Source organism: Pseudomonas sp. 86_A (genome assembly GCF_017491705.1).
Classification (GTDB): Bacteria; Pseudomonadota; Gammaproteobacteria; order Pseudomonadales; family Pseudomonadaceae; genus Aquipseudomonas; species Aquipseudomonas koreensis.
Window position 1 is genome coordinate 57672 of sequence record NZ_JAFGYS010000020.1, and the last position, 47840, is coordinate 105511.

Annotated in this window: 44 protein-coding genes (1 of these 44 only partly in view); 20 read left to right on the forward strand and 24 right to left on the reverse strand. The window is 61.6% G+C overall.

What is annotated here, in order from left to right:
- Both J5M57_RS25700 and J5M57_RS25705 read right to left on the reverse strand, forming a co-directional pair.
- Window positions 1-86: the beginning of a Flp family type IVb pilin gene (locus tag J5M57_RS25700; protein ID WP_207849973.1), read on the reverse strand. It extends 127 nt beyond the left edge of the window; the window shows 86 of its 213 coding nt (coding positions 1-86); the start codon lies at window positions 84-86; its stop codon lies off the left edge, out of view.
- A gap of 121 nt (window positions 87-207) precedes the next feature.
- The gene (locus J5M57_RS25705) at window positions 208-414 is read right to left on the reverse strand and encodes a Flp family type IVb pilin (RefSeq protein ID WP_207849974.1); all 207 of its coding nucleotides are present in this window, start codon (window positions 412-414) and stop codon (window positions 208-210) included.
- A 335-nt stretch (window positions 415-749) separates the two neighbouring features.
- On the opposite strand from J5M57_RS25705, the gene cpaB reads away from it, so the two are divergent.
- Genes cpaB through J5M57_RS25745 form a run of 8 tightly spaced genes read left to right on the forward strand, consistent with a single transcriptional unit; the run spans window position 750 to window position 8203 of the window.
- Window positions 750-1682 (forward strand): Flp pilus assembly protein CpaB, encoded by a 933-nt coding sequence (gene cpaB, locus J5M57_RS25710; RefSeq protein ID WP_207849975.1) that lies wholly within the window; start codon window positions 750-752, stop codon window positions 1680-1682.
- A 20-nt stretch (window positions 1683-1702) separates the two neighbouring features.
- Window positions 1703-2926 (forward strand): pilus assembly protein N-terminal domain-containing protein, encoded by a 1224-nt coding sequence (locus J5M57_RS25715; RefSeq protein WP_207849976.1) that lies wholly within the window; start codon window positions 1703-1705, stop codon window positions 2924-2926.
- Window positions 2923-4113 carry a pilus assembly protein gene (locus J5M57_RS25720; RefSeq protein ID WP_169842470.1) on the forward strand — a complete coding sequence of 397 codons (1191 nt, stop codon included), beginning with the start codon at window positions 2923-2925 and terminating at the stop codon, window positions 4111-4113. Before J5M57_RS25715 ends, J5M57_RS25720 begins: the two co-directional genes overlap by 4 nt.
- Window positions 4110-5378, forward strand: a complete 1269-nt coding sequence (locus J5M57_RS25725; protein ID WP_064585811.1) for a CpaF family protein — start codon at window positions 4110-4112, stop codon at window positions 5376-5378. Before J5M57_RS25720 ends, J5M57_RS25725 begins: the two co-directional genes overlap by 4 nt.
- A gap of 18 nt (window positions 5379-5396) precedes the next feature.
- Window positions 5397-6281, forward strand: a complete 885-nt coding sequence (locus tag J5M57_RS25730; RefSeq protein ID WP_207849977.1) for a type II secretion system F family protein — start codon at window positions 5397-5399, stop codon at window positions 6279-6281.
- 1 nt (window position 6282) lies between these two features.
- The gene (locus J5M57_RS25735; protein ID WP_064585812.1) at window positions 6283-7167 is read left to right on the forward strand and encodes a type II secretion system F family protein; all 885 of its coding nucleotides are present in this window, start codon (window positions 6283-6285) and stop codon (window positions 7165-7167) included.
- 23 nt (window positions 7168-7190) lie between these two features.
- Entirely contained in the window at window positions 7191-7913 is a 723-nt protein-coding gene (locus J5M57_RS25740; RefSeq protein ID WP_169842467.1) for a tetratricopeptide repeat protein, read from the forward strand.
- 17 nt (window positions 7914-7930) lie between these two features.
- Window positions 7931-8203 carry a DUF3613 domain-containing protein gene (locus J5M57_RS25745; RefSeq protein WP_064585814.1) on the forward strand — a complete coding sequence of 91 codons (273 nt, stop codon included), beginning with the start codon at window positions 7931-7933 and terminating at the stop codon, window positions 8201-8203.
- 66 nt (window positions 8204-8269) lie between these two features.
- On the opposite strand, the gene J5M57_RS25750 is transcribed toward J5M57_RS25745, so the two are convergent.
- The 4 genes from J5M57_RS25750 to J5M57_RS25765 form a co-directional block, all read right to left on the reverse strand.
- Window positions 8270-9940: a ShlB/FhaC/HecB family hemolysin secretion/activation protein gene (locus J5M57_RS25750; protein WP_169842465.1), complete on the reverse strand. Its 1671-nt coding sequence runs from the start codon at window positions 9938-9940 to the stop codon at window positions 8270-8272.
- A gap of 134 nt (window positions 9941-10074) precedes the next feature.
- Window positions 10075-11634 carry a collagen-like triple helix repeat-containing protein gene (locus J5M57_RS25755; RefSeq protein ID WP_207849978.1) on the reverse strand — a complete coding sequence of 520 codons (1560 nt, stop codon included), beginning with the start codon at window positions 11632-11634 and terminating at the stop codon, window positions 10075-10077.
- Window positions 11635-11937: 303 nt separating this feature from the next.
- The gene (locus tag J5M57_RS25760; RefSeq protein WP_207849979.1) at window positions 11938-12792 is read right to left on the reverse strand and encodes a MaoC/PaaZ C-terminal domain-containing protein; all 855 of its coding nucleotides are present in this window, start codon (window positions 12790-12792) and stop codon (window positions 11938-11940) included.
- Between the two features lie 2 nt (window positions 12793-12794).
- Window positions 12795-14147, reverse strand: coding sequence for a 3-oxoacyl-ACP reductase (locus J5M57_RS25765; RefSeq protein WP_207849980.1), 1353 nt, complete (start codon window positions 14145-14147; stop codon window positions 12795-12797).
- A 355-nt stretch (window positions 14148-14502) separates the two neighbouring features.
- On the opposite strand from J5M57_RS25765, the gene J5M57_RS25770 reads away from it, so the two are divergent.
- The 3 genes from J5M57_RS25770 to J5M57_RS25780 all read left to right on the forward strand — a co-directional run bounded on the left by J5M57_RS25770 (window position 14503) and on the right by J5M57_RS25780 (window position 18345).
- Window positions 14503-15780 (forward strand): acetyl-CoA C-acetyltransferase, encoded by a 1278-nt coding sequence (locus tag J5M57_RS25770; protein WP_207849981.1) that lies wholly within the window; start codon window positions 14503-14505, stop codon window positions 15778-15780.
- Between the two features lie 297 nt (window positions 15781-16077).
- On the forward strand, window positions 16078-16974 hold the full coding sequence (locus J5M57_RS25775) for a PA4780 family RIO1-like protein kinase (protein ID WP_207849982.1): 897 nt from the start codon (window positions 16078-16080) through the stop codon (window positions 16972-16974).
- 150 nt (window positions 16975-17124) lie between these two features.
- A complete protein-coding gene (locus J5M57_RS25780; protein WP_207849983.1) occupies window positions 17125-18345 on the forward strand; it encodes an MFS transporter in 1221 nt (406 codons plus the stop codon).
- On the opposite strand, the gene cueR is transcribed toward J5M57_RS25780, so the two are convergent.
- The 3 genes from cueR to J5M57_RS25795 all read right to left on the reverse strand — a co-directional run bounded on the left by cueR (window position 18299) and on the right by J5M57_RS25795 (window position 21592).
- Window positions 18299-18712, reverse strand: coding sequence for a Cu(I)-responsive transcriptional regulator (gene cueR, locus J5M57_RS25785; protein ID WP_083367107.1), 414 nt, complete (start codon window positions 18710-18712; stop codon window positions 18299-18301). The two genes, J5M57_RS25780 and cueR, sit on opposite strands and share 47 nt — an antisense overlap.
- The gene (locus J5M57_RS25790; RefSeq protein WP_207849984.1) at window positions 18709-21102 is read right to left on the reverse strand and encodes a heavy metal translocating P-type ATPase; all 2394 of its coding nucleotides are present in this window, start codon (window positions 21100-21102) and stop codon (window positions 18709-18711) included. Before J5M57_RS25790 ends, cueR begins: the two co-directional genes overlap by 4 nt.
- Window positions 21103-21208: 106 nt before the next feature.
- Window positions 21209-21592: a hypothetical protein gene (locus J5M57_RS25795; RefSeq protein WP_064585825.1), complete on the reverse strand. Its 384-nt coding sequence runs from the start codon at window positions 21590-21592 to the stop codon at window positions 21209-21211.
- Between the two features lie 146 nt (window positions 21593-21738).
- On the opposite strand from J5M57_RS25795, the gene J5M57_RS25800 reads away from it, so the two are divergent.
- Both J5M57_RS25800 and J5M57_RS25805 read left to right on the forward strand, forming a co-directional pair.
- Window positions 21739-21939 carry a cation transporter gene (locus tag J5M57_RS25800; RefSeq protein ID WP_064585826.1) on the forward strand — a complete coding sequence of 67 codons (201 nt, stop codon included), beginning with the start codon at window positions 21739-21741 and terminating at the stop codon, window positions 21937-21939.
- A 218-nt stretch (window positions 21940-22157) separates the two neighbouring features.
- Window positions 22158-23360 carry a multidrug effflux MFS transporter gene (locus J5M57_RS25805; protein WP_207849985.1) on the forward strand — a complete coding sequence of 401 codons (1203 nt, stop codon included), beginning with the start codon at window positions 22158-22160 and terminating at the stop codon, window positions 23358-23360.
- Between the two features lie 4 nt (window positions 23361-23364).
- Here the strand turns inward: J5M57_RS25805 and J5M57_RS25810 are convergent, their stop codons facing one another.
- A complete protein-coding gene (locus J5M57_RS25810) occupies window positions 23365-23538 on the reverse strand; it encodes a hypothetical protein (protein ID WP_169842458.1) in 174 nt (57 codons plus the stop codon).
- 153 nt (window positions 23539-23691) lie between these two features.
- A complete protein-coding gene (locus tag J5M57_RS25815) occupies window positions 23692-24705 on the reverse strand; it encodes a zinc-binding alcohol dehydrogenase family protein (RefSeq protein ID WP_207849986.1) in 1014 nt (337 codons plus the stop codon).
- Window positions 24706-24854: 149 nt separating this feature from the next.
- Here J5M57_RS25815 and J5M57_RS25820 point away from each other — a divergent pair, with 149 nt between their 5' ends.
- From J5M57_RS25820 to J5M57_RS25830, 3 genes are all read left to right on the forward strand, one after another.
- Window positions 24855-25784, forward strand: coding sequence for a LysR family transcriptional regulator (locus J5M57_RS25820; protein ID WP_083367103.1), 930 nt, complete (start codon window positions 24855-24857; stop codon window positions 25782-25784).
- A gap of 316 nt (window positions 25785-26100) precedes the next feature.
- Complete coding sequence (locus tag J5M57_RS25825) at window positions 26101-26832, forward strand: helix-turn-helix transcriptional regulator (protein ID WP_169842456.1); 732 nt, start codon at window positions 26101-26103, stop codon at window positions 26830-26832.
- A gap of 118 nt (window positions 26833-26950) precedes the next feature.
- Complete coding sequence (locus tag J5M57_RS25830) at window positions 26951-28333, forward strand: MFS transporter (RefSeq protein WP_207849987.1); 1383 nt, start codon at window positions 26951-26953, stop codon at window positions 28331-28333.
- Between the two features lie 118 nt (window positions 28334-28451).
- Here the strand turns inward: J5M57_RS25830 and J5M57_RS25835 are convergent, their stop codons facing one another.
- The 3 genes from J5M57_RS25835 to J5M57_RS25845 form a co-directional block, all read right to left on the reverse strand.
- Window positions 28452-29405, reverse strand: coding sequence for an adenosine deaminase (locus J5M57_RS25835; RefSeq protein ID WP_123471122.1), 954 nt, complete (start codon window positions 29403-29405; stop codon window positions 28452-28454).
- A gap of 82 nt (window positions 29406-29487) precedes the next feature.
- Complete coding sequence (locus J5M57_RS25840; RefSeq protein WP_207849988.1) at window positions 29488-30453, reverse strand: 2-oxoglutarate and iron-dependent oxygenase domain-containing protein; 966 nt, start codon at window positions 30451-30453, stop codon at window positions 29488-29490.
- 141 nt (window positions 30454-30594) lie between these two features.
- Window positions 30595-31668 (reverse strand): BMP family ABC transporter substrate-binding protein, encoded by a 1074-nt coding sequence (locus tag J5M57_RS25845; protein WP_207849989.1) that lies wholly within the window; start codon window positions 31666-31668, stop codon window positions 30595-30597.
- Between the two features lie 274 nt (window positions 31669-31942).
- Between J5M57_RS25845 and J5M57_RS25850 the strand changes: the two genes are divergently transcribed.
- Window positions 31943-33034 (forward strand): calcium:proton antiporter, encoded by a 1092-nt coding sequence (locus J5M57_RS25850; protein WP_207849990.1) that lies wholly within the window; start codon window positions 31943-31945, stop codon window positions 33032-33034.
- Window positions 33035-33154: 120 nt separating this feature from the next.
- Here J5M57_RS25850 and J5M57_RS25855 read toward each other — a convergent pair whose 3' ends face one another.
- From J5M57_RS25855 to J5M57_RS25865, 3 genes are all read right to left on the reverse strand, one after another.
- Window positions 33155-34513, reverse strand: coding sequence for an 8-oxoguanine deaminase (locus J5M57_RS25855; protein WP_064585835.1), 1359 nt, complete (start codon window positions 34511-34513; stop codon window positions 33155-33157).
- Between the two features lie 261 nt (window positions 34514-34774).
- Window positions 34775-35461 (reverse strand): SDR family oxidoreductase, encoded by a 687-nt coding sequence (locus tag J5M57_RS25860; RefSeq protein ID WP_207849991.1) that lies wholly within the window; start codon window positions 35459-35461, stop codon window positions 34775-34777.
- A gap of 25 nt (window positions 35462-35486) precedes the next feature.
- Window positions 35487-35837, reverse strand: coding sequence for a MerR family transcriptional regulator (locus J5M57_RS25865; protein WP_169842450.1), 351 nt, complete (start codon window positions 35835-35837; stop codon window positions 35487-35489).
- Between the two features lie 83 nt (window positions 35838-35920).
- On the opposite strand from J5M57_RS25865, the gene J5M57_RS25870 reads away from it, so the two are divergent.
- Window positions 35921-36352, forward strand: coding sequence for a hypothetical protein (locus J5M57_RS25870; protein ID WP_169842449.1), 432 nt, complete (start codon window positions 35921-35923; stop codon window positions 36350-36352).
- Window positions 36353-36443: 91 nt separating this feature from the next.
- Here J5M57_RS25870 and J5M57_RS25875 read toward each other — a convergent pair whose 3' ends face one another.
- The 7 genes from J5M57_RS25875 to J5M57_RS25905 form a co-directional block, all read right to left on the reverse strand.
- The gene (locus J5M57_RS25875; protein WP_064585839.1) at window positions 36444-37370 is read right to left on the reverse strand and encodes an ABC transporter permease; all 927 of its coding nucleotides are present in this window, start codon (window positions 37368-37370) and stop codon (window positions 36444-36446) included.
- Complete coding sequence (locus J5M57_RS25880; protein ID WP_207849992.1) at window positions 37370-38476, reverse strand: ABC transporter permease; 1107 nt, start codon at window positions 38474-38476, stop codon at window positions 37370-37372. The genes J5M57_RS25875 and J5M57_RS25880 overlap by 1 nt, the downstream gene beginning before the upstream one ends.
- A gap of 13 nt (window positions 38477-38489) precedes the next feature.
- Window positions 38490-40049, reverse strand: a complete 1560-nt coding sequence (locus J5M57_RS25885; RefSeq protein WP_207849993.1) for an ABC transporter ATP-binding protein — start codon at window positions 40047-40049, stop codon at window positions 38490-38492.
- Between the two features lie 604 nt (window positions 40050-40653).
- Window positions 40654-41235 carry a YigZ family protein gene (locus J5M57_RS25890; protein ID WP_207849994.1) on the reverse strand — a complete coding sequence of 194 codons (582 nt, stop codon included), beginning with the start codon at window positions 41233-41235 and terminating at the stop codon, window positions 40654-40656.
- Between the two features lie 7 nt (window positions 41236-41242).
- Complete coding sequence (locus tag J5M57_RS25895) at window positions 41243-41893, reverse strand: TetR/AcrR family transcriptional regulator (RefSeq protein ID WP_064585843.1); 651 nt, start codon at window positions 41891-41893, stop codon at window positions 41243-41245.
- A gap of 87 nt (window positions 41894-41980) precedes the next feature.
- A complete protein-coding gene (locus J5M57_RS25900) occupies window positions 41981-43369 on the reverse strand; it encodes a nucleobase:cation symporter-2 family protein (protein WP_207849995.1) in 1389 nt (462 codons plus the stop codon).
- 131 nt (window positions 43370-43500) lie between these two features.
- Window positions 43501-44421 (reverse strand): LysR family transcriptional regulator, encoded by a 921-nt coding sequence (locus tag J5M57_RS25905; RefSeq protein ID WP_064585845.1) that lies wholly within the window; start codon window positions 44419-44421, stop codon window positions 43501-43503.
- Between the two features lie 138 nt (window positions 44422-44559).
- Between J5M57_RS25905 and J5M57_RS25910 the strand changes: the two genes are divergently transcribed.
- Window positions 44560-45909, forward strand: coding sequence for an aspartate aminotransferase family protein (locus J5M57_RS25910; RefSeq protein WP_064585846.1), 1350 nt, complete (start codon window positions 44560-44562; stop codon window positions 45907-45909).
- Window positions 45910-45985: 76 nt separating this feature from the next.
- A complete protein-coding gene (locus J5M57_RS25915) occupies window positions 45986-47479 on the forward strand; it encodes a CoA-acylating methylmalonate-semialdehyde dehydrogenase (RefSeq protein WP_064585847.1) in 1494 nt (497 codons plus the stop codon).
- Window positions 47480-47840 lie beyond the last annotated feature (361 nt).

Genomic DNA, 47840 nt, shown 5'->3' on the forward strand with positions numbered 1-47840 from the left:
ACGACGATCGCGTACTCGATTGCCGAAGCGCCTTCTGTGCTCGACAGGAATGCCCGCGCACGCATCAACAGGTATTCAAGCACCATGAACGTTCTCCTTCTTGCCCGGCACATGGCCGGACGCTGGACATTCAGGGACCTCGTCAATGCCCGGGCGCACTTTCGCTCATTCGCGCTCAGGCACTGAAAGGGTAGGGAGGGCGATCGATCAAGGCGTCGGCCGGACCTGCGCTGTTCCGCCGAGACTGGTCAGGACTGAGTTGAAAATGGCCAGCACCTTGTTGCTAACGGGTGTCACGAACACCACGACGACCACGGCCACCATGGCCACTACGATTGCATACTCGATGGCCGATGCCCCCTCATCGCTTTTGAAAAACAGACGGGCTCTGGCCAGCAGATATTCAAGAATCATACGTCCACTCCTTTGCGCCTCTGGCGCCGATCCAACGCTACAGCGGCATGCTTTCACCGTGCTATCAAAGCATTGTCAACAAACCCCCGGTCAACAACTGTAAGAACGGATTAATCACAAAGGATTAACCGGAACGTTAGTCGAGCCAATCCCTACAGTTAATTGGCCATGACTCATACTTTAGTGAGTTATTTTCCTGTCAGTAATGGCGTTTTGTCTCGGATCAGCTAGCTTGGAAATAGCGAAATAGTTGCATGTTCATAGCTGCCTGATCGCGAAAAATTCTCTCATCAGGAAGTACAGGCTGTCGGTGCAGCAGGAAAGGGAGAGCCGTCATGAACAGTCGCGTCACCATGGGTCTTGCAGCTGTACTGCTGCTGGGGGCAATCTTCGTCGGTTACTGGGGCCTGGTCCTCAGTCGGCAGCCAGCTCCCGTTGACCAGGCACCTGCCGCTCCGGCAGTCGTTGTGGAAAAAACCGTCGCCGCCGCCGAAGACCAGACTCGTCAGCCGGTGGTCGTGCTGTTGCACGATGTCCCGCCTTTCACGCCTCTCACGGCTGCCGATGTGGCGGTGGAGAAACTGCGCAGTGCGCCAGCCGGCAGCCTTGCCAGTGTCGATCAAGCGGTGGGGCGCACACCTTGGCGGCACCTGAGCGCAGGCACTTGGCTTAACGATGAAAGCTTTCAGGCCGGTGGCTCACTGGCGCGGATGATCCACAGTGATGAGCGCGCGCTCACCGTGGCGGTGGATGAAGTGATCGGCGCCGCAGGGCAACTGATCCCCGGCGACTACGTTGATGTGCTGCTCTACTTGCGTCAGGACGCGAGCAATCTGCAGCAGTCGGCGCAGATCGTCGTGCCGGCCATGCGCGTGCTCGGCGTCGGTGAACAATACGGCCTGACCAACGACGGCCAGCCCGCCAATCCGGCCCTGAGCGCCGACGACAAACTCAAACAGGATCAACGCCGGATCGCCGCACGCACCGTGGTGCTGGCGGTGCCTGAGCAATTGCTGAGCCGGATGATGCTCGCCACTCAGGTCGGCACGTTGCGCCTGGCCGTACGCAGCAGCGAGGAGCAGCGCCTGGCGAAATACTGGGCCGGTGAAAAGCAGTCGCCGGCGCACGTGGATAACGCCAACAGCCAACTCTTTCAATTCACCCAACTGGCCCTGGGCGCCGCGCCGAAAGCGCCGGCCGCCGGTGGCCATGCGCGCACGCCGATGGAAGTGATCCGCGGCAATCAGGTTTCCCAACAAGCCCCATGACTGAGCAAGGATCCATGTGCATGCAGAGTCGATTCAGGCCGCTATTAAAACCTGTAGTCCGGGCCTTGATACTGATGGGACTGTCGATGAACGCGGCCATCGCGGCCACGGGCAATTGCTCGGCACTCGGCCGTATGCCACCGGTGATCGAGATCGGTGAAGGCTTCCAGCAGGATATCCAGTCGCCCGTGGCAATCACCCGTGTGGCCATCGGCGACCCGAAAATCGCCGATGTGCATGACACCGGCAGCGCCTCGTTTCTACTGACCGGGGTGGCCCCCGGCGCTACCAGCCTGATGGTCTGGACGTCGTGCTCCAGCGAGCCGCGCCAGAGCATGGTGTTCGTGCAAGGCAGTGCCACCGCCGCATTGACCAGCGCCAGCCGCATGCCTTCCGATGATCCGACTTTGCCTTCGCAAGTGCAGACCGATATTCGCTTCGTCGAAGTCAGCCGCACCAAACTCAAGGAAGCCACGGCCTCGCTGATTGGCGTGCGCGGTAACTTTCTGTTTGGCTCGCCGAACACGCTGCCCAGCGTTGGCGGGGTGCCGACGCCGAAGCTGCCGGTGGACAACAGTCAGTTCAACTTCTCGTGGATCGGCGGCAAGACCATGGCGATCATCAACGCCCTGGAGGGCAGTGGCTTCGCCTACACCCTGGCGCGGCCAAGCCTGGTCGCACTGAGCGGGCAGAGTGCGAGCTTCCTCGCCGGGGGGGAAATTCCGATTCCGGTGCCCAGCTCAGGCAGCGACACGGTGACCATCGAGTACAAGGAGTTTGGCATTCGCCTGACCCTGACCCCGACCGTGATCGACCGCAATCGCGTGGCGCTGAAGGTCGCTCCGGAAGTCAGCGAGCTGGATTACGCCAACGCCATCAACATCGCCGGCACCCCGGTGCCGGCCCTGACCGTACGCCGGACCGATACCAGCGTATCGCTGGCCGACGGCGAAAGCTTTGTCATCAGTGGCTTGATCAGCACCAGCAACACTTCGCAGGTGAACAAGTTTCCGGGGCTGGGCGACATCCCGGTGATCGGCGCGTTTTTCCGTGATTCGCAGATCAAGCGCGAAGAGCGCGAGCTGCTGATGATCGTCACCCCGCACCTGGTGCAGCCACTGGCGGCGGATGCGCAACTGCCGTCACTGCCGGGAGAAAAACTGCGCAACTACGACCCGAATTTCTACCGCATGTTCTTCCTGGAGAACGGTAACTTCGACAAGCGCAGCGGGTTGTCCCAATGAACCAGAACCTGAGCCAGACCTTTCTGGCGATCACCCGCAACAGCACTGATCTGGAGTGGCTGCAGGGCGCGCTCGCACCGCTGGGCCAGGTGGTCAGCGCCGGGGCCGGCAGCCTGGACGAGTTGCTGGCGCTGGTCGACGTCACCTTCGCCAGCCTGGTGTTCGTCGGCCTCGACCGCGACCATGTGGTGGCGCAGAGCGCGTTGATCGAAGGCGCACTGGAAGCCAAGCCGATGCTCGCCATCGTTGCCCTCGGCGATGGCATGGACAACCAATTGGTGCTCAATGCCATGCGCGCCGGTGCCCGGGATTTTGTGGCGTACGGTTCGCGCGCCAGTGAAGTCGCCGGGCTGGTCCGCCGCCTGAACAAGCGCCTGCCACCGGTGGCCGCCAATACCCAGCTCGGTGGCCTTACGGTGTTGTACGGCACCCAGAGCAATTCCGATGGCGCGCTGTTGGCCAATCACATGGCGCAGGTGGTGCAAAAAAGCGGGCAGCAAACCCTGCTGCTGGATCTGGGCCTGCCCCGGGGCGACAGTCTGGCGCTGCTCGGGCTCGAGAGTTCGTTTCACTTCGGCGATGCCTTGCGCCATTTGCGCCGGCTCGACGCCACCCTGATCGACAGTGCCTTCACCAGCACTGAAGCGGGCCTGCGGATTCTGGCCTACGCCAACCACGACGAGCCCCTGGAAAGCACCAGTGCTGCCGAGCTGTACATGCTGCTCAGCGCGTTGCGCCAACACTTCCAGCACATCGTCGTGAACCTCACCGGGCAGTCCGACAGCGAAGCCTTGCGCACGTTTGTCAGCCATTGCGACAAGCTGATCTGGTACACCGATCAGAACGTGCTCAACTGCCGCCGTAATCTGGCCGTGCTCAACCTGTGGCGCGAGAAAGGCATGAAGCTCGACCATGCACGCTTGCTGGTGGACGGCTATCTGAGCAGCGTCGCCCCGGATGCCGAAACCCTCGGCAAGACCTTCAACCTGGAAGTGATCGCGGTGTTGGCGGCCAACGCCGAAGTGCGCCTCAATGCCAAGAACCAGGGCGTCAGCCTGTTCGAACTGGCCCCGCGGGAAAAACTCACGCAGAGCCTGCGCACGCTCGGCGAACGCCTGGCCAAGCGCTCCGAAGGTCTGGCCAAGCCCAAGGTCACCTGGTTCGGCCGCTTGCGAGGCACCCCATGAGCGCGGAAAAGCTGTTCGGCGCGGTGCAGCATGGCGCGGTCGGCAATACCGATCACGAAGGCCTGAAGCTGGTCCTGCACCGTTACATCATCGACGCCATCGAAGAGTCGGGAAAAAACCTGCTGGAAGGCTCGCGTCAGTTGCTGGCGCAGTTTGTCACCGACAAGGTCGCCGAATACATCGCCCGTTTGCATCTGGCGATTTCCCGTTATGAGATGGAGCGTCTGGCCGAGGAAATCGTCGATGAACTCACCGGCTTCGGTCCGCTTGAAGTGCTGCTGCGCGATCCATCAGTGACCGAGATTCTGGTCAACGGCCCACACCGGGTATTCATCGAGCGCGACGGTGTGCTGCATCAAAGCGACCTGCGCTTTATCGATGCGCATCATGTTGAACGGGTCATGCAACGGATTCTCGCGCCGCTCGGACGCCGCCTCGATGAGTCCTCGCCGATGGTCGATGCACGCCTGCCGGACGGCAGTCGGGTCAACGCGATCATCCCGCCGATTGCCCTCGACGGCCCATGCCTGTCGATCCGCAAGTTTCGCAAGGACATGCTCAAAAGCAGCGACCTGATGGCGATGCAAACCATCGATCTGGCGATTTTCGAGTTTCTCCAGGAGGCAGTAGGCAAGCGCTGCAACGTGCTGATCAGTGGCGGCACCGGCACCGGCAAGACCACATTGCTGAACATTCTCAGTCAATTGATCAACCCGCACGAACGTCTGGTGACCATCGAAGACGTCGCCGAATTGCAGCTCGGCCACCCGCACGTGGTGCGCCTGGAAACCCGTCCGCCGAATGCCGAGGGCCACGGTGAGGTGAAGGCCAGCGACTTGATCCGCAACGCCCTGCGCATGCGTCCCGACCGGATCATTCTCGGCGAGATTCGTGGCGTCGAAGTGGTCGATGTGCTGACCGCGATGAACACCGGCCACGACGGCTCGATGAGCACCGTGCACGCCAACAATGCGCAGGATGCGCTGCTGCGTCTGGAGACGCTGGTGGGCCTGACCGGACGCTCGATCGCCGAGCGCACCTTGCGCCAGATGATCTGTGCCGCCCTCGACGTGATCATCCAGCTGACCCGCATGCCCGACGGCCGGCGCTGCGTCAGCGAAGTGGTGGAAGTGGTCGGCATTCGTGAAGACGTCTACGTTACCAACACCCTGTTTCGCCTTGATCGGCGCACCGGTTTCGGCTTCCTGCGCGAAGCGGTCAATCCGGCCGGCGACAAGTTGCGGCACGAGACGAATCTGGGCTGACAGCATGGGACGCACATCATGATCGGATCGGCCATTCTCATCCTGCTTTGTCTGATCCTGCTCGGGCTATCGATCTGGTTGTTCCTGCACGGCATCCACAAGACCAGCAACGAACGGGTGCTCAACCGCCTCGCCGCGGGGCAGCCACAACTGGCGGCCGAGAAACCGGCCTGGGTCGGGCTTGAGCGGATGTTCCTGCGCGCCGGCCTCGGGCGTCCCACCGAACGTTTCGGCCTGTGGCTGACGTTGTGGGGCGTGGCCATCGTCCTCGGTTATCTGCTGGCGAGCTGGGTCGGTCTGCTGGCGATGCTGCTGGGACCACCGCTGATCTTGCGCCTGTATATTTCCTGGCTGTACCACCGCCGGATCAAACGCATGATCGAGCAGTTGCCGCAATTGCTCGACTACACCGTGCGCAGCCTCAAGTCCGGACGCACCCTGAGCGACGCGGTCATGGGCGGCATCGAGACAAGTGACGATCCACTGAAAAAAGCCATGGGCCGGGTGCAGCGCAACGTGCAACTGGGGGTCAATCTGCCGGACGCGGTCAGCGACTTTGCCGAGCTTTATGAACAGGATGAGTTGCGCATGTTCGCCCTCGGCCTGAAGGTCAACCATCGCTACGGCGGCAATGCCAGCGAGTTGCTGGAGAACCTGATCAAGCTGATCCGCGAGCGTGACCAGGGCGCCCGGCAACTGCGCGCGCTCACCGGCGAGACACGCATGACCGCCTGGGTGCTGGGCTCGCTGCCGGTGATCCTGGTGAGCTATTTCATGCTGACCAACCCCGGCTACATGCTCGGCATGTGGCACGACTCCGGTGGGCAGACCATGTTGATCATCGCCGTGGTGTTGCAAGTCACCGGCTGCCTGGCGCTGTGGCGCATGTTGCGGAGTGTTTGACATGGTTTATCTCGCCGCCCTGATGCTGTTGCTCGGTGCCCTGTTGCTGGTGGTCAACCACCTGCTGACCGAGCGGCGCCGCGTGCGCCAGGTCAACCAACGGTTGCAGGGCCATCTGGTGCGCGAGAACCGTTTCGGCAACTGGCTGCGTGCGTTGGGCGGCAGCAAGTTCGGCCAGCGTTCGGTGAGCATCGACAGCGAAACCCAGACCTTGCTCAGCCGCCTCGGCTGGCGCCGCGCCAGTGAGCGCTCGCTGTTCGCTGCCTGCCAGATCGGCACGCCACTGCTGGCTTTGGGACTGGCGATTTTTCTGCAGGAAGTGTTTTTTCCGCACGCCGGCAACCGCTGGATCATGCCGATGCTCGCCACCGGTGCCGGTTACCTGCTGCCCAAGCGGCTGCTGGCGTACGCAGCGGGGCGTCGGCAGAAAATCATCGCGGTGGAGATTTCCACGTTCATCCCGTTGCTGCGCATCCTCTTCGAGTCCGGCATGGCGGTCGAACAAGCGTTGCGCGTGCTCAGTACCGAAGGGCAAAAATTGCTGCCGGAACTGACCCGCGAACTGCGCCTGATTCTGGCCCGGGTCGACTCGGGACTTGAGCTGGGGCAGGAACTGAACAAGGCCTCGGTGATGCTCGCAGTCGATGAATTCACCGACACCTGCGTGATCCTGCAACAGCTGATTCAGCAGGGCGGCGGGGCGATGAAATCGTTGCTGGCACTCAAGCAGTTGCTCGATGACCGCCGCCTGACCCGGCTGCAGGAATACATTTCGAAGATGTCCGCGAAGATGTCGGTGGTGATGATGCTGTTTCTGTTTCCTGCCTTGCTGATCGTACTGGCCGGCCCGGGGTTCACGGCGATTACCCGGGCGTTTGCAAACTGACGTTGGCTCATGGAGAGCGTTTGATGAAAGCACTGATTGTCGTGGCAAGTCTGTTGATGCTCGGTGGTTGCGCCACCGACGGTCAGGCGCCGTGGTCGGCGATGCTGGCGCCGACCAGTTGCAGCAAGCTCGATTCCGAACAGGAACTGGCCCTGAACCTGGCGGACGATCTGGCCAACGACGGCAAGCTGCACGCCAGTCTGGCCAACCTGCAAAGCCTGCCCGACAACCTGGCCGAAGTGCGTCTGCGCAAGGCCAAGGTTTATCGCTTGCTCGGGCGCAATGAGGCTGAGCCGCTGTATCGCGGGCTGCTCGGCACTTGCCTCACGGCCGACGCCGAACATGGCCTGGGTCAGCTCTACGCGGCCCGGGGCGACAACGGCCAGGCCCAGGCGCACTTGCAGCGCGCGGTGCGCCTGGCGCCGACCAACGACAAGATCCGCAACGACCTGGGCGTGGTTTACCTCAACCAGTTGCGCCTTGAAGACGCGCGCTTTGAATTTCTCACCGCCATCGAGCTCAAGCAGAACGATCAACTGGCGCCGCTGAATCTGGTGACGTTGTTGCTGTACCAGAACAACTGGCAGCAAGCCGCCGAAATCGTCAGCCGTGCACACCTGACGCCGGAGCAGTTCTCCGAAGCCCAGAGCCGCGCGGAAAAACTCAAGGTACCGGCCAAGGCTCCGGCAGCGGCCGGCAATCAGGTGGCGGTGGTGGCTGACCCACAACCGTCGACGATCAAGTGACACTCGGGGAGATCACCATGAACACTTTGCACCGTGTCTGCTGCCTGACCCTGCTCAGCCTGCCGCTCGCGGCCCAGGCGATCGACGCCGGCCCGGCCTCGGCGCAACAACAGGAAACCGAAGGCTGGCTGGTGCTGCAAAGCCGCAATAAGGCAGCTTCGCCAAACCCGCAAACCGCCACGGCGACAGAACGCGAACTGGCCATGCAGCGCTGGCTGAAGAAATACAAATACGAGATTCCGGATCTCTACGATCCGGATGCCGGTGGCAAGATCGAGAGCAAAAACTAGGCTGATTGCGAGACCCGACCCAGCCGTCATCGCCGGCAAACCGGCGATGACGGTCTGGCTGACGGCCTATAACTGATAGCTGAAGCTGATGCTGTAGCGCGCCCGACGATTGAACGTATCCAGCGCTTCATCCGACATCGGCTTGGCGGCCTCCAACGCAATGTTGTAGTACTTGGCATCGCCAAAGCGCAGCCCCACCGCCGCCGACGACAGGTCGTTGCTCTGCACCTGTAGTTTGTTGAACCAGGTTTTCGAACGGTCCAGCACCACGTACGGTTGCAGGATGCGCACCCAGTTACCGTCGCGGTTGAAGCTGTAGTTGACTTCGTAAGCCGCGCCCCAGCCCTTGTCGCCCGACGCTTGATCGTCCGGGTAGCCACGGCCGAAATTCTGCCCGCCGAACACCGCGCGCTCGCTGTCAGGCAGGGTGTCATCACTCCAGTACAGCGCTGCCGAGAGCACGCCCTGCCAGTTGTCGAAGAACTTGTCGCTCTGCACCCCGGAGAGGCGCAGGCGCAGGAAGTTCAGGTCCAATGCCGGATTGTTGGAGTGTGCACCCATGCTGTCCAGACCCTGATACAGGCCACCGCTGAGAATCCGTAGTTGCCGGGCATCGGCCTTGCGCCAGTCGCTTTCGAACGCGAGGGCGCGTACGTCAGTCCGTTCCTCGATGCTGATCGGGTAGCCGACCACGTTGTAACGGTTGGTGCTATCGACCGCATACAGCCGCGCACCGGCATTCAGTAGCTCGTTGGACGCCGCAATGAATGGGTGGCTGACGCCGATGGAGTAGCGGTCGTCTTCCTTGTGCGGCTTGAGTTCGAAGCCATCGCTGGTGAACAGGCTGGTGCCCGGGTCGGCACGGTAGCGTGAGGCAAACAGGCTCAATTGGGTGCCTTCGCTGTTGAGGAACTGGTTGTAGTCCAGCCGGTAGTAATGCTCGTGATCGTCCCCTGGCGGAAACAGACCGCTGAGGGTCAGTTGCTCGCCCATGGATGTCTGGGAGTTACTGCTGACACCCAGCAGTGCCTGGGTGCCATTGCGATTGTCTTCTGTGGTGCTCAGGGTGCTGGTGAACGGTTTGCGACTGGCCTGGGCGACCAGTGTCGTGGCACCGTCGGTGGTGCCGGGCGGAGGCACTTGGGCTTGCACCGTCACTCCGGGAATGCGGGTCATCAGCGTGGTATAGCGCTCGAAGGTCTTGCGGGTCAGCGGCCGTTCAGCCTGGATTTTCGCTGCCAGCTTGTCGAGCAGGCCTTTGACCCGGCCAACGTCGCCCTGCATCTGGATATCCCTGACGTAGCCTTCCACCAACACTACCCGCGCTACCCCGTCGTCGAACTTTTGTTGAGGCAAGAACGCGTAGGACAGCAGATAACCGTCCTGTTGGTAGCGGCGGGTGATGTTGCGGGTGGCTTCTATCAGGTCGGCGAGGCTGGTCTGGTGACCGATCAGGGGTTTGTAGACGTCGGCCAGTTCGTTGAGCGGGTAGATCGTTCCTCCTTCGATCTGCACGGTTTTCAGATTGATCTTAGTGTCCATTAACAGCGGTTGCGCTGCGGCCGCGCCAGGTTCGGGCACTTGCAGGGGCGTGGCGGCCGGGCGATAAGCATCTGCCGGCAGATTCGGCACGGGCAGGTTGCGGATGGTTTCGTTGCTGTTGAGAAAGCTGGGCAGGGTGTCGGCGAGGGCGGCGGAACTGATACTGAGGAACAGCAGGGATGCCATTACGCGCATAGGACACTCCATGGTCAGATCACAGCGCTGGATTGAATTTTTCCTAAGAAAAAAGCGGAAGACTCGTGGGAATCTTCCGCCCTCAACCAAGCGTAGGCGCTGTAGGTGAGGCCGTCGAATCGGCCAGGTGCAATTTAGCGTTTGTTTCCTCCAAGAGCGTTGTTCAGGCCACCGAGTACACCGCCCAGGCCACCAGTGGCGCCACCTGTGGCAGTGCCTCCGTTGACCAGACCACCAACCGCACTGACAGTGGCGCCGACGTTGTTGACCAAACCACCGACGGCGGTGGTCACCGGGTTGTTGGTGGCGGCAACGGTGTTGCCGAGGGTGCTGACTGTGCCGCCGACCTGACCGGTGAGGCCGGCGACCGTTGCGCCCAGGCCTGTCGCGGCGCCGACTTGTTGGGTCACACTGGTGACTGCACCGGTGACTGGATTAAGCGCTGCGCCCACCGTGGCGCCCACGGTCGCCAGCGGCGAAGTGCTGGCCGTGTTCGGTGTGCCCGAACCGCCGAGTACGGTGTTGAGCGAGGCGACGGTTTTGCCCAGTCCGACTGCTGTAGTGCCACCGGCACTGACTACGCCATTGGTATTGCCGGCATCCAGACCGCCACCGACGTTGACCACTCCGCCGGCGACGGTTTGCAGCAAGCCAGTACCGCCCAGACCGCCAAGGCCACCGCCGACGCCGCCACTGGAACCGGTGCCGTTGGACACCAGGCCGCCAGCTTTGCCGACCGCTGTACCGGTATTGCTCAGTGCTCCGCCGAGGGTGTTGGTCAGTGCATTGCCGTTGCCTGCATCAGTTACCTTGTCGCCGACACCGTCCAGGGTGCTGCCAACTTTCTGTATCACGCCTTTCAGTGGGTCGCCCAGACCGGTGGCATCGCCGATTTTGTCGGTGGTGCTCTCAACCATGGTGATCACCGGCACCAGACTGCTACCAACTTTATTGGTCAGTTGGCTGGTCGGGCCATTGCTGAGGGTGGTGTTGAGGGTATCGCCGAGCATGGTGACTTTCTCACCGACACCATCAAGCACCGGAGCCACTTTGGTGACCACGCCGCCTACAACGGGAACGCTGCTGGTGGCTGTCGCCAGCTTGCCGCTGACATCCGACACGCCATTGCCGACATCCGTTACGACGCCACCGACCGAGGCCACGGTGGTGGTCAGGCCTTTGGGATCAGTGGCCAGTTTGCCGATGCCGTTGGCCACGCCATCGCCCAACGTCGTGACCACGTTGCCGGCGGTATTTGCCGCGCTCTGCACCACGCCGCCGACCACAGGCACGGTGCTCAGGGAGTCACCAATCTGGCCGACGCCATCGCCAACGCCAGCGACGGTTTTGCCGACATCCTGTATCAGGGTTGTGGTCACCAACGGAGTAGTCGTTGGCGTGGTTGGGGTTGTCGGGGTAGTTGGAGTCGTTGGGGTTGTAGGCGTCGTCGGAGTCGTCGTGCCACCGGTTCCGCCAGTTCCACCAGTGCCAGCGGTATCGGTGCCACCCGTGCCGCCAGTGCCACTGGTACCGCCTGTACCACTAGTGCCGCCAGTGCCCGATGTCGCGCTGTCTGGCGAAGAGCTGCCGGAGCTGCTGTGATGGCCGCCACCGCCGCTGCTGCAGCCAGCGAGGCCAAGGGAGAGGATCAATGCCAGAGCTGTTGCCGATTTGCACCACACTTGAGTTTTCATGATTGAGATTCCTTGCACCTGTAACAACATTCGTCGTTTTCGATGGCTCACCGATCTGTTGTCGGGGATGCCTCGTCCGTGGTGTCAATCTCAATCGCGCCGCAGGTTTCGACCATTCTCAAGTTGGTATTAACGCCTTTATATATAGGGCGCAGCGCAGTGCCTAAGCACTAATACCCAGGATATAGAGGCGCAAAAAAAGGCCTTGAAAATCAAGGCCTGGAATTTTTCACCGTGCGGTGTCGGGTGCAGGAAAACTTAAGTGATATATACACAATTTACAGGCTTGCCCCAGGGGGTGGGTCAGGCAACCGGTTGCCATTGCCCGACCATGTGTTCGAGGTCACCGGCACCGATCAGGCGCAATTCGCCACTCGACCCCGCCGCACTCGCCAGCAACGAAACCTCACTGGGCAAGCGCACCGGTTTGCGAAAGTGCACGGCAATTTCAAGGTTGGCCTTGGGTAAATGATCGGCCAGTGCGGCGAGGGTTCGCGCCTTGTTCCACAAGCCGTGAGCAATGGCCGTGGGAAAACCGAACAGCTTGGCGCTGGCAGCGCTCAGGTGAATCGGGTTGTAGTCGCCAGACACCTTGGCGTATTGCCGTCCGATGTCGACCGGCGCCTTCCACTGCGCCACCTGGGTCAAGACCTGCGAAGGTTCCCAATGTTGTTCAGCCGGCTCGCCGTCGAGTTTCACGCCGCGACAGAGCATCTGGCTTTCAGCTTCCCACAGCGGGCCGAGTTGATCATCGAGGGTGGTCAGCACCTCGAAGGTCGCACCTTTGGGATGCGGCTGCAGGTTGTGCACGCGGACACTGACTTGCGCGCGACTGATCCCGCCCATCGGGCGCAATACGCGGATGCGGTTGCTCAGGTGAATCAGCCCCAGCAGCGGGAACGGAAACTCTTTCGCCGTGAGCAATTGCATCTGCAGGGCAAACGCGAGGATGTGTGGATAAGTCGGCGGCAACAGGCCGTCATCGGCAAAGCCGCAGACCTTGCGATAGGCCGCCAGTTTCTGCCCGTCGACATCGACCCAGCAGCGCAACCCGCTGTCGGGCAGACGTGTGCCGTTGATCTTGCGCCGGGTCGCGGCCCGCGCATACAGGCCGGGCAGGCTCGGTTCGCGGTCGAGGGTGTGCCATTCAATGCTCATGTCTACGCCCCCAGCACACTTTGTCCACAGACCCGCAGCGCCTGGCCGGTGAACGCGCCCGTGCCCGGTTGCGCCAGCCACGCGACGGCTTCGGCGACGTCTTGCGGCAAGCCGCCCTGGCCCAGCGAACTCATGCGTCGCCCGGCCTCACGCAGGCCGAACGGAATGTGCGCAGTCATTTGGGTTTCGATAAAGCCCGGCGCCACGGCGTTGATGCTGATGCCGCGTTCGAGCAGCGTCGGCGCCCACGCCTGAGCGAGGCCGATCAAACCGGCCTTGCTCGCCGCGTAGTTGGTCTGCCCGCGGTTGCCGGCGATGCCGCTGATCGACGCCAGCAGAATCACCCGCGCGTTGTCGTGCAGAGTGCCGTTGTCGAGCAGGGCCTTGGTCAGCACTTGCGGGGCATTGAGGTTGACCGCCAGCACCGCATCCCAGAATTCCGGGGTCATGTTGGCCAGGGTCTTGTCACGGGTGATCCCGGCGTTGTGCACCAGAATGTCGAGGCCGTCGGGCAGGTGTTCGATCAGTTGTGCGGCGGCGTCTTCGGCGCAGATGTCGAGGGTGATCGCGCGGCCACCGAGGCGAGCGGCGAGGGCTTCCAGATCGGTCTTGGCCGGCGGCACGTCGAGCAGAATCACTTCGGCGCCATCGCGGGCCAGGGTTTCAGCAATCGACGCGCCGATCCCGCGTGCCGCGCCGGTGACCAGCGCCTTGCGTCCGGCCAGTGGCCGAGTCCAGTCGCTGACCTGGGTGGGGCACGCGTTCAGGCGAATCACCTGCCCGGAAACGAACGCACTTTTCGGCGAGAGGAAAAACCGCAGCGGGCCTTCCAGTTGTTCTTCGGCGCCGTCACCGACATAGATCAGTTGCAGCGTGCCGCCACTGCGCAGCTCCTTGGCCAGCGACCGCGAAAAACCTTCCAGCGCCCGTTGCGCACTGGAGGCAAAGGGCTCGCCCAGGGTTTCCGGGGCGCGGCCGAGAATCACCAGATGCGCGCTGTGGTCGAGATTTTTCATCAGCGGCTGGAAGAATTCGCGCAGCTGTTTGAGCTGGTCGGTGTGCTGCAGGTCGCTGGCGTCGAACACCACGGCCTTGAGTTTCGGGCCGTGGCCGGGGATCCACGCAGTGGCCAGCGAAGGCTCGGTGCCGTAGCTGTAGATCGCATCGGTCAGGCGGTTGGCGAACGCATTGACCCGTTCGGCCAGCGGCCCGCCGCCGATCAGTAGCGCACCGTCCACCGGGCGCAGGCGTCCAGCCTGCCAGCGTTCCAGCCGCACCGGCGACGGCAGGCCCAAAGCCCCGACCAAACGGTGGCCGATGGACGAGTTGGCGAAGTCGATATAGCGGTCAGACATGGAACGCTCTCCAAAAGTTGGGGTTCAAAGTGTGGACTACCAACGGCAATCAATCGTTCGATCCACGCAATAAGGCCTACGCTAGAACAGCAGAGTAGTTGGCCACCGCGGGTTTTGTGGCCGAACACAAATTCAGTAACAACGCTGAACCCTGTAGGGATGACCTGTGGCGAGGGGATTTATCCCCGAACGGCTGCGAAGCAGTCGCAGAGGTGCTGCACGCGATATACCTGATGTATCGCGATTGCAATGTGTGGGGCCGCTGCGCGACCCATCGGGGATAAATCCCCTCACCACAAGGCTCACTCCTGCAAGGGATTCAGGTGAATTCGACCATTTGGAAAAGGAGCATTTCATGAGTCAGCTGCGCCGCGTCGCCATCATCGGTGGTAACCGTATCCCTTTCGCCCGCTCCAACGGGCCGTACGCCACTGCCAGAAATCAGGTGATGCTTACCGCTGCCCTTGAAGGCCTGATCGAACGCTACAACCTGCACGGCCTGCGCATCGGTGAAGTGGTGGCGGGTGCGGTGCTTAAATTGTCACGGGATATGAACCTGACCCGCGAGTGCGTGCTCGGCTCACGGCTGTCACCGGCGACCCCGGCTTACGACATCCAGCAAGCCTGCGGCACCGGCCTGGAAGCGGCGCTGCTGGTGGCGAACAAGATCGCCCTCGGCCAGATCGATTGCGGCATCGCCGGTGGCGTTGATACCACTTCGGACGCGCCGATCAGCGTCAGCGAAGGCCTGCGCAAAATCCTCCTGCAGGCCAACCGCGCCAAGACCACCGGCGACAAGCTGAAAACCTTTCTGCAATTGCGCCCCCAACACCTGATCCCGGAATTCCCGCGTAACGGCGAGCCGCGCACCGGCCTGTCGATGGGCCAGCACTGCGAACTGATGGCGCAAACCTGGAATATTCCTCGTGAAGCGCAGGATCAACTGGCCCTCGAAAGCCATCACAAACTCGCCGCGTCCTACAGTGAAGGCTGGCACAACGATCTGATGACGCCGTTCCTCGGCCTGACCCGCGACAACAACCTGCGCCCGGACCTGACCCTGGAAAAACTCGCCGCGCTCAAACCGGCCTTTGAAAAAAGCGCGAAGGGCACGTTGACGGCGGGCAACTCCACGCCGCTCACCGACGGTGCGTCGGTGGTCCTGCTGGCGAGCGAGGAATGGGCCAGGGAACGTGGCTTGCCGATCCTCGCCTACCTGCGCGATGGCGAAGCGGCGGCGGTGGACTTCGTCAACGGCGCCGAAGGGCTGTTGATGGCGCCGGTGTATGCAGTGCCGCGTCTGCTGGCGCGCAACGGGCTGACCTTGCAGGACTTCGACTACTACGAAATTCACGAAGCGTTCGCCGCGCAGGTGCTGTGCACGCTAAAGGCCTGGGAAGACCCGGAATACTGCAAGACTCGCCTTGGCCTGGAAGCGCCCTTGGGCTCGATCGACCGCAGCCGGCTGAACGTCAAAGGCAGCTCGCTGGCGGCGGGGCATCCGTTTGCCGCGACCGGCGGACGCATCGTCGCCAACCTGGCTAAATTGCTGGATGCGGCGGGCAAGGGCAGGGGGCTGATCTCGATCTGCGCGGCTGGCGGTCAGGGTGTCACCGCAATCATTGAACGCTAAACGATCGCAGCCTGCGGCACCTCCTGCAGGCGGCTCGCCAATCTCATGCACGCTGCGATTTTTTGATCTTGAATCTTTTCATCACCGCCGCATGTCAGATTCTGTCGCAAATGCCCTCGACGGCCGATAACTACAAGCAAGGTGGGCTCGGCTATGATCGGCAACGCTCGATTATTTCGGCACAGTGTGTGCATCCACAGGGTTCACAGGTCGGCAACCCCTCCCCGTAGCGCGAGGATTGCCGTATAACGAGTGACATTCGCGTGTTTGGTAATAAAGGACCCACAATAAAAGCTGATGAAGACTCCAAAACGCATTGAACCCCTGATCGAAGACGGTCTGGTCGACGAAGTGCTGCGCCCACTCATGAGTGGTAAAGAAGCAGCTGTTTATGTGGTGCGCTGCGGTAACCAGTTACGTTGCGCGAAGGTCTACAAGGAGGCGAACAAACGCAGTTTCCGCCAGGCAGCCGAGTATCAGGAAGGCCGCAAGGTGCGTAACAGCCGGCAAGCGCGGGCGATGGCCAAGGGCTCGAAATTCGGTCGCAAAGAGACCGAAGACGCCTGGCAGAACGCCGAAGTCGCGGCGCTGTTCCGTCTGGCCGGTGCCGGTGTGCGAGTGCCCAAGCCGTACGATTTTCTCGATGGCGTGCTGCTGATGGAACTGGTGGCCGACGAGTACGGCGATGCCGCCCCGCGTCTGAACGACGTGGTGCTGGAACCGGATCAGGCCCGCGAATATCACGCGTTCCTGATTTCGCAGATCGTGCTGATGTTGTGTACCGGTCTGGTGCACGGTGACCTCTCGGAGTTCAACGTGCTGCTGACACCGACCGGTCCGGTGATCATCGACCTGCCGCAGGCAGTGGATGCGGCGGGCAACAACCACGCGTTCAGCATGCTGGAGCGGGATGTGGGCAACATGGCTTCGTACTTCGGGCGCTTTGCTCCGGAGCTGAAGAAAACCAAGTACGCCAAGGAAATGTGGGCGCTGTACGAAGCCGGCGCCTTGCACCCGAACAGTGTGCTGACCGGTGAGTTCGACGATCCGGAAGACCTGGCCGACGTTGGCGGGGTGTTGCGCGAGATCGAAGCGGCGCGCCTCGACGAAGAGCGCAAGCAGGCGATCCGTGCGGCGGATGACGAACCGAAAGGCAAGTCTGACGAACCACCACCGCCACCGTGGATGCAGTAAGCGCTTGAACAGAAACCCGGCTTCGGCCGGGTTTTTTTGTGTCCAGTACGCATGGACACCTTGTAGGAGCTGCCGAAGGCTGCGATCTTTTGCCCTGGATTTTAAAAGGCCAGATCAACAGATCGCAGCCTTCGGCAGCTCCTACAAGGAATGTATGTGAACGCCTCGCACAACGCCCGCCTGATCATCACCGCCCGCCTGATCTCCGACTTCGGCGCCTTTCTCAACATGGTCGCGCTGGCGACTTACGTCTACCTGCTGAGCAACAGCGCCATGAGCGTCGGGATTTTTCTCGCCAGCCGTGTGGGCGGGGGGATTTTTGCCAGTTTGATCGGCACGCGTTTCTATCGGCGCTGGCATGGTCGGGGGCCGTTGATTGCCTTCGATCTGTTGCGTGCGACGCTGCTCGGCGGGCTGTTGATTCTGCCGGTCAGCCAGCAGGCGTTGCTGTTGCCAGTGATCGCCTTCGGCCTCGGCTTTGGCAACTCGATGTTCGCCATCGGCCTCAACAGCCAGTTGCCGCGATTGATCGAACCGGCGCAGTTATTGAAAACCAATGCCTGGATCACCTCGGCGTCCTCGGCGGCGATGGTTGGCGGCAGCCTGGTCTCCGGTTTGCTGGTGGCGGCATTCGGCTTTGAGACGGTGTTCGCGCTCAATGCCGTGACCTACTTGTTGGCAGCGCTGTTGATTGCGCCGTTGCGTTTCGCTGCGCCGGCGGTCAGTGAGCAATCGGCCAGCGAAGCCGGCGAATGGTCAGCCCTCAAGCAAGGCCTGCGCAGTGCCCCGGTGATCGCCGCGATGCTTGCCGTGACCATGGCCGACACCTTGGGCAGCGCTGCGCACAACGTCGGCTTCCCGATCATTTCGAAACTGCTGACACCGGATTCGGCCAGCACCACGCTGGGCCTGATGCTGGCGGTGTGGGCCAGCGGCAAATTGCTCGGCGCGCGCATTGCCAGCCGTCTGAAGGGCTCGGACAACATCCACCTCGAACGACGATTTTTCTTCGGCGTGGCGCTGATGTCTTGCGGCTTTATCCTGATGTTCCAGCAACACAGCCTCTTGGGACTGTTGCTGTTTTCATTGCCCGCGGGGTTGGGCGACGGTTTCTCCGAGGTCGGCCTGATGTCGCGCCTGCAACGCGAACCGGAGCGGCTGCGCCTGCCGATCTTCAGTTTTCTGACCTTGCTGCAAATGACCGGATTCGGCGTCGGCATGCTGATTGCCGCGCCGTTCTATGGCTGGTGGACGCCGGGTGCCGTGGTGCTGCTGTTCCACGGCATCCCGCTCGGCACGTTGTTGACCGTGAAAGGCTTGGCGCTCAGACGCGAGCGGGTTGCGCGCAGCAGCCCGACGCCAGCTCCTTGAGGATCGGGCAGTCGGGGCGGTGGTCGCCATTGCAGTGCTCGACCAAGTCCTGCAGGGTGTCGCGCAGCTCGCCGAGTTCGCGGATCTTCTGATTCAACTCGTCGATGTGCTGACGGGCCAGGGCCTTTACATCGGCGCTGGCGCGTTGGCGATCCTGCCAGAGGGTCAGCAGCTTGCCGACTTCTTCCAGAGAAAAACCCAGGTCCCGCGAGCGCTTGATGAACGCCAGTGTGTGCAGGTCGTCGTCGCTGTAGATCCGATAACCGCTGTCGGTGCGATGGGCAGCCTTGAGCAGGCCGATCGACTCGTAATAGCGGATCATCTTTGCGCTCAGGCCACTGTGCCGGGCCGCTTGGCCGATGTTCATCGGTGCTCCTCCAGATCCTTCGGTTTCCAGGTTTTCAACAGTAGCGCATTGCTCACCACACTGACGCTCGACAGCGCCATCGCCGCGCCGGCCAGCACCGGGTTAAGAAAGCCGAACGCCGCCAGCGGAATGCCGATCAGGTTGTAGACGAAGGCCCAGAACAGGTTCTGACGGATCTTCGCGTAGGTCTTGCGGCTGATCTCCAGCGCCGCCGGCACCAACCGTGGATCGCCGCGCATCAGGGTGATGCCGGCGGCATGCATCGCCACGTCGGTGCCGCCGCCCATGGCGATGCCAATGTCGGCGGCCGCCAGTGCCGGGGCGTCATTGATGCCATCGCCGACCATCGCCACCACCCCGGTTTTCTTCAGTTCGGCGACGGTGGCGGCTTTGTCGGCGGGCAGCACTTCAGCGTGCACGCTCTCGATGCCCAAAGCCTCGGCGACCACTTTCGCGCTGCCACGGTTGTCGCCGGTCAGCAGGTGGCTGTGGATACCTCGGGCGGCCAGTTGCTGCACCGCCTGCAGTGCGCCGGGCTTGAGCGTGTCACCGAAGGCGAACAGTCCGAGCACACGCGGTTCAGGGCTTTGTTCGAGCAGCCAGGACAAGGTCCGGCCTTCGCTTTCCCAGGCCAGTGCGGACTCTACGAGGTTGCCGGCGCTGAGGCCGCTTTCTTCAAGCAAGCGCCGATTGCCCAGCGCCAGGCGCCGCCCCTCAAGATTGCCGGCGATGCCACGGCCGGTCAGGGATTGGCTGTCGCTGACATCCGGCACGCGCAGGTCGCGCTCGGCGGCCGTGTCCAGCACGGCTTTGGCCAGTGGATGCTCGCTGCCGCGTTGCAGGGCAGCGGCCAGGGTCAGCAGGGTATTTTCATCGCCGTCCACGGCGCTGAAATGGGCGATGCGCGGGGTGCCGGATGTCAGCGTGCCGGTCTTGTCGAAGACCACGTTGTCGACTTCATGGGCGCGTTCCAGCGCTTCGGCGTCCTTGATCAGGATGCCGTGACGCGCAGCCACACCCGTGCCGGCCATGATCGCCGTCGGGGTGGCGAGACCCAGGGCGCACGGGCAGGCGATCACCAGCACGGCGACGGCGTTGATCAATGCGGTTTCCATCGGCGCGCCGTACAGCCACCAGCCGATCAGGGTGGCGAGGGCAAGCAGCAACACGGTGGGAACGAACACCTGGCTGACTTTATCCACCAGTTTCTGGATCGGCGCTTTCGCCGCCTGGGCGTCTTCCACCAGTCGGATGATCCGCGCCAGCACGCTTTCCGCACCGAGGGCGGTGGTGCGCACCAGCAGGCGACCTTCACCGTTGATCGCACCGCCGGTGACCTTGTCGCCGGGCTGCTTCGGCACCGGCAGGCTTTCGCCGCTGATCAAGGCTTCGTCTGCGTGGCTCTGGCCTTCGAGCACTTCGCCGTCCACCGGGAAACGTTCGCCGGGTTTGACCAGCACTCGGTCATCGAGACGCAGGGCGCTGATCGCCACGTCCTGCTCGCGGCCGTCGATCACTTGAATCGCCCGTTCCGGGCGCAAGACTTCGAGGGCGCGGATGGCGCTGGCGGTCTGGCGCTTGGCGCGGCTTTCGAGGTATTTGCCGAGCAGCACCAGGGCGATCACCACCGCGGACGCTTCGAAATACAGATGCGGCATGCGCCCGGCGGCGGTGGCCCATTCGTACAGGCTCAGGCCATAACCGGCGCTGGTGCCGAGGGCCACCAGCAAGTCCATGTTGCCCGCACCGGCGCGCACGGCTTTCCACGCGGCGACATAGAAGCGCGCACCGAAAATGAATTGCACTGGCGTGGCGAGGGCGAATTGCGCCCAGGCCGGGAGCATCCAGTGAATGCCGAACGGTTGCAGCAACATCGGCAACACCAGCGGCAACGCCAGGGCGACCGCGCAAATCAGCGCCCAGCGCTCATGTTGCAGGCGCCGTTGCGGGTTATCGTTGGTGGGGTGTTCGGCTTCCCAGACGCTGGCCGAGTAGCCGGCCTTGCTCACGGCGTCGAGCAGCGACTGCGGATCGACCTGACCGAGCAGTTCGAGGTGAGCGCGTTCGTTGGCGAGGTTGACGCTGACGCGTTTGACCCCGGGGACTTTATTCAGCGCACGCTCGACGCGGCCGACGCACGAGGCGCAGGTCATGCCTTCAATGCTCAGTTCGAGCGTTTGCTGCGGGACGCTGTAACCGGCGCGTTCAACCGCTTCCATCAATGCCGGCAAGCTGTCGCCGGGGGCCTGGACGCGGGCCTGTTCGGTGGCGAGATTGACGCTGACGGCACTGGCGCCACTGACTTTGCTCAAGGCCCGCTCGACACGCCCGGCGCAACTGGCGCAGGTCATGCCGGCAATCGGCAGATCGAAAGTGATGGAATCGGACATCGGTCGTACTCCCTGTAGTAGATGCCTACAAGGATCAACCTTGCCATGCGGGCAAGGTCAAGCGCCAATCTGCACAGCAAAAGATCGGAGGATCTTTAAGGGCGACTCAATACTCGAGGGCGGCAGGTCGCAGGTACAAGCCCTTGGCATTTGCCGCGATCCGGTATTTCACCACGTCTCCGGCCTTGAGCGAGATGTCCTGCGCGGGCGGTGCCAGCATGCCTGGTTGGCAACCTGGCACCTGGCCCGGCAACTGTTTCAGACGAATGGAAATCGTACCGTGGGGCAGATTGAATGAGGTGGTCTGTTCCTGCAGCAGGCGCCCGGCGAGTTGATCATTGACGAACACGCCAATCTCGCAGGACGTCGGTACTTCCAGGCGCTCGCGCGAGATGATCAGAACCGCGTAGTCCTCGCCGGTCGCGTTGGCCTGGGGCAGGGCGGCAAAGAGGCTGAGCAAGCCAAACAGGCTGAAAGCTGACCAGCGCATGGCTGAATCTCCTGAGTTTGAGTCATTGATGCACGCAGCTTGGCTGAGCGCGACGCCGAATGCCAGCCCGGCAGTTTTTCGCAGAACTTGACCTTCACGGTGGCAAGCTCGAGACTTGCGGCAACTTCACTCAAAGGAGTCAATCCATGCAAGTGTTCAGTGTTCAAGGCATGTCCTGCGGTCACTGTGTCAAAGCCATCACCCACGCGGTGCAGGCCAAGGATCCGGCGGCAAATGTGCGGGTCGATCTGGCGGCCAAGGAAGTCGGCGTCGAGAGTTCGCTCAGCCCAGAGCAGGTGATCGAGGTGATCAGCGAAGAGGGCTACCCGGTAAAACTGGCCGAGTGATCAAAAGCAAAAAGATTGCAGCCTGCGGCAGCTCTTGCAAGGTATTGGTGTGGCTCCTGTAGGAGCTGCCGAAGGCTGCGATCTTTTGATCTTTGCAGGCAAGCTCCACAGTGCAGTTCGTCTGACTTTTTAATAGTTAGCGAGCTATCGGAATGTTCAAGGCGTCCATGCGCGGCTAGACTGTCTGGCTGCCGACTTCAATCCCACCTGGATGCCTGATGAACTTCCGTACCATTCTGATTCTCGGTGCCCTGAGCGCCTTCGGTCCGCTGGCGATCGACTTCTATCTGCCGGCGTTTCCGTCGATGGCGCTGGCCTTCGGTACTGATGAGAAACACGTTCAGCTGACTTTGGCGGCGTACTTCGCCGGCCTGTCGATCGGGCAATTGCTCTATGGCCCGGTGGCCGACCGTTTCGGTCGGCGTTTGCCGCTGCTGGTCGGCGTTGGCTTGTTTACGCTGGCCTCACTGGCCTGCGCCTACGCACCGAATCTGGAGTGGCTGATCGGCGCACGCTTCGTCCAGGCTCTGGGCGGTTGCGCGGGGATGGTGATCTCCCGGGCGGTGGTCAGTGACAAGTGCGATGCCGTCGGTTCGGCGAAAGTCTTCTCGCAATTGATGCTGGTGATGGGCCTGGCGCCGATCCTCGCACCGCTGCTTGGCGGTTTGCTGGTCAACACCACGGGCTGGCAGTCGATCTTTCTCACCCTCACCGGTTTCAGTGCCCTGGCCGGGCTCGCGGTGGCGCTGGGCCTGCCGGAAAGTCTGCCGGACCATGTGCCGCGCCAGCCGTTGTCCGGGGCGCTGCGCCAATACGGTCGCTTGTTCGGTGACCGGGTGTTCCTCGGCCATGCCCTGACCGGCGGCATCGCGGTCGCCGGGATGTTTTCTTACATCGCCGGCTCACCCTTCGTTTTCATCAAGCTCTACGGCGTGCCGGCCGAGCATTTCGGCTGGTTGTTCGGCACGAATGCGGCGGGTTTCATTCTTGTCGCTCAGGTCAATGCGCGGCTGCTGGCCAAGCGTGGCCCGGCGTTTCTGCTGGCGCGCGCGGTGTGGGTGTATCTGTTGGCCGGGGTGACGCTGCTGGCCGTCAGTGCAATGCACACCGAGGCGTTGTGGCCGTTGTTGATTCCCTTGTTCGTGTGCATCGCCAGCCTCGGTTGCATCCTGCCCAACGCCTCGGCCTGTGCGATGAACGGCCAGGGTGCGCGCGCCGGCAGTGCCTCGGCGCTGATGGGCTGCCTGCAGTTCAGCGTGGCATCCGGCGCGGCTTCGCTGGTCGGAATTCTGCACGACGGCAGCGCCATGCCGATGGCCATGGTCATCAGCCTGTGCGGATTACTGGTGGTGAGCGTCGCCATGTACACCCGGCATTTGCAGAATGCCCGGGCGCTGGCGCAAGCACAGGCCGAAGCCTGAAATCTCAGCCGACGGCGCGTTGCTGTCCGGGTTGGGGAATCTGATGGGGCGCGTGCAGGCGCGCTTCGAGGGTGCGGGTGAAGGCGAGGGCTTCGGCTTCACTGCGGAATGTCACGGCGTGTTGATCGAGGCGAACTTGCCACTGAGACTTGGCCACTTCTTTTATCAGGATCTTCATTGCTGACCTCCCTTGCGTAAAAGATGTATCGCAGAGGTTTCGAGTGTAGACCTGAATACGATCGGATTTGTGACAACGATCAAGCATCTGACTGACGGCAAAAAACAGCGCCAGCCCTGATGAGGACTGGCGCTGATGATGACTGTCGGGTTCTCAGAAACTTTCTAAAACAATTTTGCCTTTGGCCTTGCCGCTTTCCAGCAGCTCATGCGCGCGGCGCAGGTTCGCCGCGTTGATCGTGCCGAAATGCTCGCCCACGGTGGTCTTCAAGGTCCCCGCGTCAATCAGTTCGGCCACGCGGTTGAGCAGGTTGTGCTGCTCGATCATGTCCGGGGTTTCGAACAGCGAGCGGGTGTACATGAATTCCCAATGCAGCGACAGACTCTTGCGCTTGAGTTTGGTCACGTCGAGCGATTTGGGATCGTCGATCAGCGCCAGTTTACCCTGCGGCGCCAGCGCTTCGACCAATTGATCGAGGTGCTGATCGGTCTGGGTCAGGCTGGCAACGTGGGTCACGTGGTCGATCCCGGCGCGCTTGAGTTCTTCGCTCAGCGGCTGGCTGTGGTCAATCACCAGATCGGCGCCCAGTTCGGTCACCCAGTCACGGGTCTGCGCGCGGGAAGCGGTGCCGATCACCTTGAGCCCGGTCAACTCGCTGGCCAGTTGAGTGAGGATCGAACCGACGCCACCTGCGGCGCCGACAATCAGCAGGCTCTGGCCTTCGTCGGTCTTGCCTTCGCGGACCTGCAGGCGTTCGAACAGCAATTCCCAGGCCGTGATGGCGGTCAGTGGCAGTGCCGCGGCTTCGGCGAAACCGAGGGACTTGGGCATGTGGCCGACGATTCGCTCATCGACCACGTGCAGTTCGCTGTTGCCGCCGGCACGGGCGATGGAACCGGCGTAGAACACCTTGTCGCCGACCTTGAACAGGCTCACTTCGCTGCCGACCGCCTTGACCACACCGGCCACGTCCCAGCCCAGTACTTTCGCCGCGCCGTTTTCCGGCGCCACGTTCTGCCGCACCTTGGTGTCGACCGGATTTACCGAGATGGCTTTGACTTCCACCAGCAGGTCGCGCGGGCCGGCGACCGGTTCTGGCAGTTCGATGTCTTGCAGGGATTTTTCGTCGCTGATCGGCAGGGAAGCGTAATAGGCGATGGCTTTCATGACTTGCTCCGTAACGGTAATAGAAGAAGGGCTCAGGTGCTCAAGCCGTGGTTAATCTCGATGGACAGATAATTAGCTATTTCTCGACGCGATAAAACCGGCTAAAAGAGCAGTCTCTTTCAATATCTTTTTGATAATCGAGGCTGAGAATGCTGCGTTTCGATGATTTGCAGTTGTTCGTCCGTGCAGCGGATCTGGGCAGCCTGTCGGCGGCGGCCCGGGTCATGGACATGTCCGCTGCCGTAGCCAGTGCCGCCCTCAAGCGCATCGAACAGCAACTGGGCGCACGCCTGCTGGCGCGCTCGACCCGCAGCCTGCGCCTGACTGCCGAGGGTGAAGGCTTTCTCGAATACGCGCGCGCCGCCTTGAGTCAACTGGATGAGGGGCGGCGCTACCTGTCCAGCGCGCAGGATCAGGTCAGCGGGATCCTGCAACTGTCAGCGCCTTCGGACTTCGGCCGCAACCTGTTGCTGCCGTGGCTCGATGAGTTTCAGCGCGAACACCCGAAGCTGACCGTACGCCTGCTCCTGGGGGATCGCATCGCGGATCTGTTCCGCCAGCCAGTGGACATCGCCTTGCGCTACGGCGCGCCGGAAGACTCCAGCCTGGTCGCCTTGCCCATCGCGCCGGACAATCGACGGGTGCTCTGTGCGTCGCCGGCGTATCTGGCACGCCATGGCGAGCCGCGCCAGCTCGAGCAACTGGCGCAGCACAATTGCCTGCTGTACATGCTCGGCAGCCGGGTGCACGACCATTGGAGCTTTCATGATGGCAAACGTGAAGTCGGCCTGACGGTCAGCGGTGACCGTTTCAGTGATGACGCCGACGTGGTGCGCTTGTGGGCAGTGGCGGGGGCGGGGATCGCCTACAAGTCGTGGCTCGATGTCGGCGCGGATGTCCTCGCCGGGCGTCTCAAGGTGCTGCTGCCCGAATTGCTGTGCGAGCGCGCCCCGCTGAATCTGTTGTGCGCCCATCGCGCACAATTGAGTAAGCCGGTGAACCTTTTAAGGGAAATGCTCGCCAGCCGATGCGCCGAACTGAGTAGTCAATTTCCGCATTTTCAGAGAGTTGATCATTAGTCGCAGGTAATTAGCGAAATTTCACTCAGCAATTATCACCATTCGTGACGGCCGCGACGCAGGAAGCGCCGAGCATCCCGCTTATACTAGCGGCCGCCTCAAACCTGCACCGACAACCGGCCAGGACAGAATCAGCCCGGTTTTTCCCGGGCCTGGCCTGCTCAGCACAAGCGCCCCGGCCCCACCATTGACGGGTGCGGCACCACCGGCCGGCCTCGCTCCGGTTGATGGCGTTTTACGCGTCTTGGCCGACGACACATTACTGGTCAAGATGTCTTCGAGCAGTAGACGATACGATTCAACAGGGAGTGAATACATGGAACATGCACCTTGCATCAGCCAGATCGCCACGCTGCTGGCCGACCCCAAGCGCAGTGCGATGATGTGGGCATTGATGGATGGCTCGGCCCGTCAGACCGAGGAGCTGGCGTTGCTGGCAGGCTTGTCGCCATCGTCGGCCAGTGCGCATCTGGGGCGTTTGTCCGCCGGTGGCCTGTTGAAAGTCGAGGCCCGCGGGCGCAAGCGTTTTTTCCGTCTGGCCGCCCCGGAGATCGCCACGGCCATCGAAGCTCTGGCCAGTGCCACGCTCGCCAGTGCACCACGCGACATTCCTCACGTATTCAAGCGCTCGACCCCGATCGCTCGTTCTCAGACCGCACCGTCTTCGCTGCTGCGCGCGCGTTTTTGCGATGACCATTTGGGTGGCACGCTGGCCGCCGATCTGTACCAGCGCTTGCTCGATGCCCGCTGGATCGAACAGATCGAACAGCGCGTGGTGGTGACGCTCAAGGGGTCGACACAGCTGGCGGACCGCGGCGTATTCATCCAGGCCCTGGCCCATCGCAAGGCCCAGGTGGCGTGCGCCTGTCCAGACTGGAGCGAGCGGCGTCCGCACCTGGGCGGCGCGCTCGGAGCGGCGTTGTTGCAGTTGTTCATGCAGTCCGGCTGGCTGACGCTGCCCAAGGACTCGCGTGCCTTGCAGGTCACCCCGGCCGGGCAGCGGGAGATACACCGTTTCGCCCGGGAGACCGAGCTGGAATTGGCGTAACAGAGCCTTCGCCGGGCGTCGGCGTCGCCAGTGACTGCGAACAGGTCGTATCCAGAAAAAGCGCCCGGCCGTTATCGCGCACACTCGATCCGCACACATTGCGGAGGGGGAGCTGGGCATGGATACGCGAAACTTCAGTGCGGCAGAACGACTGGAGCGCCTGCCGCTCAGCGGTTATCACCGGGTCATTTTCATCATCATTGCCCTGGCGTTCTTTTTCGACTCGATGGACCTGGCGATGATGACGTTCCTGCTCGGCTCGATCAAAAGCGAATTCGGCCTGAGCAGTGCCCAGGCCGGTTTGCTCGCCAGTTCGAGTTTTTTCGGCATGGTGCTGGGGGCATCGCTGTCGGGCATGCTCGCCGACCGCTTCGGACGCAAACCGGTGTTCCAGTGGAGCATCGTCCTGTGGGGCGTGGCCAGTTACCTGTGTTCGACCGCGCAAACGGTCGAAAGCCTGACGCTGTTCCGCATCCTGCTGGGGATCGGCATGGGCATGGAGTTCCCGATCGCGCAGTCGATGCTCTCCGAGCTGATCCCGGCGCAGCGTCGCGGGCGCTACATCGCGTTGATGGACGGTTTCTGGCCGCTGGGTTTTGTCGCGGCGGGGGTGTTGTCCTACTTCCTGTTGCCGCTGATTGGCTGGCGCGACATCTTTCTGGTGTTGGCGGTACCGGCGGTATTCGTGCTGGCGATCCGCTTTTTCATCCCCGAGTCGCCACGCTGGCTGGAGCAGGCCGGGCGGCACGAGGCGGCCGACAAGGTCCTGAGCGCGATCGAACAGCGCGTGCGCACATCGCTCGGGGGCGCGACATTGCCTGAGCCGCTGCGCTTGCCGCGGACGGTGACGCCGCCAGGCAATTTTTTCTCGGCCCTCAAGCAGATCTGGTCGCCGCAATACCGCCAGCGCACCACGATGATCTGGAGCCTGTGGTTCTTTGCCTTGCTCGGTTTCTACGGACTGACGTCATGGCTCAGTGCGTTGCTGCAACAGTCGGGTTTCGCCGTGACTCAGTCGGTGTATTACACCGTGCTGATTTCCCTGGGCGGGATTCCCGGTTTCCTGATGGCGGCGTGGCTGGTCGAGCGCTGGGGGCGCAAACCGGTGTGTATCGTGACCTTGCTCGGCGGCGGGGTGATGGCGTTTCTGTATGGTCAGAGTGCGGTGTTCGGCGGCAACGTCGCGTTGCTGATCGGCACCGGGCTGTTGATGCAGTTTTTCCTGTTCGGCATGTGGGCGGTGCTCTACACCTACACGCCAGAGCTGTACCCGACCTCGGCGCGGGCCACAGGCTCGGGTTTCGCCTCGGCAATTGGCCGTGTCGGCTCGTTGCTGGGTCCGCTGGTGACCGGGCTGGTGTTCCCGATTACCGGGCAGGGCGGGGTGTTCGCCTTGGGCGCGTTGTGTTTCGCGATTGCGGCGGGGGTGGTGTGGCTGTTCGGGATGGAGACGCGGGGTAAAACCCTGGAGGAGCTGACTGAAACCCAATCTATCGGCTAACACCGATCCAATGTAGGAGTGAGCCTGCTCGCGATAGCGGTCTGTCAGGTAACACATCGGTGTCTGACACTCCGCTATCGCGAGCAGGCTCACTCCTACTAAGGTTTTGCGGTGTTGCTTACGGTTTTACCAGGCGCGCATCCAGGCTGTTCTGCGCCAGGCGCTTGGCCTGATCCTGGGTCATGCCCAAATGTTCGTACAGCGCGTGGAAGTTCTCGGTGACGTAGCCGCCGAAGTACGCCGGGTCATCGGAGTTCACCGTGACCTTCACGCCACGCTCGAGCATGTCGAGGATGTTGTGCTGCGACATGTGATCGAACACGCAGAGCTTGGTGTTCGACAGCGGGCACACGGTCAGCGGGATCTGCTCGTCGATGATCCGCTGCATCAGGCGCTCGTCTTCGATGGCACGCACGCCATGGTCGATACGCTGGATTTTCAGCAGGTCGATGGCTTCCCAGATGTACTCCGGCGGGCCTTCTTCACCGGCGTGGGCGACGGTCAGGAAGCCTTCGTGGCGAGCGCGATCGAACACACGCTGGAACTTGCTCGGCGGGTGGCCCATCTCGGAACTGTCCAGACCGACAGCGACAAACGCGTCACGGAACGGCAGCGCCTGATCGAGGGTTTTCTGTGCTTCGTCTTCGCTCAGGTGGCGCAGGAAGCTCAGGATCAGTCCGCTGGTGATGCCCAGTTGCTGCTCGCCGTCCTTCAGCGCGGCGGCGATGCCGTTGAGCACCACTTCAAACGGAATGCCGCGGTCGGTGTGGGTCTGCGGGTCGAAGAACGGTTCGGTGTGAATCACGTTCTGCGCTTTGCAGCGCAGCAGGTAGGCCCAGGTCAGGTCGTAGAAATCCTGCGAGGTGCGCAGCACGTCGGCACCCTGGTAATACAGGTCGAGGAATTCCTGCAGGTTGTTGAAGGCGTAAGCCTTGCGCAGGGTTTCGACGTCGCTCCACGGCAGGGCGATCTTGTTGCGTTCGGCCAGGGCGAACAGCAATTCGGGCTCCAGCGAGCCTTCCAGGTGCAAGTGCAGTTCAGCCTTGGGCAAGGCGTTGAGCCAGTCGTACATATGCTTTTCTCATCAGGTGCAGATGGCGGCCATTCTACAGATGCGCGCCGAAACAATTGGCAAAACCTGACCAAGCGATCCGTCAGACCGCTTCCGGCTCACGACGATAGGCGTAGGTATCGGCGAAGCGTGAGAGCAGGAATTCGGCGCAAGTGGTCGTCGGATATTTCGCCGGGTGTTGGGCGTCCTGGCAACCAGGCAGGCATTCGATACGCGTGTCCGGGTGCGGCTCGGCGAAGAACGGCATCGAGTAACGATCCAAGCCCAGCGGGCTGATCACCCGGTGCGGCGTCGAGCGATAACGGTCGTTGCTCCAGCGCGCCATCATGTCGCCGAGGTTGACCACGAAGGTGCCGTCAATCGGCGGCGCATCGATCCATTGGCCATTGACGTTCTTCACCTGCAGGCCGCCGGCGCTGTCCTGATACAGCAGGGTGATGCAGCCGTAATCGGTGTGCGCCCCGGCGCCTTGCTGCTCGGCGCTGCTGGCGGTGTGGCGCGGCGGGTAGTGGATCAGGCGCAGCACGCTGACCGGCTCAACGAAGCGCGAGTCGAAGAAATCGCGCTCGATGCCCAGGGCAATTGTCATCGCCCGCAGCAGGGTTTGCGCGAGGGCCTGCATGTCGAGGTAGTGCTGCTCCATCAGCGCCTCCCAGCCTGCCTGCGCCGGATGGCGATTGGGCCCGCGCAGCGGTTTTTCCGCGAGCACCTCGGGATGTTCCGCCGGCAAGTGCAGGCCCATGTCGAAGGTTTCTTTGAGGTCGCTGGGTTTGCTCGGGTCGAGCTGCTCGGTGGCAATGGCGCCGTAGCCGCGATGGTGGCGGGTCTGGGTGATGTCGATCTGGAGTTTTTCTTCTGCCGGTAGCGCGAAGAAGCGTTGCGCGTGATCAAGCAGGGCGGCGATGCGTTGCGCGCCGATCGGATGGCCCTTGATGTAGAAGAAGCCCCATTCGCGACAGGCCAGGTCGATTTGCGCGGCGACGGCGGGCCAGGCGTTTTGGTTGTCGGTGTAGAGCGGGCTGATGTCGATGATCGGGAGATGATCCATACACAATCCTTGAACACGCTGAAGATCAAATGTGGGAGTGAGCCTGCTCGCGATAGCGGTGTATCAGGCAACACTTTTGCTGAATGACACACCGCTATCGCGAGCAGGCTCACTCCTACAGGGGATGGTGGTGGGGCCGAATTACTTCGGCATCTCAGCCTTCATCCCTTCCACGTAATAGTTCATCGACGCCAGTTGCGCATTGGTCGCACTCACCCCCGCCGGGATTTTCTCGACCCCGGCCTGATCCTTGATCGGCCCGGTGAACGGTTGCAGCGCGCCGCTCTTGATGTCGGCAATGATCTGCTCGGCCTCGGCTTTCACCGGGGCCGGCACCAGGTCGCTGATCGGCAGTTCAACCGTGCCTTCCTTCAGTCCGCCCCAGTAATCCTGTGACTTCCAAGTGTGGTCGATCACGCTTTGCGTGGCCTGGATGTAGTGCGGTGCCCAGTCATTGACGATCGAAGTCAGCACCGCTTTCGGGCCGAAGTGCGCCATGTCCGAGGCGTAACCCACGGCGTATACGCCACGGCGCTCGGCCGCCTGGATCGGCGCCGGGCTGTCGGTGTGCTGGAACACCACGTCCACGCCCTGGTCGATCAGCGCGTTGGCGGCATCGGCTTCCTTGCCCGGGTCGAACCACGAGTTGACCCAAACAACCTTGATTTCGGTGCCGGGGTTGTACTTGTTCAGGGCCAGCTGGATGGCGTTGATGTCGCGGATCACTTCCGGAATCGGAAACGAGGCGACATAACCGATCTTCTTGGTCTTGGTCATCTTCGCCGCGAGGAAGCCGCCGACATAACGACCCTCGTAGGTGCGCGCCAGGTAGGTGCCAAGATTCTTGTCCTGCTTGTAGCCGGTGGCGTGTTCGAAGGTCACCTTGGGAAACTGCTTGGCGACTTTCAGCGTCGGGTTCATGTAGCCGAACGAGGTGGTGAAGATCAGGTCGTAGTTGTCCTTGGCCATGTTGCGGATCACCCGCTCGGCGTCGGCGCCCTCGGCCACGTTCTCGACGTAATTGGTGGTGATCTGCGGGCCGAATTTCTCCGCCAGCGCCTTGCGCCCCTGTTCATGCTGATACGTCCAGCCGTGGTCGCCGATCGGGCCGATGTAGACGAAACCGATCTTCAGCGGATCGGCAGCGCTGGCGCTCAGGCTGATCCCCAGACCGATGGCGGCGCACAGCAGTTTGTGCAGCGGACGTATTTGCATGAATTCGAACTCCATTTTGTTGTGTGTGGTCAGGGCTAATGCAAATTGCTGACCAACAGGACAACAAAGCAAAAGATCGCAGCCTGCGGCAGCGCCTGTAGGGGAATGCGAAACCTGTAGGCGCTGCCGAAGGCTGCGATCTTTTCAGCGCCGGAACCAACGCAGTGCAAGCCAGCGGATTCACGCTATCGGCTGGTGCGCTAAGGTGTAACGAAACGTTAGCGCCGCGCCGCAGTCAGTAGCTCATTCGAACCTCTCGGCAAAAAGGCCCGCCATGCTCACGATCCTCAAGCAAGAAAGCTTTCTGTTGCTGGCGGTGATTGCCGCGTGCATCGCCTATCCGCTGGAACACTGGATGCTCAATAGCGGGCAGGTCGTCGCGCTGATCTGCGGTCTGGTGCTGATCGCCTTCATCGTCGCCGCGTCGATGCGCGTCGCCCATCACGCCGAACTGCTCGCGGAAAAAGTCGGCGACCCCTACGGCACGATGATCCTGACCCTCGCCGCGGTGCTGGTTGAAGTGGTAATCCTGGCGATCATGATGAGCAACGAAGCCTCGGCCACGCTGGTGCGTGACACGATCTATTCGGCGGTGATGCTCGACATCAATGGCATCCTCGGCCTCGCCGCGCTGATGGGCGGACTCAAGCATGGCGAACAGTCGTACAACGATGATTCGGCGCGCAGCTACAGCGTGATGATCCTCACCGCCATGGGCGTGTCGATGGTGGTGCCGGAGTTCATTCCGGCGGCCAACTGGAAGGTTTATTCGGCGTTCACCATCGGTGCGATGGTAGTGCTTTATGCGTTGTTCCTGCGTATGCAGGTCGGGCCGCACAGCTATTTTTTCAGCTACAGCTACCCGGACAAACGGCGCAAGAAGGAACCGCAGGACGCGCAGGCGAAAGCACCGAGCATCGGCCTGTCGATCGGCATTCTGGTGTTTGGCATTGTGGTGATCGGCGCTCTGGCCGAAGTGATGTCGAAGACCCTCGACCTGGGTCTGGAAGGCACGGGCGCACCGCCGGTGATCACGGCGATCCTGGTGGCGGCGATTTCCGCGGCGCCGGAGATTCTCACCGCGTTGCGCGCAGCCTTGGCCAACCGCATGCAATCGGTGGTGAACATTGCGATGGGCGCGTCGCTGTCGACCGTGATCCTGACCGTGCCAGTGATGGAAGCGATGGCGCTGTATACCGGTCAGCCGTTCCAGATGGCGATGACCCCGGTGCAGACGGTGATGATCTTCATCACGCTGATTGTCAGCGCGATCAACCTGAATGACGGCGAGACCAATGCCATCGAAGGTATGACCCACTTTGTGCTGTTTGCGACGTTCATCATGCTGTCGCTGCTGGGCCTCTAGACCCACCACAAATCCTCTGTAGGAGCTGCCGAAGGCTGCGATCTTTTGATTTTGATTTTCAAAAACAAGATCAAAAGATCGCAGCCTTCGGCAGCTCCTACAGGGTTTCATCGGCGAGGATCAGCTCCCGGCAATCAACTGCCGAGCCGCCTGGCTGTGATCGGCGATCAGGCCTTTGAGGTCCAGCCCTTCAACCTGGCCGTCAACCACGCGCCACTTACCGCCAATCATCACCCGATCCGCACGATCCGCACCGCACAACAACAGTGCCGAGATCGGATCATGGCTGCCGGAGAAACGCAGCTCATCGAGCTTGAATAGCGCCAGATCCGCCTGCTTGCCCACCGCCAGTTCACCAATGTCGGTACGGCCCAACAGGCTCGCCGAACCCTTGGTGGCCCAGCCGAGTACGCGTTCTGGGGTGATCTTCTCGGCGCCGTAACGCAGACGCTGGATGTACAGCGCCTGCCGCGCTTCAAGGATCATGTTCGACGCATCGTTGGACGCCGAACCGTCCACACCCAGACCAAACAGCGCGCCGGCATCGGTCAAGTCGATGCTCGGGCAGATGCCGGACGCCAGGCGCATGTTCGAACTCGGGCAATGGCAGATACCGGTGCCGGCCTGACCGAGGCGGGCGATTTCGTCCGGGTTGAAATGGATGCCGTGGGCCAGCCACGTGCGCGGGCCGAGCCAGCCGACGCTGTCCAGATAATCCACGGTGCGCAGGCCGAAGCGCTGCAGGCAGAAGTCTTCTTCGTCGAGGGTTTCCGCCAAGTGCGTGTGCAGGCGGACGTCGAGTTTGTTCGCCAATTCGGCGCTGGCCGACATGATTTCCGGGGTCACCGAGAACGGCGAGCACGGCGCCAGGGCGATCTGGATTTGCGCACCGTCGCCGCGCTCGTGGTATTCGTGAATCAGGCGCTGACTGTCGTCGAGAATCACCTGGCCTTCCTGCACGGTCTGCTGCGGTGGCAGGCCGCCGTCCTTCTCGCCGAGGCTCATCGAACCGCGGGTGAGCATGGCGCGCATGCCCAGTTCGCGCACGGTTTCGACTTGCACGTCGATGGCATTTTCCAGACCGTCCGGGAACAGATAGTGATGGTCGGCGGCGGTGGTGCAACCCGACAGCAGCAACTCAGCCAGCGCGACTTTGGTGGCGAGGGCGAGTTTTTCCGGGGTCAGCCGCGCCCACACCGGGTACAGGGTTTTCAGCCACGGGAACAACGGCTGATTGACCACCGGCGCCCAGGCGCGCGTCAGGGTTTGATAGAAATGATGGTGGGTGTTGATCAGGCCCGGCAGGATCACATGCTCGCGGGCATCGAACACTTCATTGCACGGCGCCGACGGTTGCTGACCGGCTGCCAGCACTTCGACGATGACACCGTCTTGCAGCACCAGACCGCCACGAGCATCAAGCGCGTTGGCCGTGAAAATGGCGAGGGGATTTTTTAACCAGGTACGGGTCGCAGGCATTGTGGCCGGCTCCTCTGAAAGTGGGTTCAGGGTTGCCAGCTCAGTGTTGCCCTGTCTGCTGATCCAGGGTCGCCGCGAAGGACGAGGTGCGCAGTTTCAAACAAATCGTCGGATCGGGCAAGCCCGACCCGACAGCCAACGCATCACTCCCTGTAGGAGCTGCCGAAGGCTGCGATCTTTTGATCTTGAAAAAACAAATCAAAAGATCGCAGCCTTCGGCAGCTCCTACAGGTATGTGGGGATTTCATAGGTCTCGTGTGCTTACCAGGGAATGGTTTCACCCTTGTAGTTGATGAAGTGATGCCCGCCCTTGCCGGTATACGCATTCACCTGATCAATCAGCCCACGCGTGCTGGTCTCGACATCCAGGTCGGCACCTTCACCGCCCATGTCGGTCTTCACCCAACCCGGATGCAGCGACAGCACGGTGAGTTTCTGCTCGCCCAATTGCGTGACGAAACTGTTGGTCATCGAGTTCAGTGCAGCCTTGCTCGCCTTGTACAGCGCCAGCTCCGGTGCGTCGGGTACCGACACGCTGCCGAGCCCGGAACTCATGAACGCCAGCACGCCGCTGCCGTCGCGGATCTGCCCGACGAAGCGTTGCGCCAGGTTGATCGGTGCCACCGCGTTGGTGAAGAACAACTGGCCGACTTCGGCCAGCGTCGCGCCACCCGGGGTCTGCACCTCCGGGCCTTTGACCCCGGCGTTGACGAACAGCAGGTCGAAGGTTTCGCCTTTGAGCTGTTGGCTCAGGGCGATCACGGCTTGCTGATCGTCCATGTCGAGTTTCTCGATGCGCACATTGCCCAGCGCTTGCAGCGCCTCTGCCTTCTGCGGGTTGCGCACGGTCGCGGTCACTTGCCAGCCGTCGGCCAGCAGGGTTTTCACCAGCCCGAGGCCCAAGCCACGGGAGGCGCCGATGATCAGTGCGTTTTTTGCCTGGGACATGACGGGATTCCTTGAAGGTTACGGTTCACGGATTCAATGGACACGCCTGACCGAGCCGTTGTTGCAACTCTCGTCGCAATACATCGAGTTCGCTCATGCGGGTTTCAATCAATTGCAGTTTGTCACGCAGCAGTTGCGCCACGGCACTGTCCGGGTCGGGGGAGTTCCACAATGCGGCGACGCTGTTGCCGATCTCGCCGAGGGTAAACCCCAGGCGCTGCGCGGTCTTGATGTAGAGCACCAGTTGCACCATCTCCGGCGGATAGTCGCGATAGCCGTTGGCGCTGCGTTGCGCCGCGATCAACCCGCGCTGCTCGTAGAAGCGCAAGGTATCGCGGCTGACGGCGCTGGCCAGGGCTAATTCACCGATGCGCATACGGGGTCTCTAAAGAGGTCTTGACCCTGGAGCATACTCCAGGCTTTACCGTGAGTGCTCCCTGAATTTCTGGAGCATGGACGATGTGGACTGCAACTCAATATCGCAATGTGGTGCGCGGCAGCGCCTGGTACGACCTGATCGTGACGGCGGCGTTTGCCACGCCGTGGAGTTTCGCTGCGCTGCATGGGTTATTGACGGCGCTAAGTCAGGCGCTGGATCTGCCCGGCGAGCTGCCGGCGTTTCAGCCTGTGCACATGTTGATGGCGAATCTGTTGGGGTCGTTGGTTTGTGTATGGGCGGTGCTGCGGATTCGTGACCCGCAGGCGCTTTATGGGCGATATGACGCGGTGGCGCGGTTTCTGTTTGCGGCCTGGCAGGGGTATGCCCTGACCCATGGCGCGAGTTTGTTGTTGGTGGTTTTTCTGGTTTTTGAACTGGCGTGGGGCGTGGCTCAGGTATTGCCGATCCGTGGCGAGGGAGCTTGCTCCCGCTCGGCTGCGCAGCAGTCGTAATTCCTGAGTGCGAGGTCTTCCAGGCTGAATGTTTAGGGCCGCTTCGCGCCCCAGCGGGAGCAAGCTCCCTCGCCACAGGTTTTGTGTGTGCCTAATGCCCGGCCTGCCACGGCTGCCCCAGTGATACCGGTGCATACAACCGTGTACGCACCGCATCCCGCGACAACAGCACCAACACCACAATCGTCGCCACATACGGCAGCATCGCCAACAGACTCGACGGAATCGCCAGCCCCAACCCCTGCGCCACCAGGTGCAGGATGCTGGCGAGGCCGAACAGGTAAGCCCCGAGCAGCAGGCGCCACACCCGCCAACTGGCAAACACCACCAGTGCCAAGGCGATCCAGCCGCGCCCGGCGGTCATGTTCTCGGCCCACATCGGCGTGTACGCCAGCGACAGATACGCCCCGGCCAACCCGGCCATCGCCCCGCCAAACAGCACCGCCAGGGTGCGCACGGTCAGCACCGGCAACCCCATCGCACTGGCCGCATCCGGGTTTTCGCCGACCGCCTGAATGATCAGCCCGACGCGGCTTTTGATGATCACCCACGCCACCAGCGCAAAAAGGGCGAAAGACAAATACACCAGCCAGTCCTGAGCAAACAGCATCCGTCCGATCAGCGGGATCTCACTCAAGTACGGAATCGCCAACGGCTCGAATCCGGCCAGCGGCTTGCCGACCCACGCCGCGCCGACAAAGGTCGACAGCCCCACACCAAAAATCGTCAGCGCCAGGCCGGTCGCCACCTGATTGGCATTGAACACCAGCGCCACCAGGGCAAACAGCGACGACAACAGCATCCCCGCGAGCATCGCCAGCAACACGCCGAGCCACAGATTGCCGCTGTTAAGCGCGACGATAAAACCGATCACCGCGCCAAACAGCATCATCCCTTCCTGGCCGAGGTTGAGCACGCCGCTCTTCTCGCAGATCAGCTCACCCAGCGCCACCAACAGCAGCGGCGTGCCGCAACGCACCATGGCGTAGAAAATATTGCTCAACAGATCGATATCCATCACAGCGCTCCGGCGGTTACGGCGGTGGTCGAGGTGCGCCGTGCCCAGCGCAGTTTCAGGCGTGGCCGATAGAGGATCAGCACGTCGCAGGCCAGCAGGAAAAACAGCATCATTCCCTGAAACAGTTGGGTGATGGCTTGCGGCAGGTTGAGGGTCATCTGCGCGTTCTCGCCACCGATGTACAGCAGCGCCATCAGCAGGCTTGAGAACAGAATGCCAAGCGGGTTCAACCGGCCGAGAAACGCCACGGTAATCGCCGCGTAGCCGTAACCCGGCGACACCTGCGGCACCAGTTGGCCGATCGGCCCGGTGACTTCGCAAACCCCGGCCAGCCCGGCCAAGCCACCACTGATCAGCAGCGCGAGCCAGATCAGGCGCTTCTCGCGAAAGCCGACGAACCCCGCCGCGCGCTTGTCCAGCCCCAGCACTTTGATCTGAAAGCCGACGAAGCTTTTCTGCAGCAACACCCACACCGCGACCAGCGCGAGCAGGGCGAAATACACCCCGGCGTGCACCCGACCATCCTCCATCAGCAACGGCAGACGACTGGCGTCGCCGAACATCGCTGACTCGGGAAAGTTGTAACCGGCCGGATCCTTCAACGGCCCGTGCACGCAGAACAGCAACAGATTCAGCGCGATGTAATTGAGCATGATGCTGGTGAGGATTTCGTTGGCGTGGAAGCGCGTGCGCAACCACGCCGTCAGCCCGGCCCACGCGGCGCCGGCGAAGGTCCCGGTGAACAGAATCAGCACCAGCGCCCAACGGCTTTGCATGTCGATGATGTTCACCGCCAGCGCACTGCCGGCGAGTGCACCGAGCAGCAGTTGACCTTCGGCGCCGATGTTCCAGATTCGCGCTTGATAAGCCACGGCCAGGCCGAGTGCGCAGAGCAGAATCGGCAGCGCCTTGACCAGCAGTTCGGAGACGCCATAGCCATCGCTGATCGGGGCAATCAACAGGGTGTGCAAGGTTTGCAGCGGATCATGGCCGAGGGCGATGAACAGCAGCGAGCCGCAACCAAGGGTCAGCACCGCCGCCAATAATGGCGAGCACCAGAGCATCAGGCGCGATTGCTGGCCACGGGGTTCGAGGGAAAGCAGCATGTTGAAAACTCCGTTAAACCGTGGCGTGTTGTTGAGGGGCATCGAACTGGCCGGCCATCCATCCGCCGACGTCGCTCAGCAGGGTGTCGGTGGTGTTTTGCAGGGGCGACAGGCGGCCGGCGCACAGGGCGCCAAGTCGGTCGCTGATCTGGAACAGTTCGTCGAGGTCTTCGGAAATCACCAGAATCGCTGCGCCGGCATCGCGCAAGGCGATCAGCGCCCGGTGAATGGTGGCCGCCGCGCCCACATCGACGCCCCAGGTCGGGTGCGCGGCGACAAGCAGTTTCGGCTGCTGGAGGATTTCCCGGCCGAGGATGAATTTCTGCAGGTTGCCGCCGGAGAGACTGCGTGCGGTGGCCTGGCTGTCCGGGGTTTTCACGCCGAATCGCTGAATGATCTGTTGGGCAAGGGCTTGGACTTTGCCGCGCTCGATCAAACCATTGCTCACCAACCCGTGTTGAAACGCCGTGAGCAGGGCGTTGTCGGCCAGGCTCAACTCTGGCACCGCACCGTGGCCCAGACGCTCGGCCGGGACAAACGCCAGTCCGAGTTTGCGTCGTGCATCCGGGCGCAGATCCGCGACCGCTTGATCAGCAAAACGAATCGTTGTGGCACTGTCGCGAGGCAGCATTTGTTCGCCACTGAGCAGGGCGAGCAGTTCGTCCTGGCCATTGCCCGCGACCCCGGCGATGCCAACGATTTCCCCGCTGCGCACCTGCAGATTAATCTCGGCCAGCGAGCAGCCGAACGGATCGGGGTTGTGCCAACTCAAGCCGTTGACCTGTAAGTACGCCGCGCCACCGCTGACCTTCGGGTATTCGCCAATCAGTGCCGCCGCTTCGCCGACCATCAGCTGCGCCAATTGCTGGTCCGAGCATTCGGCGGGGATGCAATGCCCGGCCACCCGTCCGCCACGCAACACCGTGGCGCTGTGGCACAACGCGCGCACCTCACCGAGTTTGTGGCTGATGAACAGAATGCTGCAGCCCTCGGCCGCCAGACGACGCAGAGTGATGAACAACTCGTCCGCTTCTTGCGGGGTGAGCACCGAGGTCGGCTCGTCGAGAATCAGCAGGCGGATGTCCTGCATCAGGCAGCGAATGATCTCAACCCGTTGCCGTTCGCCGATCGACAGACTGTGGACCAGTCGCTCCGGCTCCAGCGCCATGCCATAGCGGCGTGACACTTCGCGAATTTTCGGCTCCAGTTGTTTCGGCGTGCCGGCCTTGGCGCCCATCGCCAGGGCAATGTTCTGCGCCACGCTGAGGGTTTCGAACAGCGAGAAGTGCTGGAACACCATGCCGATCCCCAGATGCCGGGCCTGCGCCGGGTTGCGGATATTCACCCGCTGGCCCTGCCAGAGCATCTCCCCCGCATCGGCCTGGGTGACGCCGTAGATGATCTTCATCAGCGTGCTTTTGCCCGCGCCGTTCTCGCCGAGCAGGGCGTGGATTTCCCCAGGAGCGATGCTCAGGTCGATGGCGTCGTTGGCCAGACAACCGGGGTAGCGTTTGCTGATGTGGCGCAGTTGCAGGCGCGGGGTGAGATCGTTGCTCGTAGAAGGGGTGTGCATGACAGGCTCGTCTGGCTTGGCGTTGTGCCTGTGGATAAAGCAATTTCCTGGCCATTGAGTCAGGAACGCCCGCAATGGCCGTTGCCGCGCGCCAGAGGTCGAGCCTCCCGGCTGAAATTCCCCGGGTAGGCGAGCACCAATGCGGAGCAAAGCCGTTGATCCGGCTCCACTTTTGCACCGTTACAATTGGTTAAAAAACGAGCAGTCGAGCCGAACCTATGCAGAATCGCCGGCTGCGCCAGCCATGAACGGCTTATCCACAGGTTGTTCCACAGTATTTGTGCGCAAGCCGAAAAGCCGGGCATAAGCAAAGACCGCTTATCTTCTAATGGTGATAAACGGCGCTAACTATTTGTTTTTACGTAGGATTAATCTTTTTTCATGTGAATTGGACAAAAAGTGAGCAAATCGCGCAAAGCCACGTGACAGAAGGGTTACAGCGGGATGTGCTCAGGTTATCCACAGTCGGGTGCACAGTAGATGTGGGCAAATATATGGAATAAGGCATTTCGGCGGTGCCCTAAAAGATCGCAGCCTTCGGCAGCTCCTGCAGGTCGGCGCATTCCAATGTAGGCGCTGCCGAAGGCTGCGATCTTTTGCTCTTCTAACGCTGCAGCACAATCCGCCCACGGCTCAAATCCGCCAACTGCGTTTGCAACAACTCGATCTGCGCCTCGCCCAACGCCAGCTGCAACTCAACGCCATTGGCGGTGAAGTTCTCCTCCACTACCAGGCCACCCAGATCCGCCACCCGCAGCTTCACCAGCGGCAACTCGGCAAAACCGCAGGCACAGCGCAGCGGCACGCGGCTGATCAACTCGATTTTTTCCGCGTTTTGCAGGCACTTGTTCGCGCCACCGGCATACGCCCGGGCCAAACCGCCAGTGCCCAGTTGAATGCCGCCATACCAGCGGATCACCAGCACCGCGACCTGATCGCAATCCTGCGCTTCGATTGCCGCCAGAATCGGTCGCCCGGCAGTGCCGCCGGGTTCGCCATCGTCATTGCTGCGGTACTGATCACCGAGCTTCCACGCCCAGCAGTTATGCGAGGCGTTCAAGTCGCTGTTTTGCTCGAAGAACGCTTGCGCGTCGGCGGGGCTGCCGATGGGCGCGGCGAGGGTGATAAAGCGGCTTTTGCGAATCTCTTCGCGGTACTCGCAAAAACCGCTGAGGGTGAAAGGCATAAATGTCTTAAATAGTCGGGGTGAGGCCGCAGCCTTTGAGAATGATGCGGATCAGGTTGTTGCCGGCGTCTTCCATGTCCTGTTTGGTCAGCTTGCTGCGACCGCTGACGCGACAGATCTGCGTGGCGAAGTCGGCGTAGTGCTGGGTGCTGCCCCACAGCAGGAAGATCAGGTGCACCGGATCCACCGGGTCCATTTTGCCGGCATCGATCCACGCCTGGAACACGGCGGCCCGACCGGTGAACCAGGCGCGGTAATCCTGATTGAAATACTCGCTTAGGCATTCGCCGCCGCTAATCACTTCCATCGCGAAAATCCGCGAGGCTTGCGGCTGGCGTCGGGAGAATTCCATTTTTGCGCGGATGTAGCGGGTCAGCGCTTCGGCCGGATCGTCCTCGGCCGTGAGGGTGTTGAAGGTGCTGTCCCACAACTCGATGATGTTGCTCAGCACCGCCACGTACAACCCAAGCTTGTTGGTGAAGTAGTAATGCAGGTTCGCTTTGGGCAACCCGGCATTCTGCGCGATGGTGTTCATGCTGGTGCCTTTGTAACCGTGACGCGCGAACTCGTCTTCGGCGGCTTTGAGGATGGTCTCTTCGTTCTTCTGACGAATGCGGCTGGCGGGTTTGCCGCCGTGGGCTGGGACTTCAAAGGTCATAGGCACTTCCGGTTTGTCTGTGGGTGCAACCAGTTGCGTTGATAACGCACCCACAGGCATCCGACAAGTCCTGATGCAATAAAACCGTTACGCCTGTTCGATCTTGTTCAACGCCGCTGTGGGCTCGACGGCCGAGGTTTTTGCCTCCGGCAGCAACAGGCAGAGGAAGATCGCGGTCAGGCCGCCGCTGGTGATCGCCGAATCGAACAGGTTCTGCACCAGTTTCGGCAGCAGGTGCAAAAGGTTCGGCTGCGCGGCGATGCCCAGGCCGATGCCGAGCGAGGTGGCGATGATCAGCATGCTGCGCCGGTCCAGCGGCGATTGCGCAAGGATTCGCACCCCAGCCGCCGCGACGCTGCCGAACATCACCAGCGTGGCGCCGCCGAGTACCGGTTTCGGAATTTGCTGCAGCACCGCGCCGATCATGGGAAACAGCCCGAGACAAAACAGAATCGCGCCGATGTACAGGCCGACGTAGCGGCTGGCGACGCCGGTCAACTGGATCACGCCGTTGTTCTGCGCAAACGTGGTGTTGGGGAAGGCACTGAAGGTGGCGGCGATCATGCAGCTCACGCCATCGCCCAGCACGCCGCCGCGCAAACGGCTTATATAAGAAGGGCCGCTGATGGGTTGGCGGGCGAGCATGCAATTGGCCGTGAGGTCGCCGACGGTTTCGATGGTGCTGATCAGATAAATCAGCGCGACCGGCAGGAAAGCCGTCCAGTCGAAGCTGAAACCGAACTTGAACGGTGCAGGAAAACTGATCAGCGGCAGGTCAGGCAATGCCTGCGGCACCAGTTTGCCGCTGAACCACGCGGCCAGACAGCCAAGCAACAACCCGATCATGATCGCCGACAGCCGCACCCACGGCGTGTTCGAGCGATTGAGCAGGATGATCGTCAGCAACACGAACACGCCCAGCGCCAGATTGCCTGGCGCGCCGAAATCCGGCGCATTGAAGCCGCCGCCCAGATCGGTGATGCCAACCTTGATCAGACTGATGCCGATCAGGGTAATCACGATCCCGGTCACCAGCGGCGTGACGACCCGGCGCAACTGGCCAATGAAGCGGCTGAGAACGATCTGCACCAAGGCGCCGAAAAAACACACGCCGAAGATCATCGCCAGAATGTCCTCGGGGCTGCCGCCGCGTTGCTTGACCAGAAACCCGGCCGACAGCACGGCACCGAGGAAGGCAAAACTGGTGCCCTGCAAACAGATCATCCCGGCACCGATACCGAACGGACGGCGCGCCTGAATAAACGTGCCGACTCCGGAGACCATCAGCGCCATGCTGATCAGGTACGGCAAGTGCGCGGTCAGGCCGAGGGCCGAGCCGATCACCAGCGGCGGGGTGATGATGCCGACGAAACTGGCGAGCACGTGTTGCAGGGCGGCGAGCAAAGCGGCCGGCGGTTGCGGGCGGTCGTTGAGGCCGTAGATCAGTTCGCTGGACGGTTCAGAATCTGGCTGCATGGCTTAAGGCTTCTTGTTGAAGGATCGGGGTTGATCCTGCTTTGCAAAAAGCTGTCCACTTGCTCAGCTTTATCGGCGAATACCCCCCAAATGTAGGAGCTGCCGAAGGCTGCGATCTTTTGATCTTGCTTTCAACGTGTCGCTGCCAGACTCTCCAGAAAGCTTTCCAGCACCAAATGAGGGCGCCGGCCCTTGCGCGTGACCGATGCCAGGCTCAGGTCATAAAAACGTGTTTGGGATTTCAACGCACGCAAGCGCCCTTGCTGCACCCAAAGGCTGGCGTAATGATCCGGCAGGTAACCGATGTAACGCCCGGTCAGGATCAGAAACGCCATGCCCTCACGGTCAGACGCACTGGCGGTGCAATTAAGCGCCTGGTAATGCGCCTGAATATCTGCCGGCAAACGAAACGTCGGGGCAATCGCGTCCTGACTATTAAGACGTTGGTCATCCAGTTGCCTGTCATCGACATAAAACAGCGGATGACCCACCGCGCAATAAAGCAACGAACGCTCGCTGTACAACGGCTGATACTCCAGCCCCGACAGTGCGCTGGCCTGCGGCACCACGCCGACATGCAGGCGGCCATCGAGCACGCCTTGTTCGACTTCGTTGGGGGCGATCATGCGGATCTGGATTTGCACGTCCGGACCACGTTCCTTCAATTGGGCCAAGGCGTGGGTGATGCGCATGTGCGGCAGGGTGACGAGGTTATCGGTCAGGCCGATGATCAACTCACCGCGCAAATGTTGGTGCAGGCCGTTGACCTCGGTGCGGAAACTTTCCAGTGCACTTAATAGTTGCAGCACCGACTGATAAACCTCGCGGCCTTCTTCGGTCAGCGAAAACCCGGCGCGACCGCGTTGGCACAAGCGCAGGCCGAGGCGCTGTTCCAGATCGCTCATCTGCTGGCTGATCGCCGAGCGACCGATGCCGAGCACGGTTTCCGCCGCAGAAAAACCGCCGCATTCCACCACGCTGCGAAAAATCCGCAGCAAACGAATATCAAAGTCACTCACCTGGGCCAGCGGATCGGGACGGCGACTGCTCATGCTGTTGTTCTCATTGTTTAGCAGGCTTCTAACTGAAGGTTAGAAAAGTTGGATTTCACCGACTTTATCCGCGTGGCAATTTAGCTGCAACAACGCTTTCTATCTCCCTGATGCTTATGCCCTGCGAGGTTTTGCCCGATGAACATGCCTGAAACCGCTCCGTCGCCACTGGCCAGCCAACTGAAGCTGGACGCGCACTGGATGCCGTACACCGCCAACCGCAACTTCCAGCGCGACCCGCGTCTGATTGTCGGTGCCGAAGGCAGCTGGCTGTTCGATGACAAGGGCCGCAAGATCTACGATTCGCTGTCCGGTCTGTGGACCTGTGGCGCCGGGCACACTCGCAAGGAAATCCAGGAAGCGGTCGCCAAGCAACTGGGCACCCTCGACTACTCGCCAGGCTTCCAGTACGGCCACCCGTTGTCGTTCCAGCTGGCGGAAAAGATCACTGACCTGACCCCGGGCAACCTGAACCACGTGTTCTTCACCGACTCCGGCTCCGAGTGTGCCGACACCGCGGTGAAAATGGTCCGTGCCTACTGGCGCCTGAAAGGTCAGGCGACCAAAACCAAAATGATCGGCCGCGCCCGTGGCTACCACGGCGTGAACATTGCCGGCACCAGCCTGGGCGGCGTCAACGGCAACCGTAAAATGTTCGGTCAGGCGATGATGGACGTCGATCACCTGCCGCACACCTTGCTGGCCAGCAACGCCTTCTCCCGGGGCATGCCGGAGCAGGGCGGTATCGCCCTGGCCGATGAGTTGCTCAAGTTGATCGAACTGCACGACGCGTCGAATATCGCGGCGGTGTTCGTCGAACCAATGGCCGGTTCCGCTGGCGTACTGGTTCCGCCACAGGGTTACCTGAAACGTCTGCGCGAGATCTGCGATCAGCACAACATCCTGCTGGTATTCGACGAAGTGATCACCGGTTTCGGCCGCACCGGTTCGATGTTCGGCGCCGAGAGCTTCGGCGTGACCCCGGACCTGATGTGCATCGCCAAGCAAGTCACCAACGGAGCGATCCCGATGGGCGCGGTGATTGCCAGCTCCGAGATCTACCAGACCTTCATGAACCAGCCGACCCCGGAATACGCTGTGGAATTCCCCCACGGCTACACCTACTCGGCGCACCCGGTCGCGTGCGCTGCTGGCCTGGCGGCACTCGACCTGCTGCAAAAGGAAAACCTGGTGCAGAGCGTGGCCGAGGTTGCACCGCATTTCGAAAATGCCCTGCACGGTCTGAAAGGTTCGAAGAACGTCATCGACATCCGTAACTACGGCCTGGCCGGTGCGATCCAGATTGCCCATCGTGACGGCGACGCCATCGTGCGTCCGTTCGAAGCGGGCATGGCCCTGTGGAAAGCCGGGTTCTACGTGCGCTTCGGCGGCGACACCCTGCAGTTCGGCCCAACCTTCAACAGCAAGCCGCAAGACCTCGATCGTCTGTTCGACGCGGTCGGCGAAGTGCTGAACAAGCTCGACTGATTTTCCCTTCTATATATACCTGCCAAAAACAGGTGCCTCTTGTGGGCGCCTGTTGACAAGAATTCAGGAGTTTTCGATGAGCGTTATCCCGCACTTGATCAATGGTGAACTGGTGACCGAGAACGGTCGCGCGGTTGATGTGTTCAACCCGTCCACCGGTCAGGCGATCCACAAGTTGCCACTGGCCACCCGCGAAACCATTCAACACGCGATCGACGCCGCCAAGGCTGCCTTCCCGGCCTGGCGCAACACGCCACCGGCCAAACGCGCCCAGGTGATGTTCCGCTTCAAGCAACTGCTGGAGCAGAACGAAGCGCGTATCTCGCAATTGATCAGCGAAGAACACGGCAAGACACTGGAAGACGCCGCCGGTGAACTGAAGCGCGGTATCGAGAACGTCGAATTCGCCTGCGCCGCTCCGGAAATCCTCAAGGGCGAGTACAGCCGCAACGTTGGCCCGAACATCGACGCCTGGTCGGACTTCCAGCCACTGGGCGTGGTCGCCGGTATCACCCCGTTCAACTTCCCGGCGATGGTGCCGCTGTGGATGTATCCACTGGCGATCGTCTGCGGCAACTGCTTCATCCTCAAGCCGTCCGAACGTGACCCGAGCTCGACGCTGCTGATCGCTCAATTGCTGATCGAGGCCGGTCTGCCGAAAGGCGTACTGAGCGTGGTGCATGGCGACAAGACAGCGGTAGACGCGCTGATCGAAGCGCCGGAAGTCAAAGCGCTGAGCTTTGTCGGCTCGACGCCGATTGCCGAGTACATCTACGCCGAAGGCACCAAGCGCGGCAAACGCGTCCAGGCACTGGGCGGGGCGAAGAACCACGCAGTGCTGATGCCGGATGCGGATCTGGATAACGCGGTCAGCGCGCTGATGGGCGCAGCGTATGGTTCTTGCGGTGAGCGCTGCATGGCGATCTCGGTCGCGGTGTGTGTCGGCGATCAGGTAGCGGATGCGCTGGTGGCGAAACTGGTTCCACAGATCAAGGCGCTGAAAATCGGTGCGGGTACTTCGTGCGGTCTGGACATGGGCCCGTTGGTCACCGGTCAGGCGCGGGACAAGGTCAGCGGTTATGTCGATGACGGCGTGGCGGCGGGCGCGACCCTGGTGGTCGATGGTCGCGGCTTGAGCATTGCGGGTCATGAAGATGGCTTCTTCCTTGGTGGCTGCCTGTTCGACAACGTCACCCCTGAGATGCGCATCTATAAGGAAGAGATCTTCGGGCCGGTGCTGTGCGTGGTTCGGGTCAACAGCCTGGAAGAGGCGATGAAGCTGATCAACGATCACGAGTACGGCAACGGCACCTGCATCTTTACCCGTGACGGTGAAGCGGCGCGTCTGTTCTGCGACGAGATCGAAGTCGGCATGGTCGGCGTCAACGTACCGCTGCCGGTACCGGTGGCTTACCACAGCTTCGGCGGCTGGAAGCGTTCGCTGTTCGGCGATCTGCATGCCTATGGTCCGGATGGTGTGCGCTTCTACACCCGTCGCAAGGCCATCACCCAGCGCTGGCCGCAGCGTGCGAGCCATGAAGCTTCGCAATTCGCTTTCCCTAGCTTGTAACTAGTAAAAGGGATGAAGAAGGCCGACCTCTAGAGGTCGGCCTTCGTGTTTTCGGGCTTTTTTGACCGATATGACAGAAATGTGAAAAAAGCTGTTGACGGCAGATTCCAGAGGTCTATAATTCGCCCCACTTCCGGCGCAGTCGAAACGGAAAACTCCTTGAGATTCAATGAGTTACGCAGTTTTCGACAGCGGCTAGCTTCAGTTAATCGAAGCCTGGAAGGAGTTGAAAGGGTGGTGATGTTTGGCTCTTTTAACGGTTCGATCTTCTCGGTCGAAAGCGGAGAAAAAGAGGTGTTGACAGCAGCGTGTAACGCTGTAGAATTCGCCTCCCGCTAACGAGAGATCGGAAGCGCAAGTG

Bases quoted from the DNA above. Each gene is read 5' to 3' on its own strand.
- J5M57_RS25850 (WP_207849990.1), top strand. From the start codon at position 31,943: ATGCTCACGATCCTCAAGCAAGAAAGCTTTCTGTTGCTGGCGGTGATT.
- J5M57_RS25910 (WP_064585846.1), top strand. From the start codon at position 44,560: ATGAACATGCCTGAAACCGCTCCGTCGCCACTGGCCAGCCAACTGAAG.
- J5M57_RS25770 (WP_207849981.1), top strand. From the start codon at position 14,503: ATGAGTCAGCTGCGCCGCGTCGCCATCATCGGTGGTAACCGTATCCCT.
- J5M57_RS25900 (WP_207849995.1), bottom strand. From the start codon at position 43,369: ATGCAGCCAGATTCTGAACCGTCCAGCGAACTGATCTACGGCCTCAAC.
- J5M57_RS25915 (WP_064585847.1), top strand. From the start codon at position 45,986: ATGAGCGTTATCCCGCACTTGATCAATGGTGAACTGGTGACCGAGAAC.
- J5M57_RS25815 (WP_207849986.1), bottom strand. From the start codon at position 24,705: ATGAAAGCCATCGCCTATTACGCTTCCCTGCCGATCAGCGACGAAAAA.
- J5M57_RS25870 (WP_169842449.1), top strand. From the start codon at position 35,921: ATGTGGACTGCAACTCAATATCGCAATGTGGTGCGCGGCAGCGCCTGG.
- J5M57_RS25830 (WP_207849987.1), top strand. From the start codon at position 26,951: ATGGATACGCGAAACTTCAGTGCGGCAGAACGACTGGAGCGCCTGCCG.
- J5M57_RS25805 (WP_207849985.1), top strand. From the start codon at position 22,158: ATGAACTTCCGTACCATTCTGATTCTCGGTGCCCTGAGCGCCTTCGGT.
- J5M57_RS25865 (WP_169842450.1), bottom strand. From the start codon at position 35,837: ATGCGCATCGGTGAATTAGCCCTGGCCAGCGCCGTCAGCCGCGATACC.
- cueR (WP_083367107.1), bottom strand. From the start codon at position 18,712: ATGAACATCGGCCAAGCGGCCCGGCACAGTGGCCTGAGCGCAAAGATG.
- J5M57_RS25705 (WP_207849974.1), bottom strand. From the start codon at position 414: ATGATTCTTGAATATCTGCTGGCCAGAGCCCGTCTGTTTTTCAAAAGC.
- J5M57_RS25800 (WP_064585826.1), top strand. From the start codon at position 21,739: ATGCAAGTGTTCAGTGTTCAAGGCATGTCCTGCGGTCACTGTGTCAAA.
- J5M57_RS25730 (WP_207849977.1), top strand. From the start codon at position 5,397: ATGATCGGATCGGCCATTCTCATCCTGCTTTGTCTGATCCTGCTCGGG.
- J5M57_RS25875 (WP_064585839.1), bottom strand. From the start codon at position 37,370: ATGGATATCGATCTGTTGAGCAATATTTTCTACGCCATGGTGCGTTGC.
- J5M57_RS25840 (WP_207849988.1), bottom strand. From the start codon at position 30,453: ATGGATCATCTCCCGATCATCGACATCAGCCCGCTCTACACCGACAAC.
- J5M57_RS25795 (WP_064585825.1), bottom strand. From the start codon at position 21,592: ATGCGCTGGTCAGCTTTCAGCCTGTTTGGCTTGCTCAGCCTCTTTGCC.
- J5M57_RS25895 (WP_064585843.1), bottom strand. From the start codon at position 41,893: ATGACCTTTGAAGTCCCAGCCCACGGCGGCAAACCCGCCAGCCGCATT.
- J5M57_RS25855 (WP_064585835.1), bottom strand. From the start codon at position 34,513: ATGCCTGCGACCCGTACCTGGTTAAAAAATCCCCTCGCCATTTTCACG.
- J5M57_RS25845 (WP_207849989.1), bottom strand. From the start codon at position 31,668: ATGCAAATACGTCCGCTGCACAAACTGCTGTGCGCCGCCATCGGTCTG.
- J5M57_RS25775 (WP_207849982.1), top strand. From the start codon at position 16,078: ATGAAGACTCCAAAACGCATTGAACCCCTGATCGAAGACGGTCTGGTC.
- J5M57_RS25720 (WP_169842470.1), top strand. From the start codon at position 2,923: ATGAACCAGAACCTGAGCCAGACCTTTCTGGCGATCACCCGCAACAGC.
- J5M57_RS25885 (WP_207849993.1), bottom strand. From the start codon at position 40,049: ATGCACACCCCTTCTACGAGCAACGATCTCACCCCGCGCCTGCAACTG.
- J5M57_RS25825 (WP_169842456.1), top strand. From the start codon at position 26,101: ATGGAACATGCACCTTGCATCAGCCAGATCGCCACGCTGCTGGCCGAC.
- J5M57_RS25765 (WP_207849980.1), bottom strand. From the start codon at position 14,147: ATGTCTGACCGCTATATCGACTTCGCCAACTCGTCCATCGGCCACCGT.
- J5M57_RS25835 (WP_123471122.1), bottom strand. From the start codon at position 29,405: ATGTACGACTGGCTCAACGCCTTGCCCAAGGCTGAACTGCACTTGCAC.
- J5M57_RS25905 (WP_064585845.1), bottom strand. From the start codon at position 44,421: ATGAGCAGTCGCCGTCCCGATCCGCTGGCCCAGGTGAGTGACTTTGAT.
- J5M57_RS25750 (WP_169842465.1), bottom strand. From the start codon at position 9,940: ATGCGCGTAATGGCATCCCTGCTGTTCCTCAGTATCAGTTCCGCCGCC.
- J5M57_RS25735 (WP_064585812.1), top strand. From the start codon at position 6,283: ATGGTTTATCTCGCCGCCCTGATGCTGTTGCTCGGTGCCCTGTTGCTG.
- J5M57_RS25790 (WP_207849984.1), bottom strand. From the start codon at position 21,102: ATGTCCGATTCCATCACTTTCGATCTGCCGATTGCCGGCATGACCTGC.
- J5M57_RS25810 (WP_169842458.1), bottom strand. From the start codon at position 23,538: ATGAAGATCCTGATAAAAGAAGTGGCCAAGTCTCAGTGGCAAGTTCGC.
- J5M57_RS25740 (WP_169842467.1), top strand. From the start codon at position 7,191: ATGAAAGCACTGATTGTCGTGGCAAGTCTGTTGATGCTCGGTGGTTGC.
- J5M57_RS25760 (WP_207849979.1), bottom strand. From the start codon at position 12,792: ATGAGCATTGAATGGCACACCCTCGACCGCGAACCGAGCCTGCCCGGC.
- cpaB (WP_207849975.1), top strand. From the start codon at position 750: ATGAACAGTCGCGTCACCATGGGTCTTGCAGCTGTACTGCTGCTGGGG.
- J5M57_RS25715 (WP_207849976.1), top strand. From the start codon at position 1,703: ATGCAGAGTCGATTCAGGCCGCTATTAAAACCTGTAGTCCGGGCCTTG.
- J5M57_RS25860 (WP_207849991.1), bottom strand. From the start codon at position 35,461: ATGTCCCAGGCAAAAAACGCACTGATCATCGGCGCCTCCCGTGGCTTG.
- J5M57_RS25820 (WP_083367103.1), top strand. From the start codon at position 24,855: ATGCTGCGTTTCGATGATTTGCAGTTGTTCGTCCGTGCAGCGGATCTG.
- J5M57_RS25725 (WP_064585811.1), top strand. From the start codon at position 4,110: ATGAGCGCGGAAAAGCTGTTCGGCGCGGTGCAGCATGGCGCGGTCGGC.
- J5M57_RS25890 (WP_207849994.1), bottom strand. From the start codon at position 41,235: ATGCCTTTCACCCTCAGCGGTTTTTGCGAGTACCGCGAAGAGATTCGC.
- J5M57_RS25745 (WP_064585814.1), top strand. From the start codon at position 7,931: ATGAACACTTTGCACCGTGTCTGCTGCCTGACCCTGCTCAGCCTGCCG.
- J5M57_RS25780 (WP_207849983.1), top strand. From the start codon at position 17,125: ATGTATGTGAACGCCTCGCACAACGCCCGCCTGATCATCACCGCCCGC.
- J5M57_RS25755 (WP_207849978.1), bottom strand. From the start codon at position 11,634: ATGAAAACTCAAGTGTGGTGCAAATCGGCAACAGCTCTGGCATTGATC.
- J5M57_RS25880 (WP_207849992.1), bottom strand. From the start codon at position 38,476: ATGCTGCTTTCCCTCGAACCCCGTGGCCAGCAATCGCGCCTGATGCTC.